The organism is Trinickia fusca (assembly GCF_003628145.1).
GTDB lineage: Bacteria > Pseudomonadota > Gammaproteobacteria > Burkholderiales > Burkholderiaceae > Trinickia > Trinickia fusca.
Genome location: NZ_RBZV01000010.1, coordinates 115,965 through 173,297 on the forward strand (window position 1 = coordinate 115,965; position 57,333 = coordinate 173,297).

A 57,333-nucleotide genomic window follows, 5' to 3' on the forward strand; every position below is an offset into this window, starting at 1 on the left:
CCTATCCGGACTCAGGGGTGGAAATTAAGAAAACCCCACTGGAGATGTAACTAAGAGCTGCTAACGCAACCGGGCGCAAGGCAACATTGGCCGTGTCGTCCGCTGCATGGCAAGACGAAAGGTCCGCAACGCGTTGTGGGTGCTTCTTGAGCCGTTGATCCGCAAGTTTGTGCCGTCGCCCGAGGAGACCCTGGTGGCAAGGGGTTCCCGTTGTCAGCTCAAAAAATAGGCAGAGAGATGTGTATACGGCTATGTGTTCGGCTACGCCCAGCATGCCCCCGAAAAATGCCACGAAGGCGAAATCATCAGACAAAAATGCGCGCGAGAGCCTACTGTCGGCGTCGCACAGGCTCGCTGCGGCGCGGTGTATTGCCGCACGTTGCCCTCCGCAATGCGGTTTGCATCGACACCCCAGCGCGTCGATTTCTTCTTTGACATCAATCAAATAGGCGCGAAATAGCCGCCTACCCACCCCGCTTCAGCCCACCTGCGACAGCCCGACGCACCGCAGCATTTCCGGGCCGCACTGCTTTACGCTTACTTACGACTGCACGAGCAGTCCAATACGAAGTCCGGCGTGCCGACATCTGCCGACGCGCCTCGTCAGTTATCGGTGGCTCGCTATGGAAACGTCAACACTCAGCGCATTCGACCTTGCGCGCATTCAATTCGCTTTCACGATCTCCTTTCACATCGTGTTCCCCGCCTTGAGCATCGGCTTGGCCAGCTTCATCGCCGTGCTCGAATGGCGCTGGCTCAAAACCGGGAAGGCCTATTACAAGGAGCTGTGTCTTTTCTGGTCAAAGATCTTCGCCGTCGCGTTCGGCATGGGCGTCGTGTCCGGCGTCGTCATGAGCTACGAGTTCGGCACCAACTGGGCCGGCTTTTCGAAATTCGCCGGCCCCATCACGGGTGCGCTGCTCACCTACGAGGTGATGACGGCGTTCTTTCTCGAGGCCGGCTTCCTCGGCATCATGCTGTTCGGCTGGCAGCGCGTCGGCCCGCGCGCGCACTTTGCAGCCACGCTGACCGTTGCCGTCGGCACGCTCGTGTCCGCCTTCTGGATCCTCGCGTCCAATAGCTGGATGCAGACGCCGCAAGGGTTCGCGATCGTCGACGGCCATGCCGTGCCGGTCGACTGGTTCAAGGTCATCTTCAATCCCTCGTTCCCGTATCGTCTCGTACACATGACGCTTGCCGCGTTCGTCGTCGCGGCGCTCGTCGTCTCGGCAACCGGCGCTTGGCATCTGCTCAAGGGGCGACGCGATCCGGGCGTCAAGAAGATGTTCGTAATGGCGCTCGGCTTGCTGCTCGTGCTCGCGCCCGTGCAAGCCTTGGTCGGCGATCAGCACGGCCTGAACACGCTCAAGTATCAGCCGGCCAAGGTCGCGGCGATGGAAGGCCTGTGGGACACGGAAGCGGGCGGCACCTCGCTCAAGCTGTTCGGCCTCCCCGACATGCAAGCCGAAACGACGCGCTACGCCGTCGCCATTCCGCACCTGGGCAGCCTGATCCTCACGCATAGCTGGGATGGCGAAATTCGCGGGCTCAAGTCGTTCCCGCGCGACGAGCGCCCCAACTCGACGGTCGTGTTCTGGAGCTTTCGCGTAATGGTCGGCCTCGGCGTGCTGATGATCGTATTGGCCGCGCTCGCGGGCATCCTGCATCGCCGCGGCCGGCTATACGAGGCCAAGTGGTTCCACCGCTTCGCACTCGTCATGGGTCCGAGCGGGTTCGTCACGCTGCTCGCCGGTTGGGTCACCACGGAAGTCGGCCGTCAGCCCTGGGTCGTCTACGGCGTCATGCGTACCGCACAGGCCGTCTCGCCGTTGAGCTCGCAGCAGGTGGGGATTTCGTTGATGGCCTTCGTCGTCGTGTACTTCCTCGTCTTCGGCACGGGTGTCTACTACATGCTCAAGATCCTGCGCGCCGGCCCGAACGTCTCTCACGACGAGCACGGCGATGCCGACGAGACGCTTGAGAGCGAGCCGCTGCCCGGCACGGCACGCCCGCGCGTTACGGCCGCGCTCAATGTGTGAGGTAGCGACGGCTTCGCATCAATCGTATCGAACTCTTTCGTCATTCGAGGTTGCTTCATGGATGTCACCATCGTCTGGGCTGCGATCATCGCGCTCGGCCTTCTCCTTTACGTCGTGCTCGACGGCTTCGATCTCGGCATCGGCATCGTTTTCCCGTTCTTCCCCGACGAGCGCGAACGCGATTTGATGATGAGCAGCGTCGCCCCTGTCTGGGACGGCAATGAAACATGGCTCGTGCTCGGCGGCGCGGCGTTGTTCGGCGCGTTTCCGATCGTCTACGCGACCGTGCTCTCGGCGCTGTATCTGCCGCTCGTGTTCATGCTCGCCTGTTTGATCCTGCGCGGCGTGTCCTTCGAGATCCGTGGCAAGGCTAAGCGCACGAAACATTTGTGGGATCTCGCGTTCATCGGCGGCTCAACCGGTGCAGCGTTCTTCCAGGGCATATCGCTGGGCGCGTTCCTGCAAGGCATCCCGGTGCACAACGGCGAATTCGCCGGCGATGCGTTCGGTTGGCTCACGCCGTTTTCGCTGTTGACCGGTCTTGGGCTCGTCGCCACGTATGCCCTGCTCGGCTGCTGCTGGCTCGTGGCGAAGACCGAAGGCGACTTGCAGCGGCGCCTGCATCGGATCGTCTGGCCGCTCACGCTCGTGCTGCTCACGTTCATCGTGGTGGTCAGCATCTGGACGCCCCTGCAAGAACCCGGCATCGCCGCGCGCTGGTTCGGCTCCGAGTGGTTCCTACGCATGCTGCCCGCGCCGTTCCTCGTTGCGATCTGCGCGGCGTTCATGTACCGAGCCGTGCGCGAGCGTCATCACACGCAACCGTTCGCGCTGGCGCTCGCGTTCGTCGTGATCGGCTATGCGGGCCTGCTCGCCACGGTGTGGCCGTACGCGATTCCCGCAAGCGTCACGCTATGGGAAGCCGCGGCGCCGCGTCAGAGCCTCACGTTCACGCTGGCGGGCGCGGCCTTCATCCTGCCGGTCATTCTCGCGTACACGATGCTCGGCTACTGGGTATTTCGCGGCAAGGTGCGTCATGGCGAACATCACTATCACTAAGCCGGGCGTGCTCGCGCGCATGCAGGCGGCTATGCCTGGCTGGCTGTGGTTCGTCGTACTGTGGTGTGTCGGTACGGGGAGCGCAATGCTGCTCGGCTCCGTGTTCAAAGTGTTCATGAACGCCACGCTGTTTGCCGTGTCAAGGTAGCACCTGAACCAACTGCTCGCCGCGCGGCGTCGTCAAGCAGGGATGTCGCGCGGCAGTGCCAAGGTGGACACCCATGCACGCACGGCTTCGGTCGTGCGTGCCTCTCGACGGTGCTCGGGATAGACGAGAAAGAAGCCGAAGCGCCGTAGCACGGGACCGAACGGCACAACGAGCGTCCCGCTTTCCAGCTCCGGTGCAACAAGTGGCAAATTGACTAGCGCGACGCCTTGCCCTGCCGCCGCTGCCCCGATCGCATGCGTCTCATCCGAAAACACCAGCCCTCGCTCCGTCTCGAGCGCGAGCCCCGCCGCCTCGACCCATGCACGCCAGTCGGGCACATCGCGCAGCGACGGCTGCCATTGCGAGTGAATGAGCGGATGACTCGCCAGATCACTCGGCTGTCGCACGGCAAGGCGCGGATGACACACCGGCGCGTACGCATCGTCGAACAGGTGCTCGGCCACGAGCCCCGGCCATCGGCCCGCACCGTAACGAATCGCGATGTCGGCACCGTCACCCGCCAAATCGAGCGCCACGTCCGACGCGTGAATGCGCAGATCGATGTCGGGGTGCAGATGTTGAAACGAAGCGACCGCGGGCGCCAACCAGCGTGCGGCCAACGCTGCCGTCGTCGTCAGCGTGGCATGGCTGCGCTGAGGCTCTTCGCGGATGCGCTGCAAGGCTTGCGCGAACGTGTCGAAACCGTCGCGCAATACCGGATACAACGCCCGGCCCTGCGGCGTCAACACTAGCGCGCGCACGCGGCGCTCGAACAGTGGCGAGCCGATCGATTCCTCTAGCTGCCGTATCTGATGGCTGACGGCCGTCGGCGTCACCGACATTTCATGTGCCGCTTCTTTCATGCTCAGATGCCGCGCTACCGCTTCGAAAGCTCGTAAAGCATTCAGCGAGGGAAGCTTTCTCATAGCTCGATGTTCGTCAATTCAGGGCTAACGCGGTGAATGAGTTTTTCTTATGCATCACGACGCAAATTCCTCGTTTGTGACGGCATCCGCAGATTCGTATAGTCGATGCTCATACGAACCGGCCGATTCGTGATCCCGTTCACCGCTTCCGAAAAAAGGCATCCATCATGACACGCATTCTGCATTTGGACTCCAGCGCGCGCATCGGCACATCCGGCACGCAACCGCACGGCTCGCACACACGACGACTGTCTGCCCGCTTCGTACAGCGCTGGCTCGAACACACACCAGACACCACGGTGGTCTATCGCGATCTCGGTGCCGAGCCGCCCAAGCCCGTGAGCGCCGAGTGGATTCACGCGGCGTTCACGCCGCCCGCGCGACGCGAATCGTGGATGAGAGATGTTCTCGCTGAGAGCGATGCGCTCGTGGACGAGCTCGTTGCTGCCGATGTGATCGTAGCAGGCGTGCCGATGTACAACTTCGGCGTACCAGCCCAATTCAAGGCCTATATCGACAACGTCGTGCGTGTGGGCCGAACGTTCGGCTTCGACCGCGCACGCGAAGGCGAACCGTATTGGCCCATGCTGGCCGATTGCGGCAAGCAGCTGGTCCTGCTCGGCTCACGCGGCGACTACGGCTACGACAGCGAACGGCTGTCGCATCGCAACCATGTCGAAGCGAGCGTGGCCACGGCTTTCGGCTACATGGGGATCGACGACGTGCACAGCGTCGCGATCGAATACGACGAGTTCGCCGATGCCCGGCTGCAAGCCTCGATCGTGGCGGCTGAAGCGGCTGTCGACGCGCTCGTCGATCGCCTCGCCTTCGACTATCGCCGTAGCCCTGTCTCCGTGTGAGCCAACGCAGCGATGGTGTCATGCTCGGCAGCGGCAGCCTCCTCCTGCTCGCTGCCGTCCAGCCCCATCAGCTTCGCGAGAACGGGCCATTTGACGCGCGCCTCTTCATACGCAAGCTTCGCCTGCTCGTCGACGTACTTCGACGGATCGAGCTCGGGCACATGGCGCGCGAGGCCCGCGACATCGTTGACGGGCACGCCGCCCGACGATTCTTGGCGACTTGCTGTCACTTTTGATCCACCCATACGCCATCTGGCGTCTTCACGGCATAGCCGGTTGCGGTCCTCATCGTCACCGTGCCCTCGTTCTCGCCGACCATCTGCGTCTGCGGCAGGCTCGCCGCGTACTGCGACAGCACGATGCCCGGCTTGAACGGGCTGTTGGAGACGAGATTCGACAACAGCTGCGCGAGGGCAAGGAAACTCGTCGGCTGGTCGATCACGGTGGTCGGCCCGTGCTGGCCCGGCAGGCCGACGACCCGCACGCCGACGGGCCCGTGCACGACGCGCGGCGTCGGGATCTCGCGCAAGCCCGCAACCTGGTTGCCGTCGCCGCGCAGCGCAGCGCCATGCTCGGGCACGAACACGATGACCGCGCGCCGGCCCGACTTCGAAATCAGGTCGGCAAATTCGTCGACCTCGTTCATCAGCGTGTTCACACGCAGCGGATACGAGTCGAGGCTCGATAGGTTCGGCTTGCCGACCAGACGATTGCCGTCGTGCAAGCTGATCGTGTTGTAGTACAAGGCCACGGGCCCTGTCGTTTGTGCGCGCTGTGTCCACCAGCCGGCCAGCGTCGAGTAGTCGTCGTGCACGGGCGAGCCGTCGAAAGCTTGCATCGGCACCGTGGCGCGCTCGTTCGAGACGATCGGCGCGTCGGGTACGCCGATGTTCTGTTTCACGATCGATAAAAAGTTGTCGAAGTGGCCATCGTGATTGAACAGGACCTGCGTCGTGTAGCCGGCCTGCGCAAGATCGGTAAACAGATGGCATTGCGGCGGCGTGTCCTTGTACAAGTCGGCATGCACCTCCTGTCCGCAACTTGCGCGCAGCACGCGAATCGCGGCCGGTCCGCTGTAGCTCGCTGCAGTGCTGAAGTTCGTGAACAGGTAGTCGAAATGACTGAGCATCGGGTTGTCGCGCGCCTTCGATACGTCGAGATCGTCCCACGACAGCGAGCAGACGTGCAGCACGATGACGTCGAATTGCGCATTCGGGTCTGCACTCAACCGGCCGAACGGAACTTGACGCTGCGCCTCCTGAGTGCGGAACGCAGCAAGCGCAGCGTTGTGATCGAGCGGCTGGTCGACCAAGGTACTGCGTGCGCCGCTCGTAGCGCTCGTAGCGCTCGTTTGCGTCGGCGTCAACGCCACGCTGACCGCGTTCCATACGGGCAGCGCCACGAGTGCGAGGACGACGAACGTCGCCACACGCAGCCATCGGTTGACGACGAAGTAGACGGCCACGGCCACGACGGCCGCGATGAGCACCGTGGGCGGCACGACACGTTGCGCGAGCTCGAGCCAGTAAGTGAACGAGAACGTCCGCAACTGCGCGAACGTTTCGACGAGGCGCGAGAAAGGCGGCACGTTCGCTTCGTGATAGAGCAGCGGAACGGCGATCGCCAGCCCCACCGACAAGCGCGCGAAGCGCCCGCCGCGATGCCGGATCGGGCTCGTCGCGGCAAGCGCCAATGCGAGCACGATGTTCGCCACCCACAGCGGCTTCAATTGCCCCACCGCGAATAGATAGAGCTTCAGCAGGAAGTACAGATTCCAGATCGTCATGGCTTGGGTTCCGTCATCGGGCAGCAGTCCACTTGTCCCGGTTCAATAGCGCGCGCGTTCGGGCGCCAGCCACGCGCGCAGCGCACGCGACACGTTGCGAGCGAGGCGCGCATAGCCCTCGATACCCATCAGCAACACTTCCTTCAAGCCTGCCAGCGGCGCGTCCTCTTCGGTCAGCTCGCGCCGGTTCAGCCATGCATCGGCGCGGCCGAACGTGCATTGCACGAGCTGGCGTTCCTGCTCCAGTGTCAGCGCTTCGAATCGCACGCCGAGATTGCTGCCCGCATAGCGGGTCACGCTGACGGGAAAGCTGAACAGGCGATCGCCACGGCTCAACGACACGTGGAGCGTATCGCCGATCGCGAGGCCCAGATCGGCGCTCGGTAACTGAAGGCCCAGGCCCCCCGTCGAGTAGTCGCTGGTCGTGCAAGCAACCGTCGTGCCGTCCGTCAGCAACAACGTGGCCGGCACGCGCAACGCAATACGGTGCGTCACACGCACTTGCTTCGCCTCGCTGGCGACACTGATCGCCGCTCCGAGCAGCACCAGGTTGTAGATCGTCCAGACGATATTCAACGTGATCGTCGACAGCTCGTCGCCGGACGCAACCATCAGCCGATAACCGCCGAGCAGCAGCGCAAGCCCGTTCAACGCAAGCAGCACGAGGTACGGCTTCGACACGGCCCAGTCGAAATAGCCTTCGTCGATGCGGCCGCCCTTGTCGGTCACATTGAACTTGCCATGCTTGGGGCTGAAGAACGCGAACGTCGTCGGCAAGGCGATGTACCAGGCAAGCACCGATTCGTAGACTTCAGCCCAGAACGAATGTCGAAACTGCCCCTGCATACGCGAGTTCGCGATGTTCGACAGCACGATGTACGGCAGCACGAAGCTCGCGATCGAAATGGCCGACGCATTGATGAAGTAGAGCCTGAAGAACAGGTACGCCATCGGCATCATGAGAAAGATCAGCCGCGGCACGCCGTAGAAGAAGTGCAGCATCGCATTGCCGTAGCACAGACGCTGAAAGAAGCCGAGGCCACGCCCGAGGAACGGGTTGTCGATGCGGAAAATCTGCGCCATGCCGCGCGCCCAGCGCGTGCGCTGCTTGATGTGGCCCGCGAGGCTTTCGGTCGCGAGACCCGCGGCCTGCACGGTCGGCAGATAGGCTGTCGTATAGCCGCGCCGATGCAGCTTGAGCGCGGTGTGCGCGTCTTCGGTCACGGTCTCGACGGCGATGCCGCCCACTTCCTCCAGCGGCCCGCGCTTGATGACCGCACACGAACCGCAGAAGAACGAGGCGTTCCACAGGTCGTTGCCCGTCTGCACGAGGCCGTAAAAAAGCTCGCCTTCGTTCGGTACGCGGCGGAACGTGCCGAGGTTGCGCTCGAACGGGTCCGGCGAGAAGAAGTGATGCGGAGTCTGCACCATCGCGCACTTCGGGTCGCGCAGAAACGTGCCCATCGTCATCTGCAGGAACGAGCGTGTCGGCACGTGATCGCAGTCGAAGATCGCAATGTATTCGCCGTGCGTGCGCGCGAGGGCGCGATTGATGTTGCCGGCCTTCGCGAAGCGATTGTCGTCGCGCGTCAGATAGCCGATGCCGGCCGCGCGTGCAAACGCTTCGAATTCGGGGCGGCGTCCGTCGTCGAGCACATACACACGCAGCTTGTCGGCCGGCCAGTCGACCCCTTGTGCCGCGAACACCGCGGGCCGCACGACCGCCAGCGGTTCGTTGTAGGTCGGGATGTAGATGTCGACGCTCGGCCATTGCGACGAATCGGGCGGCATCTGCGCGACCGTGCGATTGAGCGGCCACGCCGTCTGGACAACGCCGAACGCAAGGATCATCCACGTGTACGCTTCGGCGCCGAGCAGCGCGTAGCCGACGATCGCCTCAACCGAGGTCTGGAAGTCGAGCGTTTGTGTCACGCGCCACCAGACGTAGCGGCCCATCGCGAGCAGCGCCAGCGCGGCGAGCAGCAACACCGGCAGCCGTCCCGGCAAGCGCCGGATCACGAGCGCGAAGGCCACCGTCACGGCGAAGAACTCGAACTGCGGGCCCGGCCGCAGCGGCGAAAAGCCGACGCCGACCCACAACACGAGGCCCAGCGCGACCAGCAGCAGCAACAGCCAGCGGATGTGGCCCACGCGCTGCGTCACACGTTCGAGGCCGCTTCCCCAGCGCTGCCAAGGCAGCCACGCCAGCGTCGCTTCGACCCGATGCCATACGGCGCGCACGGCGACAAACACAGGGACGAGCGTTACGTCGATCCAGCGCAGCACTTCACTCGCACGCCGCACGTTGGCGGTACGGTGCGCCTTGGGTGGACGCACGAATGCTCGCCAGAGCCAGCCGCGCCAGTCGTGTGGATCGAGCACGCCCCACTTGCGGGCCAGGCCGAGCAGCACGGTTTGCACCCAGCGGCGCGCGTAGTCAGGCTTGCCTGGCGCCGACGGCATGAAGAAGAGCCGCACGAACCAATCGAGCACCGTGCGTTCGCGCGGCAACCCGAGGCCCGTGGCGAACCACTCGACGATGCGGGTAAGCCACGCGCGTGGCGGACGATGCGTGGCGGGCTTCGTCTGTTGCATCTCGTTCATCCCTTGCGCGTGACGCCGCGGGCCGCGACAGGGCCGAGCCACGTGTCGAGCCAGTTCGCGAGACCTTGCAGGTCATGCGCGGCCTGCGAATGCGGCGCATCGTCGAAGAACCACGTACCGCGAGCGAACGCTTCGGGCATGGCGGCATCGAGGTGCACGCGCTGATCGAGCGTCGTCGTTGCGCCAACGGCAGCCTGCAGCAGCGAGAGTGCATCGCGCTGCATGTCCCGCGCCGGGTTCAGCCGGTTCACCACGATTTGCAGGTGCGCGCTTGCGCGTCGCAGCGGCGCGAGGTGACGCACGAGCGTGGCGCACGCGGCGGGCTCCGGTGGCGTCAGACACAACACGAGGTCGGCGCAACGCACCGCATGCGCGGCCTGCGGCGACGGATAGCGCGGCGTATCGACGAACGCAACCGCGCTATCGGGCAAATCGATCTGCGCGAGCGCCTGCGCTAGCCAGCGAGGCTCCGAAACGAGCCGCGCTTCACTGGCGGTACGCTCATCGAGTGCAAGCTCGCCATGCGGCGCGAACAGCACGCCTTCGTCGTTGCGCCACGTATGCTCGCGCCACGGGGCGGTACGGCCCAGCATTGCATCGGCAAGCCCCACCTTTGAAAACGTGTCGAGCCCGAGGTGGGCGCCGAGCAGGTTCTGCGGATCGAAGTCGACTGCGACCACCGCACGGCGCCGCCGCGCGAGCAGCACGGCCAGCGCCGCAGTCAGCGTCGTTCGTCCTGTGCCGCCGGCCGTCGACACGAGCGCGATCGTCTTCATCGTGTCGCCTCCTCAACATGATCGGCCTCAGGCAGCAGCCGACCATTGAGCACCACAGGCTCGATTTCAACCACGACGGCGTCACGCGGATCGAAGCGCTTCGCATCCACCCAGCCTTGGCGCGCACGGACGCGCTGAAGCCCGATCCATGCCGGCACCGCGCCCACTACGCCGGCTGCGAAGCACAGCAGCAAGAAGGTCGTCATGTCGTTTCTCCCCGGCCGCGTACGAGCGGCATCATATGGCGCTCGGCGCGGCGCCGCGGCATGGCCATGGATGTTGGCGCGCGCTCGGCCGCTTGGGCGTCGGTGCCACGGTTGGCGTCGGCGGCGGCTTCGTTTTCGGTACCCGGATCGGCATCGCTATTGGCACGGACCGACTCTCCGTCGATGTGCGCCAGGATGGCTTCGACCGCCTGCAATTGCGAGGCCGCCTCACGCGCCCGTTCGATGTCGTGCTTGCGCGGGCCGACCTTGAGACCCGCCTTGCCGCTGGCACGTTGCGCAGGCGTCGAAGCCGAAGCCGAAGCCGAAACGGCCACCGCGACTTGCGTCGAGGCCGCAGGAAAGACATCGCTGTAATCGGCAATCGGCGCGCGGCGATTCGCCTCGGCGAGCGCCTTGACTTCGCGCGCGATACTGGCTTCGGCCAAGTAGACGAGCCGATCGGACCAGCGCTCGACCGGCACGTCGAAGATGTGCGCAAGCGCTGCATCGGCATCGGGTAGCCGGCATGCGAACAAGAACACATACAGATTGGCCTCATCAGCCGTGAATACGTCGCCCGCGCGGCGCGGCTTGCAACTCTTCATCGCCTCGAGGTGCGACACCTGCGGCAGCAGCGGCAGCTTCGCGAGCACGTGAGGCAGGCTCAATTGCGCGCCACGCTCGAGCACGGCCTGAGCCCGCTCGCAAAACGCTGCAACGGGCAGGTAGCCACGCACGGCGTCGGTCAGCGCGGCCGCCAGCGCGGCCTTGTAGTCGGTCGCGACGGGGCGCGTGTCGACCTGGCCTTGCAGCGAGCGCAGCAACGATTGCACACGCGAGAACGGCAGATCACGCCCCAACAGCAGATTGGCGCCGAGACTCAGCAGCAACAACTCGTACTGATGACGCAGCACCTCGCCTCGTTCGACGACGACGATCTTAAGCGCGCGGCCGCATTGGCGCCGCAGCGTGTGCACGGTTGCGCACAATGCCTCGAGGCTCGCGCCGTCGGTGTAGTCGAGCAGCACCGTCGTCGCAACAGCACCCGTGCACGCCACGTGCACGGCATCGTAATCGTCGGCGACCGTCCACTCGGCCGGCACCCAGCGTTCATCTCTCACGACGGCCCGCGTCGCGACGACGCGCTCTTCATCGCCGGCAAGCCGCGACATGGCTGCTTGCGCGGCCGGCGCGGCCGCGAGTTCGGGGGCAACCGTCAAACGCCCGGCCTCGGTGAAGCGCAGCGAATGAACTTCGCCGGTCGTAAGCGCATGGCCGGAACGCCAAAAGTCGACGCGCCACAACAGCTCGCCGTGCGTGCGATGCAGGTGCGCGACACCCGTGCACGCTCCATGGAATTCGCGCCGGTCCGCGGAATTCGCGTGCATCGAGAAGCGATCTTCACGCGCCAGGGCGTCTTTGTCTGCGCCTGCCTCGGCATCGAGGGTCGAGTCGAGCAGCAGCACGAGCGTGATCTTGCGCGCCTCGCACCAGTTCGCCAGCAGACGCCCTTCGCGAGCGAGCACGTCGGGGTCGCTCCAGGTAAACCAACGCTCGGCATGCTCGACGAAATACAGTGCGTGCGAACGGAAGCCGAAGCGCTTGAGCGCACGCAACGCCCCGAACAGGTGGGCGAATGCCGGCCGTGCAGCGTGCGAAGACGCCCGTTCGTTCGCTGGTTCCGCGTGCTCTGCCGCCTGACTTGCCTGCGGCATCGCCAGTACGTTCAAGCGTCGCGGCCACCCAAGCGCCGCGACGCCCGGCGCGAAGCCGCGCTCGCGCATCCGCTCCGCTGCGGCCGCGCGCGTGCTGGCAAGCACGACGGTCACATGGCGCGAGCGCGCCTCGCGCACGGTATCCCACAGCAAGGCATTGCAACCGGGCCAGCCCATGCGCGCATAGATCGCGTACAAGCGCCCAGGGCTCAGATCGGCGAGCTGGTCGGGAAGTGCATCGATGGCGAGCCGGTTCGCCTCGGTCGCGCGCAGCGCGAACGCATCGCGCACCGCAGCGACGAGCGACGCCCGCCTCTCTGAAGTGGACGCATCGGCACGGATCGGATCGGGACTCACGCGAGGTCTTTGCATTCGTCTAATAACTTGAATATAGACGCACGGGCGACAGCCAGAAGCTGTCATCGTCCTTGCGCGCATTGAACGAGTAACGCACGTACACCATCGCCGAACTCGGCGCGTAGTCGTGAGCATGGTCGATCGCGACGCGTGCCCCCGCGACGACGTGTCCGTTGAAGCGGTACTGCACCATGCCGCTGACGCCGTATGAGAAGCCGAGCGCACTCGAGCCGCCGGCATGGACGAGGTCGCCGAAGCTTTGCCCGGGCGGCAGCCCGGCACCGCTGGGCAAGCCGTCCGGGTAGTACGGCGAATCCTTCTCATACGAGTTCGACACGCCGACCGTCGTCGTCACATCCCACTTGAGCCCGCCCTGCTTGCCCGCCCATTCGATCGGCACGCCCAGCGACAAATAGCGCTGCGGGCTGTAGTAGCCGCCTTGACCGTAGGTATAAAAACGCAGGTTCCTCGTGTAGTGCCAGGCATTGCCGACGAGCCCCGTGTTGAACCGCATGTTCGCGCGCTCGTACACCGGCACCATGAAGCCCGTGCGCAGGGTGATCTCCTGATTGTCGGCGACATGACGGCCCGTGAGCTCGCCAGCCCCGACCTCGGAGAAGACGTTGACGCGGCCGATGTCGATGCTCGTCCGCCAATCGACGCCGTCGCGGCGCACGCCGCCCCATACGGCATGCGTCCAGGGATCGCGCAGCCCCGCGTAGGACAGCTCGCTGCTGGTCTCCGGCCGCCGCGACGCGCTGACCGAGAAGCTCGCCGGGCCCGCATCGAAGCGGTAGCGCACCCCACCGACCAGGTAATGGACAGGAAAGCCGAGCGGCGTCGTGCCGACGTCGAAGCGCCACGCATCGGAGGTATATCCCGTGCCGATCGCGACGCCATTCGCACGCTGATGCAGATCGGTGTCAGCGACAGGCGGCAGTGCCTTCCCGCTGTCGACGAACGCCGAATACGTGCCGAACGTCTGCAACGCGTAGGTCGGCGGGTTCGTGACGTCGAGCGTACCTGCATCGAGATGCACGGCATCCAGGTGCACGAAGAAGTGCCCATCGTAGCGATACGGAATCTGCACGTAGACCGGCACCTGCTGCGCGTGATAGTCGGAAGCGCCGGCATCGCCCGACTTGTAGGCCGGCATCCAACCCACCTCGACCTCGGGATCGCGACGCTGCTCGAGGTCGTCCAACGCGGCCTGCGCAGGCGTGGCGTCGGACCCGCGTGCGCCGATGCCAGCGGCACGCTCCTGCGTCAACGACACGCGGTAAAGCGCGGCAGCCTGCTCGTAGTGTCCCGTGTCGGCAGCCAGCCGGCCCGCCTCGACGGTCACGTCGGGCCGCGCCGGATAGGCATCGCGTAGCGCGGACGTGATGCGCTCGGCCTGCGCGGGACGGCGCAGCGCTGCGAGCCGCCGGGCGGCCGACAAGCGCGTCTCGACATCCTCGGGCGGCGTTGCCTCGAGCACTTGTTCGACGATGGCGAGCGCTTCGTCTTGCTGGCCGCTCTGCTCGAACACGCGAGCCAGCGCGAGCTGCGCATCAGCGTCGTCGGGCGTGCGTGCGAGCACAGGCGCCAATGCGGCCTGCGCGGCCGCGTAATGCCCCTGTGTTCGTTCGAGATCGGCCAGTTCGAGCGCGTAGCGCTTATCGCGCTTGCCAGCCGAACTCGCCTGCGCGAGCGTGCGCCGCGCACGCGCAAAGTCGCGCTGCTCGAGCGCCGCGTCAGTCTCGCGCAGCACTAGACGCAGCGCTTGGTCTTCGAGGCGCTGCGTCTGCTCCGCCGTCAGATGCGGGTCGCCACGCAAGTCGTCGAGCCACGCTCGAAGCGTGTCGTTGCGTCCCGCACTGCCGAGCAGGTCGCCATAACGCAAGCGCACGTCGGCATCGACTTCGCGCGGATGCCCGGCCATCCAGTCGCGCATGAGCGTCAGGCCGCGGTCGGCCTGCCCTTCGCCGATGAGCAGCGCAGCAACCGACGCTGTCATGGACGCATCGTCGGCACCGAGCGTACGCGCGCGCTCGAACGCGTCGCGCGCCGCATCTTGCGCGCCGTTTGCGAACGCTCGCCGCGCATCGGCCAGCGCTTGCTCCGCATCGAGCCTGCGTGCGAGCGCATGCATGCCTTCGCTACGCGCGGCCTCGGGCACCGGTGCCAACACGGCCTGTGCACCGGCCACATCGTCGATCGAATTGCGGTAAAGCGCGCTCGCATAGCGCATCTCAGGGGACGACGACACGGCGATGCCCTCGTCCATGACGGCTCGGCCCAACTGCGGCAAGCCGAGGTCGCGATATAGACGCGCGAGCGCAAAGCGTGTCCACGGCGCATCGGGCGCCACGCGCAATGCCGCTTCGTAGCGTTGCGCGGCCGGGCCACGCTTGCCTGCCGCGGCGAGGCGCTGGGCGTCGTTCGCAAGCGCGTCGGCGCGCAGCTGCGCAAGTCCCGCACGCTCATCGGCCGCGTGAAAGCGCGTTTGCAGCGCATCGAGCAACGGACCGACCTCGTCGGCTCGGCCGGTGTCTTGCAGCAATGTCTGCATGCTGCGCGCCGCGCCCAGGCTCGGCTCGCGTGCCGTCAGCAACTCACGAAGCAATGGCTCAGCGGCATGCCAGTTGCGCTCGGCAAGCCACGCATCGGCCAGCATCAGCTTCGCCTGCGTATTCGACTCATCCATCGACAAAGCAGCCTTGGCCGCCTGCTCGGCGTCCTGGGGGCGGCCGGCTTCAGCCGCCTGTCGTCCCTGCGCCAGCGTGCCCCACAGCAGCGCGGTGCGCGCGAGGCTTTCCCATTTCGCGCGGTCGACGCCGTTCAATGCCGCCGCCCGTTGAAACAGCTCGCGCGCTTCCCCATGCCGCGCTTGACGCAAGCGCACGAGCCCAAGGCCACCCACCGCCTGTTCGTCGTGCGCACGGTTTTGTGCCGCGCGTGACAGCAGAGGATCTGCCGCGGCCAGATCGCCATGCGCGAGTGCGCGCAGGCCCTGCTGTTCGGCGATGTAATCGGGCTCGCGCTCGAGTGCGCGCTGCGCCTCGAGTCGGGCCTGAAGGTGGGCTACGCGCTCGCCGAATTCGCTATCGCCCGGGACCATCGAAAGGTAGGCACGCAACGCATCGAGATAGGCCGGATCTTCGCCGGCCAAGCTGAGCACGTTGCGCCAGGCATTCATGGCAGCGGTATGGTCGACATCGGTGCGACGCGCCAGGCTCCAGGCCAAACGGTTCGCCTCGGCGCGTGTTTCGCTTCGGTCATCGAGCAAAGCGACAAGCGCAAGCGCTGCGTCGGTGTCGCTCGCATCGGCCGCCACGCGCTGCCGCAACGCGGCCACCGCCTGCGCATAGCCGGCAGGCGTGCCCGCGAGAACGCGGTAATACTCGGCGCCCAGCGCACCCGCCGGCGCGCCGTGCGGAAACAGCGCGGTGAGCCGGCGCGTCGCTTCCTGCGTCTGCCCACTGCGCGCGTACAGGCGAATCATCGCGAGCGCTTCGCGGCCATTCGTTGCCGCATGGAATTCGTCCTCGAGTCGCAGCGTCGCCGGGACATTCGGCGCGAGCGTCTTCAATCGCGCGAGCGTCGTCTGTGCCGTGCGCGCATCGCCGAGCCGCAGGTCGATGCGGATCGCCTCGCCCAGCAGCACCGTATCGTCGGGCGCGATCAACAACGCTTTGCGCAGGGCTTGCCGCGCGAGGTCATCGCGATGCTTGGCCGACCACATGCGCGCCGTCGCGAGCAGACGCGCGGCCGGTGTCGCAGCACCCGCGGTCCCGGCCGACTGCCCGTCGACAGACGAAGCGGACGACTCGGCATACGCTGCGCCCGCCAACGCGATGCACGTGGCGAACCACGCGAGCCTCGCCGTCGCGCGTCGCGCGCGGATCAACGCGCCCCCGCGCCGCACGGCCCGCTCCATCGAACGTCGAGCGTGCCGTCAGGCGCAAAACGATAGCGGCCGTCGCGCCATCCGAGGCCGAACAACGTCAGCACACTCGTGTAGTAGCCGGGCGCATGCTGGGCGTCGAGCGTATCGACGCGTGCGGCCTGAGCGTCCGTCAGCGCCGATTGCCCGTGCGCCGTCAGGAACGGCACGGCCGCCGCAGAGAAGCCGGCGTTGCCGAGATGGTCGCCAGGGGCGGCCGTCGCCGTATCGATCTTTTCGGGCGGTGCGCCATGCGTGGCGACGTATTGAGCGAACGGCGAGAAATGCGCGACGAGATCGGCTGCGCCGTCCGCCTGCGAGTCGAGCATGCCCGCCCACAGATAAACGCGAATCGCATCGTAGCTGCCCTGCGCCGGCGCCTCGGGGCCGGACGTGAAGCCGCGCCCGCTCCGATACAGCACCCAGTCGGGCGCGAAACCGCGCGGCGCCGTTTCGCGCAGTACCTTCGCCGCGCTCGCGGCAAGACGTGGCCAGCGGGCATCGTCGGTCATCCTTGCCCCGATGCCGCGTATCACTTGCAGCGGCATATAGCTGGGGTTCAGGCGCCAGGTGTTCGGCGCCGGATGAAAGCCCACCGGGCCAGGCAGCAAGGTCAGGCCCAGCCCCGGCAGTGCCGCGGTTTCCTCGTCGAGCACGCGCTTGGCCAGTACGGTGCCGCGCGCCGTGTAACTGCGCTCATGCCATAAGCGGCCGGCTTCGAGCAGCGCATAGGCGATCCAGAGATCCGCATCGGAGGCTGAATTCGCATCGAGCACGGCCCAGCGGCCATCTTTCGCGTGGCCCCACAGCCATGCGGGCAAGTGAGCGGTCAGATCGCCTTGCGCGAGGTTGTTCTCGGTCCAATGCAAGATCGTGTCGAATGCCTCGCGGTCGTCGGCGACGAGCGCAAAGAAGAGCGCATAGGACTGCCCCTCCGATACCGTGCGCTCGTCGGCCGAGCCGACGTCGATCACGCGCCCGTCAGGCGCTACGAAATCGTGCTTGAACTGCGCCCAGCGCGGCCACACCGGCTGGCAGGCGCCATGCGTCGCGCCCGCGGCATCCGCCATGCTGGCGGCCCGCGCCGCTCCAGCAGACTCGGCCGCGTTCGCTGCGCCAAGCGCTGCCACGCTGGCCAGCACGCCGGCCACGACACGGCTCGACGCCCAGCTCGACACGTCCAACCGCAAGTGCCGCTTCGTCAGGAGCCGCATCGGTCAGAGCCCCCGACGTCGTGCGGACAGCTCCTGCAGCGCTGTAAACGCGCCGATCGCAAGCAACAGGCCAGCGATGGCCCCCAGCACGCCGAGCAGAATCGGATGGCGCATCGCGTGCCCCCAGATCTGCGCATACCAGGGCACATAGCCGACGACATACGTATCATGCACACGCATGCTGTCGACGCGCCCATCGCGCACGACGGCGACATCGCCCTGCACCTGCGCAATGCGTCCCGGCTTCTCGAAGACGTCGAGCAGCCCGATGAGACGCGCACTGTCGGTGCCCGTCAGCGCGACGACGCTATGGCCATCGCTGCCCGGCAGCTCGAAGCCGAGCAGCGCCGCGAGCGGACCGCTTTCGTCGAGCCGCACGCTGCCTTCATCGACCTGCGTGCCGTTGCGCCAGTACTCCTTGACCGAGAATGCCGTCCGAGCGATGTGGCCGCCCGGTGTGGCCGCAATCGCCAACGGCAACGCGTGCCCCCAGGCGTCAGGCAGCACGCCGGAGGTGCTGTCGCCGATCACGAGCAAGTCCTTCGCCGCCACGCGCGGCACCGCATCGGGACGCACGATCTGGACCCGCAACGCGGGAAAGCCGGTCCATTGGCCCATATGCCCAAGCATCGTCAGCAGCGTCTCGAGATCCTGTGCCGATGGCTGGCGCGGCACGACGACGGCCGTCTGCGCGAGGTCGGCATAGCGCGTGAACGGAAAGCCGCTATTGGCGAAATACGCGAGGTTCGGCATGCGCGCGTAGTGGACGAAGTGCGAGAAGTCGATCGTCGAATCGGGATCGATGGCCGCCCGGGCCGGGTTCTGCGCGACACCCTCGCACAGCGCCGACTTCTGCGACTCGAGATTGAACGTCAGCTGAAGCTGGTTCGCACTGCCCACCCGAAATGCCGGGATGTCGAGCGCGTTGCTCGTGCGCGCATCGGCGTTCGCCAACAACGGCAACTGCAGACGGCCCTGCGTGTTCTCCGCATTGGCCGGCGGCAGCCGGTACGACTTGACGAGCTGTTCGTTGATCGCGATCGCGAGCGCCGAATTGTTCTGCACCGTGGGCGCCGTATAGCGGTACTTGAGATTCATCGGCACGCCCTGACCGGTCCACGAATAGAGGTCGGCCGGCACGCGCAAGTTCAAGCGGATCGCGTCGGGACGGCTGCCGCTGACCTGCAGCTGGCTCGGGTCGTCGACGAGCGACTTGAACGGGATCGGCTTGCCGAGCGGCAGCCAGCGCGGTGCGTCGTAGGGCTTGCGCGGCGCACCGATATCGACTTGGGCGACGTGCGCAGACGAACCCGACAACGCCGCTTTGCCGAGCACGAGCGCATCGGCGGCCCGCTCCACTTCGGCGGCGTCGCGCCCGGTAACGACGAGCAGCTTCCTGTGCTCCGCAGCCGGATTGTCGACGACGATCAGCATCGGCCCATCGATGGCCGGCAGCGTAAGACCGGCCGGCAACTGGGCGCGCGTGCCCACGACGATGGCATGCGCATCGGACGGTAGCGCGCTCATGACCGGAAAGCGCGCCTGACGATAGTCGGCCAGCGCGCCGAACCACGAAGCGAGCACGCCTGCGCTCTTGAGCATCGCGTCGTCGGGTGCGGCAGGCAGCACGAACGGCAGACGCAGACGGCTGACGTCACGCCGATCGAAGAATGGCGCCGGTAGCAGGGCCAGGTCGTTGGGCAGCGTCAAAGGCGCCGTATCGAGGATGACTTCGCTCGTGGGGCTCACGTCCGCCCAGAGCGTGGAGTTGTCCGGGTCTTCGCAATGATCGAGCGAGTAATGCGCGATAAGCCGCAAATCGAGCTGGTTGTAGTCGGCGAAGAAACGCGGGTCGAGCGCGATGTCTTGCGTCAGCATCTGCCCTGCGTGCTCGCGATCGAACGGTACCGTCGCCACGGCTTCGCCGTTGATCAGCACCTTCATATGCGAAATGGGAAACACGAGCGCCGGCGAATACGTGTAGCGCAGACGCAACTTCGCAGCCGTCACGACGCGATCGAGCGGGACACCGACGTTGACGGTGCGCGCATCTTCGACGCCGCGCAGATGCATCGGCAAGTAGGCGCCCAATGCGGCAAAGGGGAGCTCGAGCGTCGACGATGAAGTGGTAGCGAAAGCGCTGGCAGCCGATGGTGCCGCAATGGCGGCCGGCACAACCGCGAAACAGACCGCGCTCGCAAGCGCTTTGAACCACAAGGGAATTGATGAGACGAATTTCATGAACAGCTTGGTTGTATGCGGGCTAGCTGCGCTGATCGCTTCGACCACCTTGGCCATACGCTCCCTCGCATAGAAAAAGTCGGCAACTGGCAGCGACGCGAACGTGTCGTTCGTTTCGTTATATACGACAATTCGAGCGAAAACTTTACAGGCCGTCAAGCAACCAAGCCAGGAACGGCAAGGACATCAAGTACTCCGAAGCAAAGGGGCGCACGACCACGCGCTTGATAGCACTGCCTCACGTCAATTGGACAAATCGCCCCGTCTGTCCAATTGACGAAAAATGGGGCAGGATAGCAGAGATATCCTTGGCAAACCCATCTGTGTCCAAGCCCTTCGTGCTGGATACAACATCCTCAAGAAGAACTAACTTTCATGAGCCGTCGCCCCGATTCGCCCTCCCCCAAGTCCCCGAAACACAGCGGCTTGTTGCACCTCTTCTTCGCGCTCAAACATTCGGTGCAAGGCATCCGGGCCACATTGCGTGCCGAAAGCGCGTTTCGTCAGGAGGTTGCGGTGGCTGCGGTTGCCGTGCCGGTCGCCGCGCTCCTGCCCGTCACAGCGGTCGAGCACGTGATGCTGATCGTGTCGGTGCTACTCGTTCTGCTGGTCGAACTGCTCAATTCCGCCATCGAAGCGGCAATCGACCGCATCTCACTCGATCGCCACGAGCTCTCCGGGCGTGCCAAAGACTGCGGCAGCGCCGCAGTGGCAATAGCGTTGCTGATCTGCGTCGTGACGTGGGGCCTGCTGTGCGGCCCGCTGCTCATTCAGTGGCTCAGTCGTCACTGACACCGCATTGCCGATGATGCGTCACAGCGCCCCATCAGGGGGAATGGAAATAATTACCCACCCCCCGTTTAAAGCCTTCATTTTTCTTTCAAATCAAGCACCTATCGAGCGCCCGCCAGCGCCTGTCAGGCATACACTTGATTTGACTCGGTCAAGTTTTCTTGTTACGCCGAGATGAAAAAATTGCCGAAAACCCTTAATTCGCTTTTTTCGTACATTTTATTGGGAAGGGATTGCTTTCGTGCCTGGCCCTTCTTAGAATGCGTCTCACGCGGTTGTTACAAGATGTAACTCGATGTATCAAATGCCGCACAGGGCGAAGCAAGAAATCATCAGGCCCGGTCAGACAAAAATTACACGGTACTAATTACCGGCTTTGTTAAACGGGGGCTTCGGAAAGTGAGCCATGAACCGCAGCAAAGAAACGCTGGACTCGATCCGCGAAATTAACCTGTCGTACATCATGCTTGCGCAGCGCATGCTGCGTGAGGACAAGGCCATCGGCATGTTCCGGTTGGGCCTGTCGTCGGAACTGGCGGATCTGCTTGCCGGGCTCACGCTCGCGCAAAGCGTGAAGCTTGCATCGTCCGATCATTTGCTGTGCTTCTTCCGCTTCAACGATCACGCGATGCTATCGGCGTTGACGCAAACGGCGAAGAATACCGACGTTGCCGCCACGCATACTGCGATCCTGCTTGCGGGCCAACCGGCTGAACAATTCGCCTGAATGAAGGTGTGAGATGGTGCAGAAGAAGAGCCTCACCGAAGACGCCCAGGAAGTATTCCGCGCGATCGCGCTGATCGAACTGGGCGCGCGCATGCAAGTGCTCGAGAGCGAGCTCACGCTGTCGCGCGACCGGATGATACGTCTTTATCGCGAGATCAAGGGAGCCTCGCCGCCGAAGGGCATGCTGCCCTTCTCGGCCGACTGGTATATGACGTGGCTCGCGAACATCCACGCGTCGCTCTTCTACAACACTTACGTATTCCTGAAGAATCAGGCGGGCTGCTCGCACCTCGATGCCCTGACCAAAGGCTATCGCCTGTATCTCGAACATTGCCGCCATAGCCAGGCGGAGGCCGTGCTCGATCTGACGCGCGCCTGGACGCTCGTGCGCTTTTTCGACGCAGACATTCTTCAGCTCACGCCTTGCTGCCGGTGCAGCGGCAAGTTCGTGGCCCACAAGCACGAGTTGCAACACAACGTCGTATGCGGTGCATGCCAGCCGCCTTCGCGCGCCGGCAAGACCAAGAAGGCCGCTGCGGCCAAGGAAATGGCAACGGCCGTCGAGCCCGCCATCGCCGCATAAGCCGCAAAAGGCAGTCGATCCGCGAGCTAACGCCGCGCACGTGACCGGTTTCGGTCAGGTGCGCGGCGTTTGGCTTTTTCAGCCAGTCAGATGCATGAGCTCTAATCTGGACGAACGCGGTATTTATTCATACAAATAAGCCGCGCACTTGCGGCGAATCGCCACGCACGGAAATATTTACTTATTTATTTAGCCGGCGAAGTACCCATTGAAGCTAAAGCCCCCCCCCGATTTACCCTAATACCCGCGGTAATTTTGTCGCGCCGCATGAAGCCCGATGATGCTTAGGGCTCCGTTGGACTACGCGTACTTGTCGCCGACCGTGCTGCGAACCGGATGCGTGTCGTAAACGATGGTCATCTTTTCGATCAGTCCATCTTCGTCGAATTCGAATACGTCGACGCACTCGAAGCGGACGGCGGAGCCGTCCTTGAGGCCCCAGTCGTACACGAAATAGCCCGTCGCCCGCCTCGCGCCCGTCGTGCTGACGCAGATGTCGATGAGGGTGATCTTGCTTTGCCCCGACGCCGCGCTGACCTTGGCAAAGAAGGGCTCAGGCTCCATCCAGCCGAGAAACGGCGAGAAGATCTGGGCGTTGCGCGTGAACAACGCGCAAATCGCGGCGACATCGCCGCGTTCGAGCTCGTGCAGATAGGCACGGATCTGCTGCGTATATCGCGATTCCGGCGATGTCGTCGTCATTGCTGCTCCCCGATCGTTCGTTAGCGACGCGGCTCATTCGGATGAACCATGCACGCAGTGCAGCGACTATACCTGTTGCAAATTGTCTTCGAAATGAGCAGCACTTGTCTCCGACGCTATTTCTCGCTCGAAATCGCCGACATCGACTGTGAGACAAAAATCCCCCGCGATATTCGGGTCGAACTCCAAACAGATTCAAGCTTTGAACCGCATGGAAATTTTTACCCCCATTAATCTGGCACCAGCCACAAGTCCAAGGTGATCAATTAGATCATTTCAGGAAATTAGATCACCATCTTTTGCAATTATCGCAAAGAGCCAGATCAATAAACCTATCACTCGGCGGTAACCATTCGAACAATTCGGGGGGGACAGGCTCCCCCTCCCCACTCCAGGCTCCATGCCTGCCCGCCGCTGCCTCGCCGATCGGAAAAAAGTCTGTTGAATGCCTTGCTGCGCAAGCATTTTGACGCCAACACCCGACACGCCTCGATAATTATTTCCAGCGCCAGATCGCCAAACAGATAATCATCACTCAAATGATGTCATTTTTTCCATTTAATTTCTTTTGACCCAAATCAGATTGCTCATGTAGCATACGGCCGGCCTAATTCATCAGATTCTACGTTGCAAAAGGGTCGCACAGTGCCTCATTCATCAGTCACAAATCCTCCCATATTCGCCAACCCGCACTGGCGGATTAATGCTAGAAGCTTTCTTAACAAGGCATTATCCGCGTCACTCCTATTACTTTTGAGCATCACCACGCTGTGGACTTCGAGCGCTCATGCTCAAAGCACGCTCTACGTAAATGGGGTCACCTATACGCTTTGCGCACAAGAGAACCAGTTCTGTTCGTTCACCGGGACCGCAAACGTCGTCTTCGGCACCAGCACCCAGTACAACGTCAACGGACCATTTACGAATGGTGTGAACTGTGCGAATGGCGTCGTCTCTCACACGGATCCGGCCTACGGGTCCCCGAAGAGCTGCTGGTATGGCGCTTCGACGTCGAGCAGCACCAACACGAGCACAAGCTCGAGCCCAAGCACCGGCACATCGACGCCGTCGACGACCTCGTGGACCAAATGTGCGTCTGAGAATGGCTACTGCTCGTTCACGGGGACGGTGAATGTCCTCTACGGCGCCAGCACGACCGCCAGCAACATGACCAAGAGCTTCACCAATGGTGTGACCTGCTCGAATGCAGCGTTCGGTAACGATCCCGCCTACGGCACCACGAAGAGTTGCTGGATTCCGTCATCGGGCACCACCGCCGCGACTTCCGGTTCGACCCCGCCGGCATCGGGTTCAACCTCGCCGACCACGGGCTCGACATCGACGACATCGGGCTCAACCTCGACGTCGCCTACGTCGCCGACATCGACGACACCAACATCAACCACGAACTCCGCATCGAACCCGACATCGACCGGCACCCTCACCTGCTCCGCGCCCACCGCGGCCGCAGGTGGCAGCACCAACGGCCTGATCTCCGCCGATACGCCGAGCTCGGATGGGACGCGCCTGTTCGCCGCGGGCAGCACGTTCAAGCTGTCACTCGTCACTAACGCGCCGGCATCCGACTCCGTCGTGTGGTCCATCCAGGATCATGTCGGCAACATCAAGGGCAGCGGCACATTCCCCGTTGCAGCCGGTGCGCAGACGAACACGCTCTCGTGCCAGTCCTCCCTCGGCGGCTACTTCGCCGTGACCGCGACGCTGACCCATGCGGGCGGCACCTTGCCGCAAGCCGGCACCCGTCCGACCGGTATCGCCACGTTCGGCATCCTGCCCAACGTATCGGGTATCGTGCCGGCCGTGACGTTCGCGCATCAAGATCAGCATCGCTTCGGGATGCAAGGCTTCAACAGCAATGCGGCCGCCCTGTCGGACCTTGGCGTGTCGCAAACGATCGACGACCGCGAGCTCTCCGCCATGGAGCCCAACGGACCCAACACGTGGACCCCGTCGCTCTCCGGACTCAACCCGTCCTACACGAGCGGCAAGACCATGCGCCTCGTTCGCCTCGACGGCATTCCCGCGTGGGCCAGCCCGACCGGGGCATTCCAGGACGACACGAACGCCCCGACGAATCTCACCTACTACCGGAGCTACATGTCCCGCGTCGGCACGGATACGGAGGCGATTCGCAAGACCTACTTCCCGAGCCAGCTGAATAATTACTACCAGGTGACGTGGGAACCGCAGTGGGTCGATTCGCCCTCGAACTTCGTCTCGATGTATGCCGCCGTCTACGCCGGCCTGCACTCGACGGACCCGAACGCTGTCGTCATGGGCACGACCAACCCGTTCCCGGCGAACTGCCAGACCCAATGCACGAGCGGCTATCTGCAAACCTACGCCGCACTGGGATTGGGCCAGTACATCGACGGCATCACGACGCACGGCTACTACAACGCGGGCACTTACCCGGCGCATCCGCCCGAGTTGTACGACACGGACCCGAACCCGGCGAACGTCGCCAACGCGCTCGACAAGCAGATGCAGGCGCTGCGCGCGGAAATGCAGTCGGTCAAGCCGAACATGAAGCTCTGGTCGACCGAACTCGGCATCAGTTACGACGCCGGCGCGGCTTACGGTCCGAACTACCCGTCGGCCAACCAGTTGTATGCTCAGGCCGCCGTTGCCGCGCGCGCGCATCTGATCATCCTTGGGGAAGGCGCGCAGGTAACGTACTTCTTCTATGGGCCCGACTACCCGGGTGAAGTCGGATACGGTTCGTTCTTCGACATCGTCGATCCGCAGGGCCAATACGGCGCAACGAACCTGAGCCCCAAGCCGGAAGCCATGGCATTCGCCGCGATGACGCGCATCATCGATGGCACGCAGACACTCGGACGCCTGAAAGGCTTGCCGTCGATGGTGTATGGCTACGCGTTCCAGCAACTCGGGGGCAGTACCGTCATCACCGCGTTGTGGACGCATAACAACGCGCAATGGCCCACTTCGGCGGGTAGCTATAGCCCGACCTACAGCACCAACTACGCGTTGACCGTCGATGCAAGCGGCACCAGCGGCAATGTGACGGTGCTCGACATCATGGGCAATGCGAGTACCGTCCCTTACACGAATGGCGTGGTCAATCTGAAGCTGACCGAGTCGCCGATCTACGTCGTGTCGTCGAACGCGTCCGTGATGAAGGCCAACGCCACAGTGCCTGTCGGTTACACGGGGCAATAAGGGTCGCGGGGAACGTAGCAGCACCCAGCGAAAAAGAGCGCTGAAATAGGACCTGCCAAGTGCCGACGGTGCTTGGCAGGTTTTTTTTCGGGTGCGCGTATTCCGTGGAGGCGGCTAGTTCAGGCCGACAAGAAAATCGGGGACCGCACTTCCAATCGAGGCAAGATATCCCGCCATCGCACCGGCAACTTTTCGCACGGCAGGACGTGCGGTCATCCGTTCACGCCAAGCCAGCAGGTTGGGCGTCTCTCCTGTCATCGGCGCTCCCTTGCGCGCGCCGAACAGCTGCGCCATGTAAAACGCAATGTCGGCATAAGAATAGGTTTCGGCCAGAAATTCTCGATTCGCAAGAACTCGTTCCATACGTCGATAGTATTGCCACGCTTCGTTGCGCGCGGTCTGCGCCGCAGGATCGTCCGGCGTATTCTCGAGCCCCATCAGTCGGACAATGTGCGGAAAATAGATCTCATCGCTGCAGTGTTCGAGCTGACGCGCCATGGCGCGCGCCCCTGGATGCGCCGGCCATAAGGCAGGAGTGGGCTTCAGGTCTTCCAGGTACTCGAATATTTGCGTGGAATCGAAAATCTCCAGGTTGCCGTCTATCAGCACCGGCACCTGGCGCTTCGGATTGATGCGCAATACATCCGGATGTTTGGGATCGTAACCGCGCAGCTGGTCGAACGGAGTCATCACCAGTTCGAAGTCGATACCCTTCTCGTGCGCCGCAATCTCGACCTTGGCACCGAACATACTTAGGGGTCCGGAAATTATCTTCATGTGCATTCCTTCACGCGTGGGTAGCCGAGCGAGCAGTGGGCACGAGCCGATGCGTCTCGGTAAGCCGAACCGGCCAGTGCGCCAGTTGGGGAGCAACCTCGCGCGCCCATAGGTTCGAACGGCCAAATTCGTCGAAACGTGCGAGGTCGGGAAACACCGCAATGCCCATCAACACCTGCTCATTCGCTCGAACCGGCAATCGAGGAAAATTGTTTTCGCGCGGCTCAGTGACGTACCACCCCTGGGCTGCGGCACCGCCAGCGTCAAGAACGCTCTGCATGCGTTCGCGGCAAAACGCCAGAAACTGCGCTGATGCTGGCTCGTTTAGATAGAAGATCGTTATATCGACAAATCCCGGCGGTATCGCCACAGCGTCTTGGCCCGCTCGACGAGTCAGGTCGATGGGTAGGTGTGCGCCCTCCCAGGCTGGGCGCAACAACAATACGTTATCCGAATCGATCATCGTGGCGTTGGCCGCGTTTCTATGCGTTTGCCAGGTGGGGCCACCGTAAAAATCCGTTAGGCCGCTCAGGCGGGTCTCCATGCTCTCGAACCCTCGCAGCCAGACAAACAGATCAGGGTGATCGAGGTCGCGGAATTGCCCCATGACCGTCATGCCGACCGATTCTTGTGTCTCGACAAGCTCACGATCGAAGAGATCGATCAACACGTCACGTTTGTGGGGATGAAGGGTGTATTGGCGTAGTTCGACGACCTCGAGTTGCTTGCCGTGAATGCTCTCGTTCATGTTTGACCTTCGCATTGATCATCGATCGATCAGATTAGGAATGCGGCAAATCATAAGTCCGATAACATGACACCTTATGTCAGGTATTTGAGGTAAGGGGCCATTGATGAAAGCCAGCCGCCTTTTGTCGATCATGATGATGCTGCAAGCACGCGGGCGCATGACAGCACCGGCTTTGGCCGAGGCATTGGAAGTTTCCGAGCGCACGATCTTGCGCGATATCGATCAGCTGTCCACAGCTGGCGTGCCTATCTGGGGGGATCGAGGTCGCAACGGGGGATTTCAATTGCGCGAGGGTTGGAGTACCGATCTCACAGGGCTCACAGAGCACGAAGCGCACGCGCTGTTTCTGGCCGGTTTGCCTGGGCCGGCGACAGAACTGGGCTTGGACGGCATGGCAACCTCTGCGCGGCTGAAGATGATTGCCAGCCTGCCTCCGGACGCGCGCGAGCAGGCTGATCGTGTCGCCAGCCGACTGCACATCGATACTGTCGATTGGTACCGTGCGCAAGAAACCCCGTTATTTCTGCGTGAAGTCGCCGATGCCGTGTGGAGTTCGTATCGTATCGAAGTGAAGTATGAGAGTTGGCGTGGTTTATCGCATCGCGAACTCGAGCCGCTCGGTCTGGTGCTCAAGGGGGGGGCCTGGTACCTGATTGCCAAGGTGGTGGGCAGGCCTGGCGCACTGACCTTTCGGCTAGCGAATATTTGTGAACTCAAGTCCTCCCGCCGCCGTTTCAAGCGGCCTGCGCGATTCGATCTGGCGAAGCACTGGCGTGACGCCATGAACCGGTACGAGACCGATCTTTATCGGTTGACGGCACATATCGCCGTGTCGCCGCGCGCCGAGAATTGGTTGGCCAACGCGCGTATCAAAACCGCTCCTGTTTTGCAGGATGCAGGTAGTCCAGACGTGCCGCCAGGATGGAAAGAGTTTTTGATGCCCATCGAATCCATCGAGCATGGTGTGCGGAAGCTGCTGGGATACGGTTCAAATTTGAAAATCGTAGGGCCGCAGGAGCTCAAGAATAAATTGATGGAAGAGTTGTCGCAGGTGACAGCGCTCTATAAGAGGAAAGCGTAATCGGAGAACACCCTCGTCCGTCAGGCCCCTTCACGTCCGTTCCCATGGCGGCACACCGGCAAACGCGTTGACCAGAAAATCGATTGCTGCACGCACCTTTGCACTCAGGTGGCGACGACTCGGATAGAGCGCGAGGATATCGATATCCGGTAAGCGGTATTCAGGCAGCACCCGAACGAGCGTGCCCGCGCGAAGGTCATCGCCAATGAGAAACGTTGGCTGCCAGATCACGCCTTGCCCCGCAAGCGCGGCCGCGCGTGCTGTATCCCCGTTATTGGTGTGCATGTGACAGGCGACCTCGACAGGGTGAGCTTTGCCATTGCTGTCGGTCAGTTGCCATTCGTCCGCTGTGGCCGCGTAGCGGTAGCCGATGCATCGGTGTCTGAGCAAGTCCGCCGGTATTTCCGGATGTCCCCAACGGCTCAGATAGTCGGGAGACGCGCACAAGACGTTTCTCGACGTCGCCAGTTTGCGGGCGGCATGTTCAGCGGTGCCAGCACGCGAGATGCGAATAGCCAAGTCGAAGCCCTCCTCGACGAGGTCGACGACGCGGTCAGTGAGCGCAATGTCGAGTTCGACATCGGGATATCTCTGCATGAATCGAGGCCACAGCGGCGCCAGATGCAGGATCCCGAAGCTGACTGGCGCATTGACGCGCAGCCGTCCGCGCGGTTCGATCGACGTTGTCGACACGAGCCCTTCCGTTTCGGCCACCTCTTCGAGGATTGTCTTGCACCGCGAATAAAGGGTTTCGCCGCCTTCGGTAAGCGATAACTTGCGGGAGGTGCGATTGAGTAGTCGCGCACCGAGATGCGTCTCCAGTTCATTGACATAGCGGGTCACGTTCGCGGGTGACGTTTCGAGTGCATCGGCCGCGCGCGCAAAGCTGCCCCGATCGACTACCGTCACGAAAACCTCATAGGCGCGAAGTCGGTCCATATCGTGCCTCAATCATTCACAAAAGCTGAATGATACAACCAGCTTTTTCGTCTTCGCTTACCAAGAAGTAAATCCTATAGTGCGTCTCAAGGGGCCGACGCATAGGGCATCGGTCCACAAATGAAGCGGGAGATTGAACATGCAACGTTTGACGGGAAAAGTCGCCATCGTGACTGGCGCGAGCGCAGGGATTGGTCGCGCGGCAGCAAAGTTGTTCGCCGCAGAAGGCGCGAAGGTCGTGGTGGCAGCGCGTCGCGAAGCCGAGCTCGAGGCGCTCGTGACGGAAATTACCCGCGAAGGCGGTACCGCCGTGTCGCTCGCGGGTGACGTGCAATCCGAAGACTTCGCGAAAGCGCTGGTCGCCCTCGCCGTCAGCCGCTTCGGTCGTCTCGACATCGCCTATAACAATGCGGGGACGCTCGGTGAAATGGGCCCGTCCACAGCGGTTTCGGAAGCGGGCTGGTCAGCCACGTTGGCCACCAACCTGACGAGCGCGTTTCTCGGCGCCAAGCATCAGATACCGGAAATGGTCAAGCAAGGCCGTGGATCAATCATTTTCACCTCGACGTTCGTCGGCTATTCGTTCGCCTTCCCAGGAAGTGCGGCCTATGCGGCCAGCAAAGCGGGACTGATTGGGTTGACGCAAGCGCTTGCGGCCGAATACGGGCCGCAAGGTGTGCGCGTCAACGCAATCCTGCCGGGCGCAGTGGACACGGAGATGTACCGCGGTATGAATGACACGGCCGAATCGCAAGCGTTCGTGACAGACCTGCATGCCCTGAAGCGAGTCGCGAAGCCGGAAGAGATCGCACGGTCGGCGCTCTATCTTGCATCCGACGATTCGTCCTTCGTGACGGGTACGGCTTCATTGGTCGATGGCGGGGTTTCGATTACCCGCACATGAGCGGTTTGAAGGCGCCGTCTGCCGGGAAACAGAGGTTCGGCGACGGCGCGCCATCGTCATACTAAGGTCACGCCCGAACAACACTCACGCCGGTAGCCTCCAGTGCCTCCGTCAGCGCAATATCGGTCGACGCCTCGACGATAATCGTCTGCGCGAGCGTCACGTCGCCTATCGAGTAAGCCGAAGCGGCATTGATTTTTTCCTTTGACGCGAGGACGACGGTCTCCGCCGACCGCGCCGCCAACGCTCGCTTCACATAAGCCTCTTCGAGATCGCCCGTGCTGAGCCCCGCTGTCGAATGCACGCCGGTTACGCCCATGAAGTACAAGTCGGCGTGAATATGCGACATCGCCTCGATGGCGGCGGCCCCCACCGTCACGATCGAATGCTTGTACAACCTGCCGCCGATCACGATCACCTCGATCGACGGATGATCGACCAGTGCGACGGCAATCGTCGGGCTATGCGTCACGATCGTCGCCGACAAGGAGTGAGGGATATGCCTGACCAGTTCAGCGCAAGTCGTCCCACCGTCGACGATGACGACCTGGCCAGGCGCGATCATGGACGCGGCGGCCATTCCGATCGCACGCTTGCCCGACGACTCGAGCGTGCGTCTCACCGAAAACGGAGCAACGGCCGACGAGGCAGGTAACGCGCCCCCGTGAACCCGCTGCAACAACCCTTCTGCTGCCAGTTCACGCAGATCGCGTCGTACCGTGTCCTCCGACACGCCGAACTCCACGGCAAGCGGCGCTGCGAGGACCTGCCCGTCTCGTGCCAGCCATTCGAGAATGATTTTCTTGCGTTGTGTCGTCAACATTTGGATTTGCACGTTTTATCTTGATATTGCACGAATGTGCACGATATCATGATTGCTCCTACCTGACGGAGCAGCGTACCGAATGACACCCCAACTCATACTCGTCGCCGGCCCTTACCGTAGCGGCACACAAGGCGATCCCGAGCGCATTGCACTCAATCTCGAACGTCTCGAACAGACGGCGCTGCGCGTCTATCAGCAAGGACATGTCCCGATGATCGGCGAATGGGTAGCGCTCCCCCTCGCGGCGGTTGCCGGCTCTAAGGCGATAGGCGACGAAATCAGCGAAGCGTTCCTGTATCCCGTCGCCAGCCGGCTAATCGAGCAGTGCGATGCGGTACTTCGTATCGAAGGCGAATCGCGAGGAGCCGATGAGGACGTCAGGTTGGCAACCGAACTGGGGAAGCCCGTCTATTGGAGCGTTTCGGATATTCCCGCTGTCACGCCCCGCTCCTCGGGCTCCTGAACTAGTGGTTCGGCTGATGGTCCTGATGGTCCTCATGTTCGCCGCCACCGCCTTCGCCACCACGGGGCTGACCGCCTCGCTCTTCGGCGCCTCCGCGCTGCATAGGCGCGGCTCCAGGGCCACCGTGCGTGGGCGGGCCCCCCATTGAATGAGCGGGTCCGCTCTCCGGCTGAGCACCGGGGTGAGGTTGAGGACCGCCCGTATGCGGCGCCGGTTGTTCCATCGGGCGAGCAAGCCCGGGCTGGGGCCGAGCCTGTGGTGGACCGCCGTGCACGGGTGCTCCCGGGGCACGGTCATTGGGCGGCGGCGCATGTCCCGGATACGGCCCCGGCGGCCGGCCCATTTCGCCATGCTCGGGCGGTCGGGCGACACGCGAAGGCGGTTGATGATGGGCCCAGCGCGACTCATCGTGGTACCACGAACGATCACGGTAATAACGGCCCCAATACGAGTCGATCGAAAATACAACGACAGGTAACCCGATCGTCGCGCCATAAGTGACGATGGGAACCTCCGCGCCCTGGTACGGATAGCTGAGGTACTCGGCGTAAACCCATCCGCGCAGGCCAGGCGCAGCGACATCGCACCAGCTGTAATCCTCGACGCACCCCATCACGGCAAGGGCCGTGCCCTCCGGCACCTGAGCGACGACGGGGTAATCGGGCGCGGGGCCAGCATAGATCTCCACCGGTGCATTGGTGTAGGCCTGCGTTTGCGCCAGCGTCGTGCCGGAAAGCATCAGCAGGCCGACTCCGGCCGCGATAGCTGGCATGGCGAAGTGCTTTTGCATGGTGTCCCTCCTATCCGCGCGGCAGCGGACCCGGTATCTCTATTTAGGATATGCCATGCAAGTTTCGTGCAGCGTCATAGCGTTTCAACCTACCAATCCCCGCGTCCCGATCACCGTTGCTCGTGGCATTCGCCGCCCAACTTGACTGGTCACCCGCGTCATCCTCCCTACCGCGCGAGAGCGAGCGCCTCGATACCTGCGAAATCCAGTGCCTCGACGTACCGCCTCAGCTCGGTCAAAAACGCGCCGCACGCGGGATGATTGACGTTCATCCTGTCTACCCATCGCTCTATGTCGGTCAGGCGTCCATCTTTCGCAAGCACCGCCAGTTCTCGACGGTCATTCTCGGGCGGTACGCACGCCGCCAGCTGGCGTTTTTGCTGCTGAGAGATTTCGGCGGGGCCGCTCGACCAATACGGGATGATGCTCGACGAGGAAGCATCGGCCGCATCCGTCATGGGCACGACGATTTCAAAAGAAAATGAGGTGCCGCGATTCGGTGCGCTCGAAACGCGCAGCTCGCCGCCCATGATGTCGACGATGCGCTGCGCGATGGAAAGGCCAAGGCCGTTGGTGCCGCTCGTGGACTGCATCGGGCGAAAACCCGAAAAGAGGTTCGCCTGATGCTCGGTGTCCATCCCAATGCCGGTGTCCACGACCTCGAAACCGATGAGCCATTGTGTCTCATGCCGGCGTGCCCTCACCGTCATCATGACGACGCCGTCACGCGTAAACTTCGACGCATTGGACAAGAGATTGAGCAGGATCTGTTGCAGCCGGCGGCCATCGACCATCAGTCGGCTCGGCAGCGAGGTCAGGGCCTGAAAGTGGAACCGGTTATTGAGTTGAGTACAGAGCGCTGACGCATATTCGGCAATGTCGCTCAGCAACTCGGGCAGGTCGGTGACCACCGGCGCGATATCGAGCGGCTCCAATTCCGCCTTCGCATGCCCGATCAACTCGTCGATCAAGCCGAGCTGATAGTTCACGCTGCGCTCGATTGCCTGGATCAGCGCGGCTTGTTTCGAATCGGCGGCGTTCAGCAGCAATTGGGCGTAGCTCGCAATCGTGGCGAGCGGAGCACGAAGGTCGTGACTGACATAGCGCAAGGTTTCGATCTTCTGCTGATTTTTCTCTTCCGCGTCGAGCAATGCGTCGTTCAGCGCAGAGGTTCGCTGTGCGACCTCATAACGGAGTCGGTCGTGCTCGCTCTCTTGCCAAGCCGACAGTTCGGCCCTGGCCTCGCCCCGTTGTTTCCCGACATGGTTGATCCAGGCGGCGAGCACGATCAAATGCGTGGCCAATCCGATGATGGCGATGATTGGATTGGGCCGGATGTCGGAAGTCAGCCACGCTAATGCGGCCGGTAGCGCCCCTATCATATCGAGCGTGCGCAATGTCCCGTTGAACAGGGCAAAGCATACGGTGACCAGTATGACCCGAGCGGTCGGCGTGGATTGCCGCACGAGTACCGCAGCGATCCCCACCGGGACAACCGAGAACACTGCCGTCCCATACACGCCGACCTGCGAGAAAACGAACAGGCGTCCAAACGCAGCTCCGACCGCTGCAATGCCCTCCAGTACGGCAAAGCCCAACAAGACGCGGCGCGCGGGAATGTGGGCGTTCTCGCCGTCGGCGATGCGCAAAATGAAGACGATGGCCAGCAGCACGCCGGTGCAGCCGAACACGGTAACGCTACGGGTACTCCAGTCGGCTGCGTGTGGCCACAGGTAGACCGTCGTATAACCACGAACCGCGGCTTCATATAACGCTGTCGACACACAGATGCCCGCGAGCACCAGAAACGAGCCGTTGCGAGAGAAATAGGCGATGAGCAACGCGCACCACGCAAGGGCCAAGACGCCACCGATGAATCCGGCGTCCCACAGCGCCGCACGCTTCTCGAGCGCATCGTATTCATCCGCCGAGTACAAATTCGGTTCCAACGTGATCGTCGTCTCGCTGGCCACGCGAATCAGGACAGAAACTTGTTCGCCGGGCGCGAGCGTGAATTGCACCTGCGGATAGCGGGACCGAGGTGTGCGGGCCATGACGGAATCGACGTTCTCGTGTCGCCAGCCACTACCCGTACCGATATAAAAATCGACATGCTGAAGGCGCGGCTCCCTCAGCACGAGAACGAGCGACCGTTCCGTCGAGCCGCGGTTACTCGCAACGGCACGGAGCCACCATGCCGAACGCGAGAACCCGGGCTTCAGCCCCTTGCGCTCGACGAGCCGCCAACCGGGCGAGCCCCCGGTCGGCAGCGCAAGTACATCGTCCAATCGCTTGCTGGTCGAAGCGTCTTCGACTACCTGGATTTGGTCGAGTGCCGGCGTTTGCCTGACCGATTGCGGAGCGCGATCGGGATTGACTGCGAATGCGCACGTTGCCCATCCACTCAGACATAGGAGGCATAAGAACAATAGCCGACGTAGACCGCGGATTGTCATCGTCACGTTACTCGGCATCAACGTTAGCAGCCGGCGCATCTGCTCGGTCCTGAAAGCGAAATCCATCTCGGTAGACCGAAGGCGTCACGCCGAATCGCTCGCGAAATGCGGTAGCGAAATTCGCTGCGCTCGAAAAGCCAATTTCCTCGGCAATACTGGCGACGCTCAACGGCGTGGTGCTCAACAGGCTTTGCGCAACGCGCAGGCGTTCATGCCGCAGATACTCGAATACCGTTTGACCAAGGTTGTCACGAAAGGCACGCGACAGCCGCTTTTCGTTAGTCCCTACCAGGCGGGCGAGCTGTTCGACTGAGGGCGGCGCGCTCAGGTTCTGCGAAAGGTGTCGAATAGCTGCCCGCACGATGACGTCGTCGCCGGTGAGGTCCGGTGCGGTGATGTCTGCTTCGGCATGCCTTTGATCGCGTGCCCGCGTTAGGTGCACGCGAATCCGCGCCAGCACCTCGGCCGGCTCGAACGGCTTCAGCACGTAGTCGACGGCGCCGATCTCCAGCCCCTCCAGACGCTCATGGAGCTCGCCGGCCACGGACAGAAAGATGATCGGAATGGCAGACGTACTGGGCGTCTCGGCGAGAAGCCGGCAGGCGGCAAAGCCATCCATTCGGGGCATGCGGACGTCCATCAGGATCAGGTCGGGCGAGATCGCCAATGCGCGTTGGTATGCCTGCGCTCCATCGAATGCGACGCTGATCCGGCATCCGGCGTTGCGCAAGATATCGATCAAGAGGCGAAGCTGGTCGGGCTGGTCGTCGACTACCAGAATGTGGGCATCGGCGAGAGCGATATTTCGGTGAAGCATGGCGAGCTGGGCCTGGCGGGTCGGTTTCTTTTCACTTGTCGGCGGGCATGCTCGATTCGATAACGCGAGCCATCACGAAAATTGCGTCGACCAAAGCCGACGAATGCCTGCACCAAATAAATATTCTCTCAAACAAAACGTTTTTCCGCTCAGGAAAACACATGCGGATTCTTCGCCGGCCAGAATCCGTGCCGGCGTCCGGGCATGTCTTGGCCAAGTTGAAGATATTGGGCCTCTGATTGCGCTCATGGGCGAGAGTAAAAGCGATACCCGCTCCGTGTTGACAAACAGTTCTCTAAGATGAAAAAGCGACTTTCAGCCATCTCCATTGCGGTAATTTCCATTGCGTCGAGCAACGCCCATGCGGATAACTTCGCGTTCGGTAGCGAGACCCCCACTACGACCGTCACGATTGGCGGGGCGGCAGCCGCGCCGGCCGCCACCACGGGCGGCGGGGTACCGGCAACGGCCGGCTCCGACGGCACGAGCCAGAATCAGGCGTACGGTTTGATATCCAGCGCAAAAGGTGGCGCCGCGCTATCGATCGGCGATACGGTGCAAGCGGCGGGTAGAAACGCGACGTCTGTCGGTAGCAATTCCAATGCGGTTGGTAATAACTCAGTCTCATTTGGCGGCGCTGCGAATTCGACCGGCGTAGGCTCGAGCGCAATCGGCGCTAGCGCTACCGCAACGGCCAATAATTCCGTGGCGCTCGGCGCGGCTTCGGTGGCCGATCGCGTCAATTCGGTTTCAGTTGGCTCGGTTGGCAGCGAACGACAAGTGACGAACGTGGCTGCCGGCGGGTTGAGCGCTACGAGCACGGATGCGGTCAATGGCTCGCAGTTGTATTCGACGGCACAGAGCGTCACGAACCTCAGCAACCAGGTATCTCAACTTGGCAATCAGTCGACGCAAATGACGGCGGCCGTAACCGCGGAAGCCACGCGTGCGACCAATGCCGAAGCCGCGTTGCAAAGCCAAATGGCCAACAACAACAGCTGGATGACTCGAGCCCAAAATGGTTCGATCGGCGCAGGGGCAAACGCGACTGGGAAGAATGCCACCGCAATCGGCAACGCCACGGCGAGCGGGAACAATTCAGTGGCTATCGGCCAGGGCTCTGTCGCCGATCGCGCCAATTCCTTCTCGGTCGGCGCGAAGGGAAGCGAACGTCAGGTCACGAACGTCGCGGCCGGCACCGCCGCCACCGATGCCGTCAATGTGCAGCAGCTCAACAACGGGATCAGTCAAGCGACCCAAGCGTCGCAGAACTATACGGACGCTCGCGTCGGACAACTACAGAATTCGCTCGACTCGATGAAGTCGGATATGTATGGCGGCGTAGCTGCCGCGCTGGCGGTTGCAGGGCTGCCGCAGCCGACCGCGCCGGGACGTTCGATGGTCAGCGCTGCGACGTCGAATTACCACGGCCAGCAGGGTTTCGCCGCGGGCTACTCCTACGTGACGCAGAACAACAAATGGGTGGTGAAAGCGTCGGCCACGTCCTCGACCCGTGGAGATTTTGGCGGGGTTGTCGGCGCGGGTTATCAGTTCTGATGCCAGCCGTTTCGTAGCGCTCGTCGCCCCAAAAAGCGCCCGGCCCACCAAGGCCGGGCGAAACCGTCGGGTTGCCAACGGCGGAGGTAATACGTTGTCCTATGCAACGAGCCTGCTTTGATCGAAAGCAGGCTCGTCGTGTCTTGCAGAAAGAGAAAGCGAGAGATGCGGCATCGGGCGATGCGACCTCACCGAGGCTTATTGACCGAAGAAAATCGACTTCTCAGCGGCCCCTGCGGCATGGCCCGCTTGGACCTTGACGTCAGCCACGCCGCCGACATCGTTCGCCGCCGTCTGCGTCACCGCCGCTTGTTGCGTACCGGCGTGTTGCGCGGCGACACGCGCTTCTGCTGCCTGAATGTCGGCCGGATAGTACGGGTCGTTGCCGCGCGAGGGAACGTAGCCGACCTTGGCCAGATCAACGAGTTGCTGCTGAACGTCTGCACGCGTCACCGGCTGGTTCGATTGGGCAAACGAAGCGATCGGGGTGGCAAGAACGGCGGCAAGAGCGACGGCACTGATGAGCGATTTCATGGTAACTACCTCCAAGGATTATTTCGTAATCAGCTATAAACGGTTGTCTCTAGCTGTTGAAATGAATTCTAGGAGCAAGAATCTATAGGGTAAATACCTAGATTCCGAAAACACTGTTTCCGTTGGCAAGACAATCGCGCGCCCTTCCCCTTGACCCTCACGTTGCGTCACTCAGTCGCGATAGCCGAGACTCGTCGTCGTGGGTGCCTCGATCCCAGCTTTTTTGGCGCGCGGCGGCCGAGAAGCGATCCACCAGACAAGGGCAGCGAGCGCCGACAACCCGATCACCCCAGCCATGACTAGATACATCGCCGTCTGGAACGCGTGCAGCACCGAAATCAGCGTGCCGAAGATCGCCACGCCGAGCGCGGCACCGCTCTGGCGTGCCGAGTTCAGTACCGCCGCAGCGACGCCCGCACGGCTTTTCTCGACCGTGCCCAGCGCCGGTGAAGTAGCGGCCGGCGAGATGAAACCCGACGCCAAGCCGATCGCGAGCATCGGCACGATAGCCTGCCAGTAAGGCGAGTTCGCCGTGGCAAGACTCATGCCCGCGGCGCCCGCCGCATACAGGCCGAATGCCGCACACATCGAGAAGCGCGCGCCGAAGCGCTGGACGAGGCGGCTCGAGAACAGCCCGCCCGTCGCGACCATCCCCGTCATCGGCAAGAACGCAAGCCCCGCCTCGAGCGGTGAGGCGCCGCGCACTTGCTGATAGTAGAGACTGAACGTGAACAGCATCCCGTAGAACACGAACGCCGATGCCATCGATACAAACGTCGATCCCGAAAACAGGCTACTGCGGAAGAAACCGAGCGGCAGCATCGGGTCGGCGCTACGCGCTTCGACGAAGAAGAAGGCGATCCATGCGAGCAGGCTCGCGATCATGCCCGCGATGAGCGGCGTCGAGCGCCAGCCGAGCACCGGGCCTTCGATCAGCACGCCAATGAGCGCGCCGAGCGCGACGATCGCAGCCGCCTGGCCGGCCCAATCGAAGTGCCGCGTCTTCGACGTTGCCGTCGGGGCGACCGAAGCAGTCAGCCACAAGCCGACGATGCCGATCGGTACGTTGACGAAAAAGATGCTGCGCCACCCGAACAGGTGGATCAGGATGCCGCCGATCAGCGGCCCCGATGCCATCGCCGCGCCACCGCAGCCCATCCAGATACTCACGGCTGCCGCGCGGCGCGCCGGGTCGGGACACGCGTCATTGATCAACGCAAGCGAGCACGGCACGAGCATTGCGCTGCCCACTCCCTGCAACGCACGTGCCAGCGCGAGCGTCGTCATATCGGGCGCGACGCCGCAAAGGACCGAGGCAGCGACGAAGACCGCCAAGCCGGCGAAGTAGATATTGCGCGAGCCGAGCCGGTCGCCGAGTGTGCCGCCGGTCATCAGCAAGCTCGCGAACGTCAGCGTATAGGCGTTGACGACCCATTGCAGTCCCGCCATGTTGCTGCCGAACGTGCGGCTGATCTGTTCGAGCGCGACGTTGACGATCGACGCATCGAGCAGAACGACCGTATAGCTAACGCTCGTCGCCGCCAAAACGCGGCGTGCGGCCGACTGACCTGCTCCTCCCTCGATCATGACTGGCCGACTCCCTTTTTGAGCGCCTCGGTCAAAGACCGGAACCCGACCCACCCCCAATACACGCGATGATGGGTGATGAGGCCGTCCGCGACGTCCATGACCTCGACGAGATCGACTTGATCGCCATGCGGCGTTTTGCGCGGGTATTCCCACGTCAGTTGCCTGCCGTTCGAAAAAAAAGTACCCGTCCGATACCAGCGGTTGAGGCTACCACCGAGCTTTCGTAGGCCTGCTTCGAAAAATTCCCCGATATTTCGCTTTCCTTCGAGGATGCCACTTTCATTTTCCGGCAATGTCACTAAGATAAGCGGCGTTTCGAGCGTGGCATCCTCTGCGTAGAGCGACATTAGACCGTCGAGATCACGGCTTACTATCGTTTCGTGCCATCTTTCGTAGATATGTAGGATTTGCGAATCCGTGGCGGCCATCATCAACGCTCCCTATTTGATCGTTCTGAATGCCACCAGTTTAGCGGCCATAATTTTTAGATGCTTCGACACGAATCGAAACATCAATGCTGTGGGTCCGGTACTATCAACGTTGATGAGCTCGAGGGATTGACCATGAACCAAGATCACAATGTCGCTTCCGTCGCCTTTTTAATTGCCGACCCTGCGCGCGCGGCGATGCTGATGTTTCTTGGCGACGGTCGGGCGCGAGCGGCTGGCGAACTGGCGCATGTTGCCGGCGTCACGGCACAAACGGCCAGTTCCCACTTGAGCAAACTCCTGGCCGGTGGCTTGCTAGCGGTAGAGTCGATGGGGCGCCATCGCTTTTACCGGCTGGCCGGGGCCGAAGTCGCCGCTGTGCTCGAAAAGCTGGCGGCTATCTCGCCGAACAAGCTCGTCAATCCGAAGCACGCGAGCCGGGCACTACAGGATCTGCGCTTTGCCCGGTGCTGCTACGACCATCTGGCGGGCCGCCTTGGGGTGGCCGTGACGCGAGCGATGCAGGAGCGCGACCTGATCGTCGCCATGCCCGAGCAGCGCTACGGCATCACCGCGGCCGGCGTCGACTGGTTCCGCCAGATCGGGCTCGACGCGCTGCACCTGGACGATTGCGGCATCCACCTCGCCAGCCAGTGCCTCGACTCCACCGAACGGCGGCACCATCTGGCGGGGCCTCTCGGCAAGCATTTCATGAGCACCCTCTTTTCAAAGGGGTGGCTTCATCGCCGAGAACGCTCGCGTGCGATTTCCGTCACGCCCGACGGATGGTCCGGACTGAAGGCACTGCTCAATCTCGACGAACAATCGCTGCGGCTATCCGATTGGGAGTGTGAGGTCGATGCCTGACATCCTCTGCTCCCCGCTTGCCCTAGCCCACCCGCTCTGACGTCGCCTGGGACAAGGCAACGCAGTCGTGTCGTCACCAATAACGATCATTTCATTCCGAGGGACATCGAGCGTTAGCATCCATTCAATATTTTTCTCCTCAAACAATAACATTATTCTTCGCTTCGCAATAAATCGAGCTTACCGGATCGAGGGAAGCTCGCGCGCCTGATTCGGCGCACCCCCAATTTTCTTGTAGGAATGTGCTAATGGACAAGGATCAGTATCACCTGATTGGCGTCGGCATTGGCCCTGCCAATCTCAGCCTGGCCGCATTGCTGCAGCCGTGCAACGATATCAAACGTATCTTCCTCGACCGCAGAAATGAATTTATCTGGCACCCTGGATTGCTTTTTTCAAACGCAGAATTGCAGGTGGCGTACCTCAAGGATTTGGTCAGCCTCGTAGCACCGACGAGTCCGTATTCTTTTCTTGAATTTCTCCGTGAAAATGGCCGCCTCTACAGTTTTATTAATGCGAATTTTCCGCATGTACTGCGCCGGGAGTTCAACGAATATTACCGCTGGGCATGTGGAAAACTTCCGGATCTCGAATTCGGTTCTGAGGTGACGTCGATCGACGTGGGCCGCGGCGGTTTCGAGGTCGCGACGTCGCTCGGCGTACGGCATGCCGAACATCTCGTGATCGGCACGGGGCTCGTGCCGAATATCCCGGCCTATGCGGAGCCGTTCCTCGGCGACACCCTGTTTCACGCGTCCGAATTTCTGCGACGCAAGGTCGACGCCAAAGGACGCCGTGTCGCGATCATCGGCGGTGGACAGACGGGCGCCGAGGTATTCCTGAATCTCATGACTTCCGATGCGACGCTGCCGGCATCGATTTCGTGGATTTCCCGCCGCCCGAACTTCCTGCCGCTCGACGATACGCCGTTCATCAACGAGCAGTTCACTCCCGGCTACAGCGACTACTTCTTCGGACTGCCGCAGCCCGTTCGCGAGTCGATCATCGAGGCTCAGAAGCTGACGAGCGACGGCATCTCGCCGTCGACGCTCGAGAGTATTTACCGCCGGCTCTACGAACTGAAGTTCCTGGCGAGGCACGAGTGCGCATGGGAGCTACGACCGGGGCGTTCGCTCGAGCGCATTGCGCGCGCAACCGCGGGATTCGATCTGACGATGCGAGATGCCGCGACCGGCCAGATGCAGTCGCTCCAAGCCGACCTCGTCATCCTTTGTACGGGGTATACCGCCCGTCTGCCGAAGTGCCTCGCACCGATTCGCGATCGCATTGCGCTCAATAGCCGGGGCGAGTATGTGGTGCGCCCCGACTATTCGATCGAATGGGCCGGTCCCTCTCACCACAAGATCTACGTGCAAAACGCTTCGCGCACGCAGCGCGGGCTCGCCGATCCGAATCTGAGTTTGCTCTCGTGGCGGAGCGCGAAGATCGTCAACAGCGTGGCCAGGCGCACCGTCTACGACGTCGACAACAATCAATCGATTCTCGATTGGCCGCAGGCGCATCACGCAGCGCTCGCCCACGAGACACCGGCGGCCGCGCCGCGCTCATTCGCCTTGATGAGGGACGCTGAACCAGCCGCCGACGCCGTCCGCGGATGATGCGGTCGGAGCGCGAGACCATCGACATTGGAGAGGCAGCAACATGGATCTGTATGGTGATTTGATTTCGAGCAGTACGCGGCGGGTGCTCGTGACGGCAGATTGCGTCAACGCGCCAATCGCGTTCAAGGTCGTCGACATCGTCAAGAAGGAAAACCGGCACGACGCATTCCTGCAGCTCAACCCGAACGGGACGATCCCTGCTTTCGTGGATGGTGACATCGTGCTGTTCGAAGCGTCGGCGATCATGACTTACCTGGCCGAGAAGTACGGCTCCGAGCTGCTGCCGAAAGGGGCTCGGCGCATCGAGACGCTGAAATGGACGCTGTGGGCCGCTGAGCATTTTCGTCAGGGGCCGAATCTGCTGCTCGAGGAGCGCTACCTCAAGAAAATTCATGGAGAGCCAGAGAACCCGTGGGCCGTGGCGCACGGAGAAATGCTGACGCGCAAATACGCAGCCGTGCTCGACGAGCATCTCGCGCATCGCCGCTTCGTGACCGGTGACACGGTGACGTTGGCCGACTTCGATCTTGCTGCTCCGTTTAGCCATCTGACGCGCTCGCGCGCACCACTCGACGAATACCCGAACCTCGTCGAGTGGCATACACGCCTGCTCGAGCAGGTACCCGCGTGGGCCAGGCGCGGCGCCGATCTCGAGCGGCGCATTCGTGAATTGAACTGAACGGGCATTGCTCTCCCGTGCATCGATATGCGCGTGTGCCGCTGCACGCTCGTCGATACCGCACGTAGAGGCCATGCCCCGAGAAACATGAAGGAGATGACAGCATGCATGAAACGACTGACGCGATCGTGGTCGGTGGCGGCTCGACGGGGTGCAGCATCGCTTATCACCTGCTTGGGCGAGGGCTGAAGGTTCTCGTGCTGGAGCGCGCTGCGCTTGGCTCGGGAACGACGGCTTATTCGCCGGCCATCATCCGCCAGAACTACGCCGACATCCGCGTATCGAAGCTGGCTCACGAAAGTATCCGCGTCTTCGAGCATTGGCACGAGGAAGTCGGCGGCAACTGCGGCTTCGTTCAATGCGGATTTCTCACGGCGTTCGCAGAGGAAGACCGCGCGCTTCAACAGGGGCGAGCCGAAGACATGAAGCGTCACGGCATAGCCGTCGACGTGCTCGATCCCGACGATATCGTCGCGCTGCAGCCCGACTTCAACCGTGAGGGCATCGCTGGCGGCGTGTTCGAAACGCGCGGCGGCTATTGCGATACGGCCGCCACGATCGAATCGCTGAGCCGCGGTATCCGGCGTCGCGGCGGCACGATTCATGAGCACTGCGACGTCATGGCGTTGCGTGTCGCCGGAGATCAGGTGGTCGGCGTGCAAACGCGCCAAGGCGCGATCGATGCGCCGATCGTGATCAACGCGGCTGGCGCATGGGCCGGGCAGTTGGCCAAGACCGCAGACATCGACCTGCCGATCACCGTATCGCGTCATTGCATTGCCCTGTTTACACAGCCGGTCGTCAGCGCACTGCCGCGACTCTTTGCGTACCAGGAGCGGCGAGTCGATCGGCTCTACATGCGCTCGATGATCGGCGGGTTGAGCATGGTCGGTTCGTTCGATGCCGCCGACAGCTTCGCGGCGCAAGCCGACCACCACAGCACGGTCGCCGACGAGGAGAAAGTGGCGCAATACCAGGTGCGCGCCGCGCGCCGCTTCGGCCGCTTCGCCACCGCACGCGCGCTGGGCGGATGGGCATCCGTGTTCGACGACACAGCGGACGGCAACCCGCTCATCGGCGCGGACCCCGACGTTCGTGGCCTCTACGTTGCCGCGGGCATGAACGGACACTGCTTCAAGCTCGCCCCCGTCATCGGCCAGGGCCTGGCGGAAATCGTCACTGACGGCGCGACCTCGATCGACCTTGGCGTATTCGCACCGGGGCGGTTCAGATAAGCCACCCGACACACACCGTCACTCGACAGATACTGAGGACTCGACGTTATGCGTAGAACCGAGCAGTACGACCTCGCCATCGTGGGAGGCGGCATTATCGGCGCGTGGACGCTCTATCTGGCCGCCACGCGGTTTCCGAACTGGCGCACGGTACTCATCGAGCGCTCGACGATCGGCAGCGGAGCCACGGCCCATTCCGCGGGTGTCTGGGTAGCGATCGGCCGAACGCCGATCGAGCGCGCGCTCGCCACACGAAGCATGCACCTGTACGCGCAGGTGCGCGCGCAGTTGAACATCGACATGACGCCAGCGAAGTCGTACTGGGTCTCGTCATCCCATACGTTCGATGCAGCAAGGGAATCGATTCTCGACCTCGGCGGCGCCGGGCACGAGATCATGCCGGCGGAACTCGCCTCACAGTTCGATTTTTCGGTGCGCATTCCCGATGGCGAGCGAATTCAGCTCGGCGGGACACCCGCGAGCTGTGATCCTGGCGGCATCGCGCGTGCACTCGTCGCGTATGGCCGACGGCAATCGCAGGTTTCATGCTGGGAAGGCATCGACGTGTCCGCGGTGCGGCCCGCAGGTGACGGAGTCGACATCGCCCTCGCGAACGGCGACACCGTGGCGGCTTCGCGTGCCGTCGTCGCCGTCGGCCCCTGGCTACCGGCCGGGCTCGTGCCAGCCAGCATCAGCTCGTCGGTCCGGATCAAGCGCGTCGTTGCGCTGCACGTGGACAAACGCCCGCCGCCCGATGCGCCCGCGTTGTTTTTTCCCGATGCCGATGCCTACTTGATGCCGTTGCAGACACGCCAGCAATGGCTCTTCAGCTTTCATAGAAAGCAATGGGGCTGTCGCCCCGACGACGTCGAGCAAGCCGTGAACGCCGCGGACGAGGACGAGGCGCTAGCCGCATTGCGGCGCTATCTGCCCGAGCTCGCCGCCCATTGTCGAGGCGGCCGCGCGTTCTGCGACGCCTATGCGCAAGACGGTGAACCGGTGATTGCCGCGAGCCCCGATGCCGGGCAGATCGTGATTGCCGGCGCCGGCGCGGGAAAAGGCTTTCGACTGTCGCCGGGCATCGCGGAAGCCGCGCTGGCCCGGCTCGCCTCCTGACGTCGCCCCCCTTAACGCGTGGACGTTTTCAATCATGAAAGATTACTTACTGATACCGGTCATGCCGACCCCGAATGGCCCACTCCATCTCGGACATATCGGAGGGCCGTTCCTCAGAATGGATGTCCTGGCTCGCCAGCTCAGGCAGGCGGGCCACAAGGTATCGATCGTCTCTGCTTCCGATCCGTGGGAAACGCACGTCTTGCTGCGCGCTCATGGCGTCGACTCCGCACCGGCCGACGTCTGCCATCGCTATCACGATGAGATCGCTGCCAGTCTGGCCGCGCTGAACATTCGCTACGATCGTTTCATCCACGTCCTCGATGCGCCCGAGAACGAGGTCATGCCGCGTCTGGCGCAACGCGTGATCGATCGCCTGGCGGCACACACGGGGGCACTGCGTGTCATCAATGAGCGCTTCCCCTACAGCATCAAGTACGGCGTGCCGATCGTAGGCGGGTTGATCGAAGGCAGATGTCCAAGCTGCGGCTCGTCGATGGGGGGCTTCTTCTGCGAGCGGTGTGGCGCCGAGTCATCGCCGGACAAGCTGCTCGAGCCGCGATCGCGGTTGTCCGACGATCGGTGGGAATGGCGCAACGCCGACAGCCTCTTCCTGCATGTGGCCGATGTCGCCACGATGCGCGCCACGGCAGAACGGATCTGCCAGGACGGCAAGCTCGTCGACACCGCCTTCCGCGGCCTGCAGCTCAACGAGAATCTGATCCGGCTCACGCACCCCGGCAACTGGGGCATACCGTGCACGGCGCCCGGCGTATCGCCGGGCTCGGTCATCTTCACGTATCCGGCGTTGCTCGCACTGTCGTTGCTATGCGCGGGGGACATGGGGCATGGCGAGCCAGCGGAGGGCACGGCCTTCGAACCGGACCGCGACACGGTGACGATCGCGAGCTTCGGTGTCGACAACGCCATGCCCTACCTCGTCTCGGTGCTCGGCCAGGCGATGAGCGCGGGCAACATCAAGCCGTTCGATCACTATCTGACGAACTACTTCGGCACACTCGACGGCAAGAAATTCTCGACGAGCCGCAATCACGCGATATGGGCGCTCGACGCCCAGCGGCTGTTGCAAGCGCGTACCGACACGATTCGCGCTTACCTCGCGCTCGTCAATCCGCAGCACGGCGAGGAGGATTTTTCCGTCGCGGAGTTCGGTGAGTTCAAGCTCGAGTGGGAAGACCGTCTCGATGCACTGATCGATACCGCGCGTACTGCTCGGCACGTCGATTCGGGCACGCTCGATCTAGCCCGCCTGTCGCGTCTGCTAGAGGCGCGCGACGTCGCGCTCGACCCTGCCCGCTTCGAGTTGAGCGACGCGGCAAAGGCGGTCCATGAATGGATCCGCGCCGGTGCGTCCGAAGGGGCAACTCAGGCCTGGGCATTGGGATTGTCGGTGCTCGCTTATCCGATCATGCCCGAGCTTGCCGAGCGGATCTGGCAAGAAGACGGCATGCCGGGGCTGCCGAAATTCGATGCGCTTTCGCAGCGACTGCCGGCTTGAGCATGCGCGACCCGACGCCTCTCGAGGCGTTCGGCCACACTCGTAGGAGACAACGATCATGAAGAGAAAGACACTGATCCTCGGCGGCGGCATCGTCGGCGTGGCGGCGTTCGTCAGCCTCGTCCGGCATCGCGGCGCCGAGGCGATCGACATCGTCAATCCCGGGCCGATCGGCCTCGGCCGCGCCTTCGCCACCACGGAAACACCGTTGTTGACGAATACGTCCGTCGATACGCTGTCGATCCTCGCCGACGACAAGGACGATTTTCTCGACTACCTGCGTGCGCGCGGCGTGCCCGCCAACCCGGGCAGCTGTGTGCCGCGCTTCTATGTCTCGCAGTACGCTCGCGATCGGTACGACCAGTATGCGCGAGCCGCAGCCCAAGCCGGCATCGCGCATCGCCATCACCGCGCGATGGCGATCGAAGTGCGTAAAGTCGGGCAGCACGCCTACCAGGTGCAGCTCGATACGGGCGAAATCGTCGAAGCCGACAATGTGATGATCTGCTGCGGCTTCGGCCAACCGCTCGTGCCCGAGTATGTCGCTCCACACGTGGGGAAAGACGGCTTGTTCGTGACGCCGTATCCCGAAGGGGCCCTGTTGGCCGCATTACCGCAGTCCTCCCGCGTGCTCGTGCTCGGTACGCGGCTGTCGGCGATCGACGCTGCCCTGCTGCTGTGCGGACAAGGGCATTCCGTCGTGATGGCCTCGCGCTCCGGCGAACTGCCTTCCGTGCGCACTCAACTGCTGCGCTTGCCGCCGGGCCGTATCGACAAACGACGTTTTGCCACGCTGGCGCTGACTGGACCAAACCTGCGCCGCCAACTGCTGCGCTTGATCGGCGCAAGTGCGCGCGTGGTCCCGGCCTTGCCGCTGAGCAAGCAGGTGAGCCGCGCGACGGACATCGAAACGCGCCTGCGCGAGGAGATCCAACTTGCCGAGAGCGGGCAGAACAACTGGCAGAACATCATCATCGAGCTGCTGGAGATGGCCGATACCCTGCTCGTGTCGGCAGGGCCAGCTGTCCAGCAGCGTGTGCTCGATGCCTGCTGGAGCCTGGTCCAACGGTATCTGTTCTCGTTTCCGGTGGGCAATGCCAAAGCGCTCTTGTCCTACATCGAATCGGGCCGGCTGAAGATCATCGCGGGTGCGCCGCGCGAGTTGGCCGAGCAGGCCGGCGAGTGGGCCGTTACGTGGGCCGACGACAGCGTGCAAACATTCGACGCGGTGGTGTGCGCAACGGGATTTCATCGCCCTCGCTTTCATGCCCGAGCGCAGGAGATCGAGATCGTCACGGACCTCTCGCGCCGTGCGGAGCCGCCGGCGGTGGGCCCCGATCTGCGCGTGACGCTACCCGAGTCGCAGTCTCCTGAGGATATCTGGCTGATCGGCGTGTCGTCCTATCTGCGCTCGGCGCTGACGAGCATCGTCTATCAGGGAGCGAAACAAGCGGATGCGATCGCGTCGGCAATGAGCCGCGACAACGTCGATAACACCAGCGAACTGGCAGGGAGCCTGCAATGAGTGAAGCGAATCAAGCGCATCATGTGCCGCGCCTGAACTTCGGCGACGAATTCGACATCGCCGATGGCGTGACGGTCTGGCCGATCGCCTTTCCGCACGACTTGGCGCATCCGCCGTTCGAGTCCACGGTCTTCATCATCGAGCCGGGCAAGTGCTCGCCGCCGGACAGCCATGCCGTGGAGGAGACATGGGTCATTCTCAAAGGAGCGGGACGGCTCGATTACGATGGGCAGTCGATGCGCTTGTCGGGCGGTGACAAGGTCTTCTTTCCGTCGCATCGGACACACCAAGTGACGAACGATGCTGACGGTCCGTTGGAGATTCTGTCGATTTATTGGGAGCCGCACGCGCAAAACGCGTAACGCCCCGCATCGTCACTGCGCGAAGCCGCTCGCCGCAGGCGGGGGGTTCGTCGACGCCACGCCTCCCACGCTCGAGCGTGAGTCATCCGCCCATGAAAGTGTCTGCGGGTGACTCCGGTCAACCACCGCTTCTTTCATCGCGACTCGCACGCGCCCAGCGCGTGCGAGTACGGGCGCGATCCAAACGGCGCTAGCCTGTCGTCACTGGCGCAGCCCACCGGCGTAGCCGATCTCGGCATTCAGATAGCTCGGAATCGCTGTCCACGGGTTGAGGTACGGGCCGACCATAAACGCATCGGTCGCGTCCACGTAGGCGGCGAAGCGCCCAAACGCCTTATTGACTACGGTCGCCCAATCGGCGTTGCCGGTGTTGTAGACGAGGTGCCAGAAGCGCGGGCCGTATTCCGCGCCCGACGCGTATTGGCCGTTTGCAATGATGTTGCCCCCGACCCAGCCGTACGCCCAACCGTTGGCCGACGCATCGACCAAGTAGTGGGCGGCCGTGTCTTCGAAGGTGATGAAGACGTCCGCCGTGTCGTTGCCGGCTTGCAGATAGCAGTCGGGCACCGCCGTGCCTAGGTTGTTGACGACAAAGCTCTGAACGCCAGGGAGCTTCGAGGTGACGTAGACGCGCGCAGCGCGCAACTTGTCGCGCCATTCCGTGCTGGTGGCGCTCGCGCCGCAAAGATTAGGCACCTCGTCGAAAAAGATGCCGTCGTAATGCACCGAGCCGTTACGCGCGTTGAGGTAGCGGTCGACGCTCGCCTTGATGTCGTCAAGCGATCGCAGGGCCTTGTCCGTGTGGACGTAGCCGATCACCTTCACCGGCCCCCCATTGGCCGCCGTGCGTGCGCGCAGCAGGTCTGCGTCATGGTCGAGGATCGACTCGTCGGCATCGCCGTTGCCGATGTTCACGATGACGACGGACGGCGGCACCGGCGTTTTAACCGGATCCTCGAGCGTAGTCAGGAACGGGTCGCCGGGATACACATAGGCCGGCAGGCCGACTTCGATCCCACGCGCCGATGCGGGCAAGGCGACTGACGCGAGCATGGCGGCGGCCACGCCGCCGATGAGCCATTTCATTTGCTTCTCCTTTCTTCGTTTGACCGAACAACGGTTATGAGCATGAGGCGGCGGCGAGCCGGCGAATAGCCTGAATTTCCGTAGGGATGCGCGGCTCCAATGCGGTTCGGCAAATTGAATTGCTCTGGTTTCGCGTAGGCCGCTCGCCGCGTCGGCGGCGAGCCTGCGCATTGGCAGCTATCGATATTTCATTGGCCCACCGAAAGGGAGCCTGTCCTTGCAAGCGCCACGGCCTGCTCTAGCGCGGCTTCTCGGATCGCCCCACTGATCTCGGGACCCTGGAGCGTTTGCTCGACGACGATCGATTCGACCTCGGTCACGCCGACGAATCGCAGCCACATTTCCATGAACGGTCGCTGAAAATCGAATAAATGCGCGGGCGTGCTCCCGCCCACCGAAAAATCGAGCCCTCGCGCATAAATGACCACCGCCTTCTTGCCTTTCAGCAATCCGGCGCTCCCCTGCTCGTCAAACGAAAAGAGGATGTTCCGCTGTGACACGACGTCAATGAAATGCTTGAGCTTGTACGGAATGGAAAAATTCCACAGGGGCACGGAGAACAGCAGCGTATCGGCGTCGTGCAATTGTTGCGCAAGCGCCCGGATGCTCGTCCACACCTGCTGTTGCTCGACGCTCAGTGCCGTACCGCTCAGGTCCGCGTATTTGGCATCGAGCGCGTCGCCGTCGAATTCCGGCAATCTCGCTGCCCACAGGTCGAGCACGTCGATCCGATGGGTTGGATGGGCGTGGCGATAAGCCTCCAGATACGTGCGCGCGACGTCGAGTGATACGGACTGTCGCTTACGTGGCGACGCTTCGATATGCAGCAAAGTAGGCATCAAATGACCTCAAATGTTTGAAGCCATCATCACAACATATTTCAATTCACAATATAAATGAAGTATTGTCTTGGCACTCAGTTCGAATTGCACTGAATTAGGAGGCACCATGTTCGATACCGTCCTGCTGCGATCTTTCGTGGCAGTCGTACAGGAAGGAGGCTTCACGCACGCTGCCGCACGTCTCAATCTGACGCAGTCCGCGGTTAGCGCGCATTTGCGGCGACTGGAGAAACAGATCGGCCGCGACTTGCTCGAGCGCACCACGCGCTCGGTTGCACTGACGCCGGATGGCGAGCTGCTGCTGGGCTACGCGCGCGCCATCCTCGCGCTGAATCATGACGCACGGGCTCAACTGTTGCGCAAACCTACCGAAGGAGCGATCCGTGTCGGGCTGTCCGAAGACCTCGCCAACGTCAGGCTGATGAACGTCGTGCAGGGGCTTGCGGTGCGTTACCCACTCATCGCGTTCAGCGTCAGAGTCGGTATTCCGGCCGATTTGTTGCAGGCGATGGATCAGGGCGAACTCGATGTAGTGATTGGCGGGCGATGTTCGGGTGCCCGCACCGGGCGGGTGTTATGGCGAGAGCCGCTCGTGTGGGCTGGCGCCGAATGGGCCTCGCTTACGCTCGGCGCGCCGGTGGCGCTCGCGCTGCTGCCGGAGCCCTGCCCGTATCGTGAGGCTGCACTGGCCGCGCTCGCGCGGGCTGGCGTCGATTACCGGATCGCGTTCGTTTGCGCCAGCAGCGCCGGCCTGGGCGCCGCAGCGCTGGCCGGCTTTGCGGTAACGCCGATCGCCCATAGCCAGCTTGTGCATGGGCTGCGTGTGGTTTCGTCTGATACCGGCTTGCCGGCTCTGCCCGATGTCGAGTTCACGATGTTCGCCGCGGCGGGGCCATCGGCGTACGTCGCGGATGAATTGGGTGAGGCGATCGCGATCGCATTCGGGCACAAACATGGAGCCGGGGACCCGCTGGGGAAGCGGGCGATGGAGGCCGCGGCACTTCTCTGATGCTTGGCGAAGTGGAGCGCGCGGTTCTCATGGACGACCATCGATTCTCGTCGTCCGATGAGCACGTGGTCGGTCAGAGGACGACGACCATCTTTCCGCCAGCTTCGTTGGCTTCCATCACGCGATGCGCTTCGCGGATTTCATCGAAACCGAACACACGGGACGGCTTTGCCTTGAGACGGCAGGCGGCGACGTCTTCGGCGATCTCTTGAAGCGGGACATCGGAAAGCGGAAAACCGGGCGTGCCGAACACGAAGCTGGCGAAGAACGTCAGATCGACGCCGCTCGACATTTGCGCCAGCGGATTGAAATCGGCTATGGGAGCGAGGCCACCGAGCCAGCCTGCAAGACAAGCACGGCCGCCGCGCCGCAACATGGCGAGCGAATCTAGAATCGTACTGTTGCCGACGAGGTCGAGCACGGCATCGATGCGCTTTGCCTCGGCGATCCGATTCGACAGATCGGGGCCTTCGATCTCGACGCGCGAAGCGCCCAAGCCTTCGAGCATCGCGAAACGCGCCGGATTGCGTGTGGTCGCGATGACCTTCGCGCCGGCGTTCACGGCGAGGTTCACTGCAGCCTGCCCGAACGACGACGTCGCGCCGCGGACGACCACCGTTTGCCCTTTTTCGATCTCGAGATTGCGGAACAGGCACGTCCACGCAGTCGCATAAGTTTCGGGAATCGCCGCGAGCTCGGCCCATGGCAGGTCGGACTCGATCAGCGCCACGTTCGCCACAGGCGCCCGCGTGTATTGCGCATAGCTGCCGTTGATGGTTCGTCCGAGGTCGCCCATCAATGCAGCGACTTTCGCGCCGACAGGAAATTCGCCGCCAGGACACGACTTCACCACGCCCACGCATTCGATGCCGCTGACCTTGGCAGCCTCGGCCCACTCGCCGCGCCGCATATGCAGCTCGGCATGGTTGAGACCGAAAGCCTTGATTTCGATGACCACATGCCCTTCCAGTGGCTCGGGTTCCGGCAGTTCCGTATAGACGAGGCTATCGAGGCCGCCGAACTTTTCGAGCACGATTGCACGCATGACTCTTCTCCATAACGTTTGATGGCACTGCAGTTGATGCTGACGAGGCGCTATACGTCAGCGAATGAGGAATTCGGAAATGGCCGCGGCGATCTCCTCGGCGTGCGTTTCCAGCGCGAAATGTCCAGTGTCGAAGAAGCGCACTACTGCACCCGGTATGTCGCGCCGGAATGCCTCGGCGCCAGCCGGCAAGAAGAACGGATCATTCTTTCCCCACACGGCGAGCAAGGGTGGCTGATGAGTGCGGAAATACTGTTGAAATGCGGGGTACAGCGCGACGTTGCTGCGGTAGTCGCCGAACAGATCGAGCTGAACCTCGTCCGCGCCCGGTCGCCTCAGATAGAAGTCGTCGAGCGAGTAGCCGTCCGGTGACACGCGAGTCTTGTCGTGAACGCCATGCGTGTATTGCCAGACAGTCGTTTCGTGCGTGAGCAGCGCGCGAAGGGCCTCGCGATTGGCGCTCGAAGCATCCTGCCAATACGCGCGGATCGGATTCCAGCCCTCGCTCAACCCTTCTTCGTAAGCGTTGCCGTTCTGCGAAATGATCGCGGCGATCCGTTCGGGATGTTTGAGCGCAAGCCGGAAACCGGTCGGCGCACCGTAGTCGAACACGTAGACCGCAAAGCGATCGAAACCGATCACCTCAGTGAAGCGGTCGATGACGTCGGCGATGTTGTCGAACGTGTACACAAATCGGCTCCGACTCGGCATGTCCGACTGTCCGAAGCCGGGCAGATCCGGAGCAACGATGTGAAACCGGTCCGCGAGCTTTGGGATCAAGTCGCGGAACATGTGGCTCGCACTCGGAAAACCGTGCAGGAGCAGGAGTTTCGGAGCGCCCGATCGACCGGCTTCGCGATAGAAGACCTTGAAACCGTCGACGTCGGCATGGCGATAGGCAATAGAGGCCATGGTTTCCCTCTTCAGATAAGCAGAACTAAACAAGTGATGAACGCCGGCGTCCGGCTATCAGCACGGCAGGTCGCTGACGCTCACACATCGGCGGCACGAAATGTAACCTCTCAAGCTACGCTTTAAAGGTTACTTATGGCTTATGTAACTTGTCAAGCGCATTTTTAGTGGTTACGATGAACGCATCGTTACTTCACATTCATCATGAGAGATGGACTACCGTCAGATTCCCGCGATATTCGTGGCCGATGCCCCGGGCCTCGATTTCCTGAACTCGGTTGCAACGCCGGTGGATGAGGAAGTCGACTGGATCAGAGACGGGGACGGCTTGCTGACCTGGTTGGAACAGGCAGGGCTGGTGCCTTGCGCCGTGCTCGCGACAATACGAACGCGGTCGACGCCGGCTCAACTCGACGCCGTTGCGGAGCAGGCGCGCGCGCTGCGGGAGTGGTTCAGGGGATTTGTCCAGAAGCGAAAGGGGCGGCCGTTAGTCGCCAGGGATGTGCGTGAGCTGGAGCCACTGAATCAACTGCTCGAGCGGGACGAACGAAATGGCGAAGTCGTCGCTGAGGTCACGAATGGCGTGACGACGTTTGAATTTCGTGAGAATCGACGCTGGCAATCACCGGAGTCGTTGCTGATGCCCATAGCCGAGGTGTTGGCGAAACTCGTGTGTGAAGAGGATTTCACGCACGTGAAGGCGTGCGAAGGTCCACGGTGCACGTTGATGTTTGCCGATCACACGCGAGGCCACGCGCGCCGGTGGTGCAGCATGGCGATCTGCGGGAACCGTGCGAAGGTTGCAGCGCACCGGAAGCGGCTCAAGGAACAGGAGAACGGCTGACACGACGGCGGCAGCGGTAGCAAACCGGCTGTCGTGCTGATCTTCCTTCAGGAGGCTGTCCCCCGCTCCCGGCCGCAGACAGATTTAAAAATGCCTTAGCGCGAAACGCCAACCCTCATCGATTGGCGCTTCGCGACTGTCCGGCTGACTACGCCGCTCCACCCTGGTTCGTCCAATGCCAGGCCCCACTGCCCCACCAGTTGGACCAAAGGTTACCGTCGCTGCCTTTGACAAAGACATAGGGGCGGCCGCCGTCGACCGTGATGGCTCCCACCGCACTTGTAATGCCGACTCCGGGCGGCGTGCCTTGATTGCTCCAATGCCAAGCCGAGCCATCCCACCAATTTACCCATAGGTTGCCGTCGCTGCCGTGGATAAAGGCGTAAGGTCGGCCGCCATCAACTGTGATGGCCCCCACCGCGCTTGCGATGCCTGCGCCGCTCGGTCGTCCCTGGTTGCTCCAATGCCAGGCCGAACCATTCCACCAATTGACCCATAGGTTGCCGTCACTTCCTTGGATAAAGGCATAAGGTCGGCCGCCGTCAACCGTGATGGCCCCCACCGCGCTTGCAATACCGGCACCGCTCGGTTGTCCCTGGTTGCTCCAGCTCCAGGCTGAGCCGCTCCACCAGTTCACCCAGAGGTTACCGTCGCTAGCTTTGACAAAAGCGTAGGGGCGGCCACCATCGACGGTGATCGCGCCTACCGATTCGACGATCGTTGCGCCTTGGGGCTTGCTCTGGTTGCTCCAACTCCAGGCCGAACCGCTCCACCAGTTCACCCAGAGGTTACCGTCGCCACCTTTGACGAAAGCATAGGGGCGGCCGCTATCGACGGTGATCGCGCCTACCGCACCGGCAATTGCCGTACCGTCCGGCTTGCCTTGGTTGCTCCAGCTCCAGGCTGATCCGCTCCACCAATTCACCCACATATTGCCGTCCGATCCTTGAACGAACAGATAGGGACGGCCGCCGTCTACGGTGGTAGCGCCGACCGTGCTACTGACGGCCACGCCGCTCGGCCTGCCCTGGTTGGCCCAGTACCAGGCCGAACCGCCCCAGTAGTCGACCCAGACATTGCCGTCGGTGCCCTCCACAAATGCATAGGGGCGGCCGCCGTCGACCGTAATTACGCCCAGTGCCCGACTGATTCCGGCAGGCATTTCGCTTTCGATCCGCGAAAAAGAAATGATCGACCACATGCCGGCGTCAATGCCGCATTGGCCATAGCCTATGAGGAAATAGCCGCCCATGCCCCAGCCCGTACCCCAACTGTTCTTGCATAGCCAAGCCTGTTGATTGTCATCGTAGCCAATCACGCTGATGCAATGACCGCCTTCGTATGGGGCGCTGCCGTTGTATCGATACACGCCGGACGAATAGCCATAGAAATCGGCGTAGACGGAAAAGCAGGCGATCAAAGGGCCTCTCGTCGCAAGCCACTGTTTCATCGCGACGGGAGTCGTCAGGTAACCCGACTGGTTCAATGTGGTCAGTTTGGTTTGCCAGCCGGCGTTGAGCCGACAGGGCTGATCCCCCGCCTCGTAGGGGAAATACGACTCCGGCGCTACGCCGGTCACTTGGGCATAGTTCAATGCGCTCGCGGGCCACCAACCCGTTGCACACGTGCGACCGTCCTGCCCCTCCGCACCGCAGTAGAACAGCTGGGCTTCCGACAAGTCCTGCATGGCGTTGCCAAAGACCGAATTCACTGGGGTCTTGCGCACCACGCGCGCGCTACCGTCCAGGGTGGCGGCCGTCCCGAATGCGACGCAGGAACCGCAACTGCCCTGATCCTTAATCGCACTGATGTAATTGTTCCCACCCACGTTGCGCCAATCCCAAGTCAATGGATAGGTCGACTGCGGGCCCGCCGTCACCGCGCCTGTCGGCTGGTAAGCCAAGCTGGCAGTGCGCTCCCGCTCCGGCAGCGTGGGTTCCCCGGGCCCGGGAACGTAACCCAGCCTGGCCTTTCGTTCCGGCGCGCTCAGATTTAACAATGAAGTCGGTCCTGCTTGCCAGGTCACACCTTTTTGCTTATTTGTTGCGAGCAAATTGTCCAGAAATACCTGATCAAGAGCCATTTTTCGTCTCCATTTCGTTACCAGCAACTGCCGGGAATCGGCTAGCCGGTCCCTTCAGCATCCGTTTTGCGTAGACTCATGCGTGCACAACCGGCGCATGCCCGTTAATCACATGGCGCACGCCGCTGCCCATCCTGACCACTATTTCGAATTAATCACCTCGCGCCTACTAATTCAAAACTTGCACAGTCAGCCGGCAACGCGAAATGACCGAACCCTCGCCTTGCCATTCTCGCCACAGCTTGGCTCGTATGGAAAACTCACCCGGTTGATCGATCTGGAACACCCAGCGCCGAATCCCCCCGGCACCCGGCGGCGCACCATCCGCCAGCGCAAGATCGGATGACAGCAAGGTCAGCGCTTGGTCGAAATCGAGTTGCCAGCGATAGCCGGTAGTAGGCGTTTCTTCGAGTTCGAGCGCAAATTCCCCTGGCGTTGGAAGCACACGCATACTTCCGTCATCGGCCTGACTGAACACCGGTAGCGTCATGGCGAACCTCCGCGTCGAAACGGGCATACCCGAAGGTCTGGAGATCGAGAAGTGCTCGGGCACACCGACCATCAAACAAAACAAAATTTCCGTCGAACGTTTGATTGATTTATCGACCGTAACGCGCAAAGCCCTCGACCTGCCTCGAGCAAACTTCGATTCGCATCGGAAATATATTTTTTTGCAAATTATCGTACATGAAATCGACGCATGCCACTGTCACTTTTAGCTGATTTAGTCACTGCGCATCATTTTTTAATGAAGTATTGATTTTCGAAGTACTGTCACGCCAATCCGCTTCTCGGCAGGCACGCGTT

50 protein-coding genes and 1 pseudogene (1 of these 51 cut by a window edge) are annotated in these 57,333 nt (G+C 62.5%); 23 read left to right on the forward strand and 28 right to left on the reverse strand.

Going from position 1 to position 57,333, the window contains the following annotated elements; translation table 11 throughout:
- The 4 genes from D7S89_RS27240 to D7S89_RS27530 form a co-directional block, all read left to right on the forward strand.
- A protein-coding gene (locus D7S89_RS27240; RefSeq protein WP_147426723.1) for a hypothetical protein crosses the window boundary here: on the forward strand, positions 1-50 show its end. 2,011 nt of this gene lie to the left of the window's left edge; only the last 50 of its 2,061 coding nucleotides appear in the window; the start codon falls outside the window, past its left edge; it ends in the stop codon at positions 48-50.
- Positions 51-623: 573 nt separating this feature from the next.
- On the forward strand, positions 624-2,039 hold the full coding sequence (locus D7S89_RS20560) for a cytochrome ubiquinol oxidase subunit I (protein WP_121280582.1): 1,416 nt from the start codon (positions 624-626) through the stop codon (positions 2,037-2,039).
- Between the two features lie 57 nt (positions 2,040-2,096).
- Complete coding sequence (gene cydB / locus D7S89_RS20565) at positions 2,097-3,098, forward strand: cytochrome d ubiquinol oxidase subunit II (RefSeq protein ID WP_121280584.1); 1,002 nt, start codon at positions 2,097-2,099, stop codon at positions 3,096-3,098.
- A complete protein-coding gene (locus tag D7S89_RS27530; RefSeq protein ID WP_183085287.1) occupies positions 3,076-3,246 on the forward strand; it encodes a hypothetical protein in 171 nt (56 codons plus the stop codon). Before cydB ends, D7S89_RS27530 begins: the two co-directional genes overlap by 23 nt.
- 32 nt (positions 3,247-3,278) lie before the next feature.
- Here D7S89_RS27530 and gcvA read toward each other — a convergent pair whose 3' ends face one another.
- On the reverse strand, positions 3,279-4,172 hold the full coding sequence (gene gcvA, locus D7S89_RS20570) for a transcriptional regulator GcvA (protein ID WP_121280586.1): 894 nt from the start codon (positions 4,170-4,172) through the stop codon (positions 3,279-3,281).
- Positions 4,173-4,339: 167 nt separating this feature from the next.
- Between gcvA and D7S89_RS20575 the strand changes: the two genes are divergently transcribed.
- On the forward strand, positions 4,340-5,032 hold the full coding sequence (locus D7S89_RS20575; protein WP_121280588.1) for an FMN-dependent NADH-azoreductase: 693 nt from the start codon (positions 4,340-4,342) through the stop codon (positions 5,030-5,032).
- A 59-nt stretch (positions 5,033-5,091) separates the two neighbouring features.
- On the opposite strand, the pseudogene D7S89_RS20580 reads toward D7S89_RS20575, so the two are convergent.
- The 9 genes and pseudogenes from D7S89_RS20580 to bcsB all read right to left on the reverse strand — a co-directional run.
- Positions 5,092-5,277 (reverse strand): annotated as a pseudogene (locus D7S89_RS20580) (hypothetical protein); the annotation flags it as partial.
- Entirely contained in the window at positions 5,259-6,818 is a 1,560-nt protein-coding gene (bcsG, locus tag D7S89_RS20585; RefSeq protein WP_121280590.1) for a cellulose biosynthesis protein BcsG, read from the reverse strand. The gene bcsG and the pseudogene D7S89_RS20580, both read right to left, overlap by 19 nt.
- Before the next feature lie 42 nt (positions 6,819-6,860).
- The gene (gene bcsA / locus D7S89_RS20590) at positions 6,861-9,422 is read right to left on the reverse strand and encodes a UDP-forming cellulose synthase catalytic subunit (protein ID WP_425470859.1); all 2,562 of its coding nucleotides are present in this window, start codon (positions 9,420-9,422) and stop codon (positions 6,861-6,863) included.
- Positions 9,419-10,198 (reverse strand): cellulose biosynthesis protein BcsQ, encoded by a 780-nt coding sequence (gene bcsQ, locus D7S89_RS20595; protein WP_121280592.1) that lies wholly within the window; start codon positions 10,196-10,198, stop codon positions 9,419-9,421. Before bcsQ ends, bcsA begins: the two co-directional genes overlap by 4 nt.
- Positions 10,195-10,404: a hypothetical protein gene (locus tag D7S89_RS20600; protein WP_121280594.1), complete on the reverse strand. Its 210-nt coding sequence runs from the start codon at positions 10,402-10,404 to the stop codon at positions 10,195-10,197. The genes bcsQ and D7S89_RS20600 overlap by 4 nt, the downstream gene beginning before the upstream one ends.
- On the reverse strand, positions 10,401-12,491 hold the full coding sequence (gene bcsE, locus D7S89_RS20605) for a cellulose biosynthesis protein BcsE (protein ID WP_121280596.1): 2,091 nt from the start codon (positions 12,489-12,491) through the stop codon (positions 10,401-10,403). Before bcsE ends, D7S89_RS20600 begins: the two co-directional genes overlap by 4 nt.
- A gap of 4 nt (positions 12,492-12,495) precedes the next feature.
- Positions 12,496-16,398: a cellulose synthase subunit BcsC-related outer membrane protein gene (locus tag D7S89_RS20610; protein ID WP_121280598.1), complete on the reverse strand. Its 3,903-nt coding sequence runs from the start codon at positions 16,396-16,398 to the stop codon at positions 12,496-12,498.
- Positions 16,365-17,618 (reverse strand): cellulose synthase complex periplasmic endoglucanase BcsZ, encoded by a 1,254-nt coding sequence (bcsZ, locus tag D7S89_RS20615; RefSeq protein ID WP_121280599.1) that lies wholly within the window; start codon positions 17,616-17,618, stop codon positions 16,365-16,367. Before bcsZ ends, D7S89_RS20610 begins: the two co-directional genes overlap by 34 nt.
- Before the next feature lie 3 nt (positions 17,619-17,621).
- Entirely contained in the window at positions 17,622-19,859 is a 2,238-nt protein-coding gene (bcsB, locus tag D7S89_RS20620; RefSeq protein ID WP_425470863.1) for a cellulose biosynthesis cyclic di-GMP-binding regulatory protein BcsB, read from the reverse strand.
- Positions 19,860-20,234: 375 nt separating this feature from the next.
- Here bcsB and D7S89_RS20625 point away from each other — a divergent pair, with 375 nt between their 5' ends.
- From D7S89_RS20625 to flhC, 3 genes are all read left to right on the forward strand, one after another.
- Positions 20,235-20,651: a diacylglycerol kinase gene (locus D7S89_RS20625; RefSeq protein WP_121280603.1), complete on the forward strand. Its 417-nt coding sequence runs from the start codon at positions 20,235-20,237 to the stop codon at positions 20,649-20,651.
- Positions 20,652-21,057: 406 nt separating this feature from the next.
- Positions 21,058-21,378, forward strand: a complete 321-nt coding sequence (gene flhD, locus D7S89_RS20630; RefSeq protein ID WP_121280605.1) for a flagellar transcriptional regulator FlhD — start codon at positions 21,058-21,060, stop codon at positions 21,376-21,378.
- 16 nt (positions 21,379-21,394) lie between these two features.
- A complete protein-coding gene (gene flhC / locus D7S89_RS20635) occupies positions 21,395-21,961 on the forward strand; it encodes a flagellar transcriptional regulator FlhC (RefSeq protein ID WP_121280722.1) in 567 nt (188 codons plus the stop codon).
- Between the two features lie 300 nt (positions 21,962-22,261).
- On the opposite strand, the gene D7S89_RS20640 is transcribed toward flhC, so the two are convergent.
- Both D7S89_RS20640 and D7S89_RS27535 read right to left on the reverse strand, forming a co-directional pair.
- A complete protein-coding gene (locus tag D7S89_RS20640) occupies positions 22,262-22,663 on the reverse strand; it encodes a nuclear transport factor 2 family protein (protein ID WP_121280607.1) in 402 nt (133 codons plus the stop codon).
- A gap of 1,229 nt (positions 22,664-23,892) precedes the next feature.
- Positions 23,893-24,267, reverse strand: a complete 375-nt coding sequence (locus D7S89_RS27535; RefSeq protein ID WP_183085297.1) for a hypothetical protein — start codon at positions 24,265-24,267, stop codon at positions 23,893-23,895.
- Between D7S89_RS27535 and D7S89_RS20645 the strand changes: the two genes are divergently transcribed.
- Positions 24,257-25,867 carry a hypothetical protein gene (locus D7S89_RS20645; protein WP_245983099.1) on the forward strand — a complete coding sequence of 537 codons (1,611 nt, stop codon included), beginning with the start codon at positions 24,257-24,259 and terminating at the stop codon, positions 25,865-25,867. The genes D7S89_RS27535 and D7S89_RS20645 overlap by 11 nt on opposite strands.
- Before the next feature lie 114 nt (positions 25,868-25,981).
- On the opposite strand, the gene D7S89_RS20650 is transcribed toward D7S89_RS20645, so the two are convergent.
- Both D7S89_RS20650 and D7S89_RS20655 read right to left on the reverse strand, forming a co-directional pair.
- Entirely contained in the window at positions 25,982-26,644 is a 663-nt protein-coding gene (locus D7S89_RS20650; protein WP_121280726.1) for a glutathione S-transferase family protein, read from the reverse strand.
- Between the two features lie 10 nt (positions 26,645-26,654).
- Positions 26,655-27,392: an NIPSNAP family protein gene (locus D7S89_RS20655; RefSeq protein WP_121280609.1), complete on the reverse strand. Its 738-nt coding sequence runs from the start codon at positions 27,390-27,392 to the stop codon at positions 26,655-26,657.
- Positions 27,393-27,498: 106 nt separating this feature from the next.
- Between D7S89_RS20655 and D7S89_RS20660 the strand changes: the two genes are divergently transcribed.
- Positions 27,499-28,476, forward strand: a complete 978-nt coding sequence (locus D7S89_RS20660; RefSeq protein WP_121280611.1) for a helix-turn-helix transcriptional regulator — start codon at positions 27,499-27,501, stop codon at positions 28,474-28,476.
- Positions 28,477-28,506: 30 nt separating this feature from the next.
- On the opposite strand, the gene D7S89_RS20665 is transcribed toward D7S89_RS20660, so the two are convergent.
- Entirely contained in the window at positions 28,507-29,415 is a 909-nt protein-coding gene (locus D7S89_RS20665) for a LysR family transcriptional regulator (protein WP_121280613.1), read from the reverse strand.
- 139 nt (positions 29,416-29,554) lie between these two features.
- On the opposite strand from D7S89_RS20665, the gene D7S89_RS20670 reads away from it, so the two are divergent.
- Entirely contained in the window at positions 29,555-30,319 is a 765-nt protein-coding gene (locus D7S89_RS20670) for an SDR family oxidoreductase (RefSeq protein ID WP_121280615.1), read from the forward strand.
- Between the two features lie 67 nt (positions 30,320-30,386).
- On the opposite strand, the gene D7S89_RS20675 is transcribed toward D7S89_RS20670, so the two are convergent.
- On the reverse strand, positions 30,387-31,142 hold the full coding sequence (locus D7S89_RS20675; RefSeq protein ID WP_121280617.1) for a DeoR/GlpR family DNA-binding transcription regulator: 756 nt from the start codon (positions 31,140-31,142) through the stop codon (positions 30,387-30,389).
- Between the two features lie 82 nt (positions 31,143-31,224).
- On the opposite strand from D7S89_RS20675, the gene D7S89_RS20680 reads away from it, so the two are divergent.
- Positions 31,225-31,608 (forward strand): DUF4406 domain-containing protein, encoded by a 384-nt coding sequence (locus D7S89_RS20680; protein ID WP_121280619.1) that lies wholly within the window; start codon positions 31,225-31,227, stop codon positions 31,606-31,608.
- A 1-nt stretch (position 31,609) separates the two neighbouring features.
- Here D7S89_RS20680 and D7S89_RS20685 read toward each other — a convergent pair whose 3' ends face one another.
- The 3 genes from D7S89_RS20685 to D7S89_RS20695 all read right to left on the reverse strand — a co-directional run bounded on the left by D7S89_RS20685 (position 31,610) and on the right by D7S89_RS20695 (position 35,671).
- Entirely contained in the window at positions 31,610-32,398 is a 789-nt protein-coding gene (locus D7S89_RS20685; RefSeq protein ID WP_121280621.1) for an SH3 domain-containing protein, read from the reverse strand.
- Positions 32,399-32,565: 167 nt separating this feature from the next.
- Positions 32,566-34,920, reverse strand: a complete 2,355-nt coding sequence (locus D7S89_RS20690) for a sensor histidine kinase (protein WP_342766917.1) — start codon at positions 34,918-34,920, stop codon at positions 32,566-32,568.
- Entirely contained in the window at positions 34,862-35,671 is an 810-nt protein-coding gene (locus tag D7S89_RS20695; protein WP_121280623.1) for a response regulator transcription factor, read from the reverse strand. Before D7S89_RS20695 ends, D7S89_RS20690 begins: the two co-directional genes overlap by 59 nt.
- Before the next feature lie 300 nt (positions 35,672-35,971).
- On the opposite strand from D7S89_RS20695, the gene D7S89_RS28330 reads away from it, so the two are divergent.
- On the forward strand, positions 35,972-37,228 hold the full coding sequence (locus tag D7S89_RS28330; RefSeq protein ID WP_121280625.1) for a YadA family autotransporter adhesin: 1,257 nt from the start codon (positions 35,972-35,974) through the stop codon (positions 37,226-37,228).
- Between the two features lie 198 nt (positions 37,229-37,426).
- Here the strand turns inward: D7S89_RS28330 and D7S89_RS20705 are convergent, their stop codons facing one another.
- The 3 genes from D7S89_RS20705 to D7S89_RS20715 all read right to left on the reverse strand — a co-directional run bounded on the left by D7S89_RS20705 (position 37,427) and on the right by D7S89_RS20715 (position 39,783).
- Positions 37,427-37,762 carry a DUF4148 domain-containing protein gene (locus D7S89_RS20705; protein ID WP_121280626.1) on the reverse strand — a complete coding sequence of 112 codons (336 nt, stop codon included), beginning with the start codon at positions 37,760-37,762 and terminating at the stop codon, positions 37,427-37,429.
- Positions 37,763-37,933: 171 nt separating this feature from the next.
- Positions 37,934-39,349, reverse strand: a complete 1,416-nt coding sequence (locus D7S89_RS20710) for an MFS transporter (protein WP_121280628.1) — start codon at positions 39,347-39,349, stop codon at positions 37,934-37,936.
- Positions 39,346-39,783, reverse strand: coding sequence for a nuclear transport factor 2 family protein (locus tag D7S89_RS20715; protein ID WP_121280630.1), 438 nt, complete (start codon positions 39,781-39,783; stop codon positions 39,346-39,348). Before D7S89_RS20715 ends, D7S89_RS20710 begins: the two co-directional genes overlap by 4 nt.
- Before the next feature lie 132 nt (positions 39,784-39,915).
- Here D7S89_RS20715 and D7S89_RS20720 point away from each other — a divergent pair, with 132 nt between their 5' ends.
- The 8 genes from D7S89_RS20720 (at position 39,916) to D7S89_RS20755 (ending at position 48,705) form a co-directional block, all read left to right on the forward strand.
- The gene (locus tag D7S89_RS20720; RefSeq protein ID WP_121280632.1) at positions 39,916-40,647 is read left to right on the forward strand and encodes an ArsR/SmtB family transcription factor; all 732 of its coding nucleotides are present in this window, start codon (positions 39,916-39,918) and stop codon (positions 40,645-40,647) included.
- Between the two features lie 248 nt (positions 40,648-40,895).
- Positions 40,896-42,266, forward strand: coding sequence for a lysine N(6)-hydroxylase/L-ornithine N(5)-oxygenase family protein (locus D7S89_RS20725; RefSeq protein ID WP_121280634.1), 1,371 nt, complete (start codon positions 40,896-40,898; stop codon positions 42,264-42,266).
- 43 nt (positions 42,267-42,309) lie between these two features.
- Entirely contained in the window at positions 42,310-42,948 is a 639-nt protein-coding gene (locus D7S89_RS20730; protein WP_121280636.1) for a glutathione S-transferase family protein, read from the forward strand.
- A 104-nt stretch (positions 42,949-43,052) separates the two neighbouring features.
- Entirely contained in the window at positions 43,053-44,183 is a 1,131-nt protein-coding gene (locus tag D7S89_RS20735; protein WP_121280638.1) for an NAD(P)/FAD-dependent oxidoreductase, read from the forward strand.
- A gap of 48 nt (positions 44,184-44,231) precedes the next feature.
- Positions 44,232-45,299 carry an NAD(P)/FAD-dependent oxidoreductase gene (locus D7S89_RS20740; RefSeq protein WP_121280640.1) on the forward strand — a complete coding sequence of 356 codons (1,068 nt, stop codon included), beginning with the start codon at positions 44,232-44,234 and terminating at the stop codon, positions 45,297-45,299.
- A 61-nt stretch (positions 45,300-45,360) separates the two neighbouring features.
- Positions 45,361-46,818, forward strand: a complete 1,458-nt coding sequence (locus tag D7S89_RS20745; protein ID WP_281273174.1) for a class I tRNA ligase family protein — start codon at positions 45,361-45,363, stop codon at positions 46,816-46,818.
- 58 nt (positions 46,819-46,876) lie between these two features.
- Positions 46,877-48,343: an FAD/NAD(P)-binding protein gene (locus D7S89_RS20750; protein ID WP_121280644.1), complete on the forward strand. Its 1,467-nt coding sequence runs from the start codon at positions 46,877-46,879 to the stop codon at positions 48,341-48,343.
- On the forward strand, positions 48,340-48,705 hold the full coding sequence (locus tag D7S89_RS20755; protein ID WP_121280646.1) for a cupin domain-containing protein: 366 nt from the start codon (positions 48,340-48,342) through the stop codon (positions 48,703-48,705). Before D7S89_RS20750 ends, D7S89_RS20755 begins: the two co-directional genes overlap by 4 nt.
- A gap of 201 nt (positions 48,706-48,906) precedes the next feature.
- Here D7S89_RS20755 and D7S89_RS20760 read toward each other — a convergent pair whose 3' ends face one another.
- Together D7S89_RS20760 and D7S89_RS20765 are read right to left on the reverse strand one after the other, a co-directional pair.
- Complete coding sequence (locus D7S89_RS20760; RefSeq protein WP_183085288.1) at positions 48,907-49,791, reverse strand: spherulation-specific family 4 protein; 885 nt, start codon at positions 49,789-49,791, stop codon at positions 48,907-48,909.
- 188 nt (positions 49,792-49,979) lie between these two features.
- Positions 49,980-50,630 carry an FMN-dependent NADH-azoreductase gene (locus D7S89_RS20765; RefSeq protein ID WP_121280650.1) on the reverse strand — a complete coding sequence of 217 codons (651 nt, stop codon included), beginning with the start codon at positions 50,628-50,630 and terminating at the stop codon, positions 49,980-49,982.
- A 109-nt stretch (positions 50,631-50,739) separates the two neighbouring features.
- On the opposite strand from D7S89_RS20765, the gene D7S89_RS20770 reads away from it, so the two are divergent.
- On the forward strand, positions 50,740-51,642 hold the full coding sequence (locus D7S89_RS20770) for a LysR family transcriptional regulator (protein WP_121280652.1): 903 nt from the start codon (positions 50,740-50,742) through the stop codon (positions 51,640-51,642).
- Between the two features lie 73 nt (positions 51,643-51,715).
- Here the strand turns inward: D7S89_RS20770 and D7S89_RS20775 are convergent, their stop codons facing one another.
- On the reverse strand, positions 51,716-52,687 hold the full coding sequence (locus D7S89_RS20775) for a zinc-binding alcohol dehydrogenase family protein (RefSeq protein WP_121280654.1): 972 nt from the start codon (positions 52,685-52,687) through the stop codon (positions 51,716-51,718).
- Positions 52,688-52,744: 57 nt separating this feature from the next.
- Positions 52,745-53,599, reverse strand: a complete 855-nt coding sequence (locus tag D7S89_RS20780; RefSeq protein ID WP_121280656.1) for an alpha/beta fold hydrolase — start codon at positions 53,597-53,599, stop codon at positions 52,745-52,747.
- A 211-nt stretch (positions 53,600-53,810) separates the two neighbouring features.
- Between D7S89_RS20780 and D7S89_RS20785 the strand changes: the two genes are divergently transcribed.
- A complete protein-coding gene (locus D7S89_RS20785; protein WP_121280658.1) occupies positions 53,811-54,443 on the forward strand; it encodes a CGNR zinc finger domain-containing protein in 633 nt (210 codons plus the stop codon).
- A gap of 148 nt (positions 54,444-54,591) precedes the next feature.
- Here D7S89_RS20785 and D7S89_RS20790 read toward each other — a convergent pair whose 3' ends face one another.
- Positions 54,592-56,526: a C1 family peptidase gene (locus D7S89_RS20790; protein WP_121280660.1), complete on the reverse strand. Its 1,935-nt coding sequence runs from the start codon at positions 56,524-56,526 to the stop codon at positions 54,592-54,594.
- A gap of 169 nt (positions 56,527-56,695) precedes the next feature.
- On the reverse strand, positions 56,696-57,016 hold the full coding sequence (locus D7S89_RS20795) for a protease inhibitor I42 family protein (protein WP_183085289.1): 321 nt from the start codon (positions 57,014-57,016) through the stop codon (positions 56,696-56,698).
- Positions 57,017-57,333: the final 317 nt, after the last annotated feature.

Coding starts and splice junctions, on each gene's coding strand:
- D7S89_RS20655 (WP_121280609.1), bottom strand. CDS start 27,392: ATGAACGAGAGCATTCACGGCAAGCAACTCGAGGTCGTCGAACTACGC.
- D7S89_RS20705 (WP_121280626.1), bottom strand. CDS start 37,762: ATGAAATCGCTCATCAGTGCCGTCGCTCTTGCCGCCGTTCTTGCCACC.
- cydB (WP_121280584.1), top strand. CDS start 2,097: ATGGATGTCACCATCGTCTGGGCTGCGATCATCGCGCTCGGCCTTCTC.
- D7S89_RS20625 (WP_121280603.1), top strand. CDS start 20,235: ATGAGCCGTCGCCCCGATTCGCCCTCCCCCAAGTCCCCGAAACACAGC.
- D7S89_RS20650 (WP_121280726.1), bottom strand. CDS start 26,644: ATGAAGATAATTTCCGGACCCCTAAGTATGTTCGGTGCCAAGGTCGAG.
- bcsG (WP_121280590.1), bottom strand. CDS start 6,818: ATGACGATCTGGAATCTGTACTTCCTGCTGAAGCTCTATCTATTCGCG.
- bcsQ (WP_121280592.1), bottom strand. CDS start 10,198: ATGAAGACGATCGCGCTCGTGTCGACGGCCGGCGGCACAGGACGAACG.
- D7S89_RS20695 (WP_121280623.1), bottom strand. CDS start 35,671: ATGCTTCACCGAAATATCGCTCTCGCCGATGCCCACATTCTGGTAGTC.
- flhD (WP_121280605.1), top strand. CDS start 21,058: ATGAACCGCAGCAAAGAAACGCTGGACTCGATCCGCGAAATTAACCTG.
- D7S89_RS20760 (WP_183085288.1), bottom strand. CDS start 49,791: ATGAAATGGCTCATCGGCGGCGTGGCCGCCGCCATGCTCGCGTCAGTC.
- D7S89_RS20740 (WP_121280640.1), top strand. CDS start 44,232: ATGCGTAGAACCGAGCAGTACGACCTCGCCATCGTGGGAGGCGGCATT.
- bcsA (WP_425470859.1), bottom strand. CDS start 9,422: ATGAACGAGATGCAACAGACGAAGCCCGCCACGCATCGTCCGCCACGC.
- D7S89_RS27535 (WP_183085297.1), bottom strand. CDS start 24,267: ATGGACCACACGACGGAGTCGGATGCCGGCGCGTTAGTGACGAGTGAC.
- D7S89_RS20610 (WP_121280598.1), bottom strand. CDS start 16,398: ATGGAGCGGGCCGTGCGGCGCGGGGGCGCGTTGATCCGCGCGCGACGC.
- D7S89_RS20600 (WP_121280594.1), bottom strand. CDS start 10,404: ATGACGACCTTCTTGCTGCTGTGCTTCGCAGCCGGCGTAGTGGGCGCG.
- D7S89_RS20715 (WP_121280630.1), bottom strand. CDS start 39,783: ATGATGGCCGCCACGGATTCGCAAATCCTACATATCTACGAAAGATGG.
- D7S89_RS20675 (WP_121280617.1), bottom strand. CDS start 31,142: ATGTTGACGACACAACGCAAGAAAATCATTCTCGAATGGCTGGCACGA.
- D7S89_RS20710 (WP_121280628.1), bottom strand. CDS start 39,349: ATGATCGAGGGAGGAGCAGGTCAGTCGGCCGCACGCCGCGTTTTGGCG.
- D7S89_RS20790 (WP_121280660.1), bottom strand. CDS start 56,526: ATGGCTCTTGATCAGGTATTTCTGGACAATTTGCTCGCAACAAATAAG.
- bcsB (WP_425470863.1), bottom strand. CDS start 19,859: ATGAAATTCGTCTCATCAATTCCCTTGTGGTTCAAAGCGCTTGCGAGC.
- D7S89_RS20765 (WP_121280650.1), bottom strand. CDS start 50,630: ATGCCTACTTTGCTGCATATCGAAGCGTCGCCACGTAAGCGACAGTCC.
- bcsE (WP_121280596.1), bottom strand. CDS start 12,491: ATGCAAAGACCTCGCGTGAGTCCCGATCCGATCCGTGCCGATGCGTCC.
- D7S89_RS20720 (WP_121280632.1), top strand. CDS start 39,916: ATGAACCAAGATCACAATGTCGCTTCCGTCGCCTTTTTAATTGCCGAC.
- D7S89_RS28330 (WP_121280625.1), top strand. CDS start 35,972: ATGAAAAAGCGACTTTCAGCCATCTCCATTGCGGTAATTTCCATTGCG.
- D7S89_RS20560 (WP_121280582.1), top strand. CDS start 624: ATGGAAACGTCAACACTCAGCGCATTCGACCTTGCGCGCATTCAATTC.
- D7S89_RS20775 (WP_121280654.1), bottom strand. CDS start 52,687: ATGCGTGCAATCGTGCTCGAAAAGTTCGGCGGCCTCGATAGCCTCGTC.
- D7S89_RS20640 (WP_121280607.1), bottom strand. CDS start 22,663: ATGACGACGACATCGCCGGAATCGCGATATACGCAGCAGATCCGTGCC.
- D7S89_RS20680 (WP_121280619.1), top strand. CDS start 31,225: ATGACACCCCAACTCATACTCGTCGCCGGCCCTTACCGTAGCGGCACA.
- D7S89_RS20730 (WP_121280636.1), top strand. CDS start 42,310: ATGGATCTGTATGGTGATTTGATTTCGAGCAGTACGCGGCGGGTGCTC.
- D7S89_RS20690 (WP_342766917.1), bottom strand. CDS start 34,920: ATGGATTTCGCTTTCAGGACCGAGCAGATGCGCCGGCTGCTAACGTTG.
- D7S89_RS20795 (WP_183085289.1), bottom strand. CDS start 57,016: ATGACGCTACCGGTGTTCAGTCAGGCCGATGACGGAAGTATGCGTGTG.
- D7S89_RS20770 (WP_121280652.1), top strand. CDS start 50,740: ATGTTCGATACCGTCCTGCTGCGATCTTTCGTGGCAGTCGTACAGGAA.
- gcvA (WP_121280586.1), bottom strand. CDS start 4,172: ATGAGAAAGCTTCCCTCGCTGAATGCTTTACGAGCTTTCGAAGCGGTA.
- D7S89_RS20575 (WP_121280588.1), top strand. CDS start 4,340: ATGACACGCATTCTGCATTTGGACTCCAGCGCGCGCATCGGCACATCC.
- D7S89_RS20755 (WP_121280646.1), top strand. CDS start 48,340: ATGAGTGAAGCGAATCAAGCGCATCATGTGCCGCGCCTGAACTTCGGC.
- D7S89_RS20735 (WP_121280638.1), top strand. CDS start 43,053: ATGCATGAAACGACTGACGCGATCGTGGTCGGTGGCGGCTCGACGGGG.
- D7S89_RS20685 (WP_121280621.1), bottom strand. CDS start 32,398: ATGCAAAAGCACTTCGCCATGCCAGCTATCGCGGCCGGAGTCGGCCTG.
- D7S89_RS20780 (WP_121280656.1), bottom strand. CDS start 53,599: ATGGCCTCTATTGCCTATCGCCATGCCGACGTCGACGGTTTCAAGGTC.
- D7S89_RS20750 (WP_121280644.1), top strand. CDS start 46,877: ATGAAGAGAAAGACACTGATCCTCGGCGGCGGCATCGTCGGCGTGGCG.
- bcsZ (WP_121280599.1), bottom strand. CDS start 17,618: ATGCGGCTCCTGACGAAGCGGCACTTGCGGTTGGACGTGTCGAGCTGG.
- D7S89_RS20670 (WP_121280615.1), top strand. CDS start 29,555: ATGCAACGTTTGACGGGAAAAGTCGCCATCGTGACTGGCGCGAGCGCA.
- D7S89_RS27530 (WP_183085287.1), top strand. CDS start 3,076: ATGGCGAACATCACTATCACTAAGCCGGGCGTGCTCGCGCGCATGCAG.
- D7S89_RS20725 (WP_121280634.1), top strand. CDS start 40,896: ATGGACAAGGATCAGTATCACCTGATTGGCGTCGGCATTGGCCCTGCC.
- D7S89_RS20745 (WP_281273174.1), top strand. CDS start 45,361: ATGCCGACCCCGAATGGCCCACTCCATCTCGGACATATCGGAGGGCCG.
- D7S89_RS20665 (WP_121280613.1), bottom strand. CDS start 29,415: ATGGACCGACTTCGCGCCTATGAGGTTTTCGTGACGGTAGTCGATCGG.
- D7S89_RS20660 (WP_121280611.1), top strand. CDS start 27,499: ATGAAAGCCAGCCGCCTTTTGTCGATCATGATGATGCTGCAAGCACGC.
- D7S89_RS20785 (WP_121280658.1), top strand. CDS start 53,811: ATGGACTACCGTCAGATTCCCGCGATATTCGTGGCCGATGCCCCGGGC.